The sequence below is a fragment of the Pseudomonas sp. 2024-210 genome (assembly GCF_045062345.1).
Taxonomy (GTDB): domain Bacteria; phylum Pseudomonadota; class Gammaproteobacteria; order Pseudomonadales; family Pseudomonadaceae; genus Aquipseudomonas.
In genome coordinates this window covers 171759-229429 of record NZ_JBJGEJ010000005.1, presented here as the reverse complement: position 1 = coordinate 229429, position 57671 = coordinate 171759, and the positions used below count along the sequence as shown (strand labels likewise).

The window sequence follows — 57671 nt, the reverse complement described above, 5'->3', positions numbered from 1 at the left end:
AAGAACATATTGAGGAAAAAGGTCTCAACGATGTCATCTCGATGATGCCCCAGTGCCATCTTGGTGGCACCAATCTCGTCAGCAAAGGTATACAGTGTGCCGCGACGCAGTCGTGAACACAGGGAGCAGGTGGTCTTGCCTTCCGGGATCAATTCCTTGACCACCGAATAGGTGTCTTTTTCAACGATGTGATAGGCCACACCCAACGCTTTCAGGTAGGCGGGCAATACGTCTTCTGGAAAGCCCGGCTGCTTTTGGTCCATGTTCACGGCGACAATCTCGAACGAAATCGGCGCAACCTTTTGCAGGTGCAACAACACGTCCAACAGCGTGTAACTGTCTTTGCCGCCCGACAGGCAGACCATCACCTTGTCACCGTCTTCGATCATGTTGAAGTCAGCCACCGCCTCACCAGTCAATCGACGCAGGCGTTTCTGGAGTTTGATTTGAGAGACCGAAAAACTGCCCATAGCGCTTCAATTCCGCGAGTTAAGACCAAAAGCCGGGGATTTTACCCAAAATTGTCCGTTGCACGAAGCCCCCCTCCTTAGCGCGAAAGAGGGCAACGCGATTAAGCCTGCAATTGACAGTACAAGATGCTCTTAAGCGTCAGCTTTTATTCAGCACCACCTTTCCTATACTGCGAACTAAGAACGCAAACCCACGGGTATACGCGTCCCACTGGGGGTGCGGCTTATGCAGGAGTGATCGTCATGCTTAATCATGTTGTGGGACTGTTTACCCACCCCGATCAGGAGTGGCGCCAAATACGCGGTGACGCGCAAGAAAGCATTGGCCACATGTACCTCACACACACCCTGATTCTGGCGGCCATCCCTGCGGTCTCTGCGTTTATTGGCACGACTCAGCTGGGTTGGGTCATCGCTAACAACGGACCGGTCATGCTCACGGTCGAGAGTGCACTGTGGATGACGCTGATGTCGTATCTGTCGATGCTCGCAGGTGTAGGAGTCATGGCCGCATTCATTCATTGGATGGCCCGCACCTATGACGCACTACCGAGCATGGCGCGCTGTGTGGCGTTCACGACGTACACCGCAACCCCATTATTTATAGGCGGGCTGGCTGCGCTCTACCCGCATTTATGGTTCGGCATGCTCGTGGGTATCGCTGCAATTTGCTACACGGTGTATTTGCTCTATATAGGCATGCCGACGTTTATGAACATTGACCCTGACGAAGGTTTTCTATTTTCAAGCTCAGTGTTGGCGGTGGGCCTGGTCGTGCTGGTATCGATGCTGGCTTTTACCGTCATCGTCTGGGGAATGGGGGTCGGGCCGGTGTACACCAACTGACCGCTGGGCACTTCACAGGTTCGGAAACCTTGCGGCTTGCGGCATAATCACCGCCTCTGGAGAACCGAACAGCATGCCCGAGTTGCTCAATACACGTGTCGAAGACTGTTTCAAACAGGCCGAAGTGTTTTTCAAACGGCCTTTCAAACGCCCGGTGGTCAGTTTCAAACTGCGCGGACAAAAAGCTGGCGTCGCCCATTTGCATGAAAACCTGCTGAGATTCAATCCGCAGCTGTACCGCGAAAATAGCGAAGATTTCCTCAAGCAAACGGTGGCCCATGAGGTCGCCCACTTGATCGCTCACCAACTATTTGGTGACCGCATCAGCGCCCACGGTGAGGAGTGGCAGTTGATCATGCGGGGGGTGTATGAGCTGCCGCCCAATCGTTGCCACACGTACGCCATCAAGCGGCGTACCGCCACGCGCTATATCTATCGATGCCCTTGCCCGGACAGCGACTTCGTGTTTTCTGCCCAGCGCCACGGCCTGGTCAAGCAAGGCCGTGGCTACCTGTGTCGTCGTTGTCGCAATACGCTGGTGTTCAGCGGCGAAACCCGGGTCGAATAAACAGCAAAAAAAACCCATCCGAAGATGGTTTTTTTTATAGGGCCAAACTTACTTCAGCGTCGACGGTGCCGGGCCTTCTGGCACACCCAAGTCGTCAGTCGGGCGCATATCAGTCAGCGGGCTACCGCCGCTGGCCAGCTCGACCTGCAGTTTGTCTTCGTCCAGCTCGTTCACCCACTTGGCAACCACCAGTGTCGCCACTGCGTTACCGATCAGGTTGGTCAGGGCACGCGCTTCGGACATAAAGCGGTCGATACCCAGAATCAGCGCCAAACCGGCAACCGGCAAGTGGCCGACCGCCGACAGGGTGGCTGCCAATACGATGAAGCCGCTACCGGTCACGCCAGCAGCCCCTTTGGACGACAGCAACAGCACCAGCAAGAGGGTGATCTGATGAGTAATGTCCATGTGCGTGTCAGTCGCCTGAGCGATGAACACAGCCGCCATGGTCAGGTAGATCGACGTACCGTCGAGGTTGAACGAGTAGCCGGTTGGAATCACCAGGCCAACTACCGACTTCTTCGCCCCCAGACGCTCCATCTTCACCAGCATGCGAGGCAATGCCGATTCCGACGAGGAGGTGCCCAGTACAATCAACAGCTCTTCACGGATATAACGAATCAGTTTGATCACGCTGAAACCGTGAGCGCGGGCAATACTGCCCAGAACCAGCAACACGAACAGCACACAGGTGATGTAGAAGCAGATCATCAACTGGCCCAACTGCACCAGCGAACCGACGCCGTAAGCACCAATGGTGAAAGCCATGGCACCCAAAGCACCGAGGGGCGCCAGCTTCATGATCATGTTGATGATGTTGAACATCACATGGGCAAAGCGATCAATAAAGTCCAGCACCGGCTTGCCGTAGGCACCCAGGCGATGCAGGGCAAAACCGAACATGACCGAGAACATCAGCACTTGCAGGATGTCACCGTTGGCAAAGGCGCCCACGATGGTCGACGGAATGACGTTGAGGATAAAGCCGACAATGCTTTGATCAGCACCGGCGGTGACGTAGCCAGCAATCTTGGTCGCGTCCAGCGTAGACACATCAATGTGCATGCCTGCGCCCGGTTGAACCACGTTTACGACTACCAGGCCGATCAGCAGTGCAATGGTCGATACCACTTCAAAGTAGAGCAAGGCATAACCGCCGGTCTTGCCGACCGATTTCATGCTTTGCATCCCAGCGATACCGCTCACCACCGTACAGAAAATGATTGGCGCGATGACCATCTTGATCAATTTGATGAAGCCATCACCCAGTGGTTTGAGTGCTACGCCGGTTTCCGGGTAGTAATGACCGAGCAAAATGCCGATAGCGATAGCTACGATCACTTGCACATACAGGGATTTGTACAGTGGCTGACGAGTCGTCATTGCAAAGTTCCTCAAGTGCATCACTCAATCATCATTCCATCTGAGACCGGTGACGCCTAAAGCGCGAACCCTCCTGCACTTGGAGGGATTTGTTGTGGCGAGCTGCTCTAACGGCAGACCTCTCAGGCTTACTGCAAGCGGCGGGCCAAGATGGGAAAAGGGCTGATTCTGTTAGCCCTTCTTGAAATACCCTACAAGACAGCAGGGCTGTAGCTGGCGGATTTCCGCCCTTTGTGAGGTTAAGAAGGCATGAGATGGCGGATTCCCGCCTTAGCGGAGTGTCATCGTCATCGCTGACGAGAGCAAAGGCTGCGACAGTGCGAGAGTGGCTGAAAAACTCTGAGTACCCGTTCAGGCTGATAGATCGAGGAGTGATTGATTGGCGAGCGCTGCGCACTCGATCGCAGCCTTCGTTCCTCGGCAGCGACTACGGGTGTCAGGTTTTAAGGGGGGAATCAGTTCGCAGCGGGGAAATGAATCCGAAACGCCGCCCCGCCCAGTGAGGAGTCATCCAGGGTCAGTTGTGCGTCGTAGCTTTCGATAATGTCTTTAACCACCGCCAGGCCAATCCCCTGCCCTGCGTGTTGGCGATCAAGACGTTCGCCACGCTGAAGAATTCGCGCTCGCTGATCCGGCGGTACGCCAGGGCCGTCGTCTTCAACGCAGATTTCAATGCCATGGGCATTTCGATGCAGGCTGATGCGCACCTGGCTAAGGCACAGACGGTAAGCGTTTTCCAGCAAGTTGCCCAACAGTTCCAGCAGAGCATTTTGCTCGATGGGCACGTGACTCATCTCCGGGATGTCGTAACTGACCTTGACTTGCTTGTCTCGGTACACCTTGTCCAGCGTATCGCACAGGCTTTTTACCACCGGCAGTAGCTCGACCTGATGGCGCACCAAACCGCTTTTACGCAAACTGGCCCGTTGCAGTTGGTAGCTTATTTGTTGGTTCATACGTTCAATCTGGGTTTGCAGCACCCACGCTTGTTCACGATCTCGCGGCCGCTGGGCCATGCTTTCGCTGACCCCTTGCAACACTGCCAACGGGGTTTTCAAGCTGTGGGCCAGATCATCCAGTGAGTCTCTGTACCTCGCGCGCTGTTCACGCTCGCTTTGCAGCAAACGGTTCAGGGAACCGGTCAATCTCAATAATTCGCGAGGATGCTGTTCACTGAGGCTTTCACGCTCACCGCTTTCTATCTGGTCCAGCTCCTGACTCAAGCGTCGCAAGGCACGTAACCCCCAGGTCAAACCAATCCACAAGAGCGCCAGCAAAACAAACAAAGCGGCCCCAAACCCCAAGTACAGGTTTTCACGCAGCCCGGCCAAGGTCATGTTGTATTCGCGCATCGGTTGCAACGCTACAAAGCTGAAGGCAGCGCTTTTGCCGCCCAGCAGCTTGACCTCCACGTCATAGACGAAAAATTCCTGACCGTTGTCTTCGCGGATGCTCGCAAACTCATTACCGCGCCCGTCGTAACGCGGTCTGTAATTAATGCTTTCTTCCTGAGTGGCTCTTGAGCGCCATACCAGGTGGCCTTCACGGTCATAGATGTAGCCGAGCAGGCGACTGTCCGGCAGGTTGAACTGCTCATCCGGTAGTAACGCCGGCATTTTCAAGGTGTTTTTTTCGACACGTGCCGCCGAGATCAGCGTGGTCACGTCCGATGCCAGTCGCTGTTCGATGGCATCTTTGAGTGCCAGGCTGAACGCCCCTTGCATGGCCGGTAACAAGGCCAACATAAACAACACCGCCAACAACGTAGCCGCCAGCATCAGTCGAATGCGAAGCGAACGAATCATCGGCAGCGCTCAGTGAACAAGTACCCCAACCCCCGCACGGTATCGATTGGCTTAAAGCCGTTTGCCCCCTCAAGCTTGCGTCGCAGGCGCCCGACCAGCACCTCGATCACATTCGGATCACGCTCCTCGTCATCCGGGTAAAGCTGTTCCATCAGTCGGTCCTTGGCCACCACCTGTTGGTGATGACGCATCAGGTATTCAAGGATTCTGTATTCATAGGCCGTCAGCGCCAACGGCTCTCCTTCAAGGACCGCTTGCTTGCGATTGATGTCCAGCACCAGCTCGCCCGCCACTATGGTCGATTGAGTAAAGCCGCTGGAGCGTCGTAACAAGGCATTAAGCCGTGCTTCGAGTTCTTCAAACTGAAACGGCTTGACCACGTAATCGTCAGCGCCAGCCGCCAGCCCCTCCACCTTGTCTTGCCAGTTGCCACGGGCCGTGAGAATCAGAATCGGAAACGTCTTGCCCCGGGCACGCAGTTGGCGAATCAAGTCAAGCCCGCCCATACCGGGCAAACCGAGGTCAATCATGGCCAAATCATGATTGAACTGCTCACTCTGGTACAACGCCTCCTCGGCATTGGCCACCGACTCCACGACATGACCTCGTTCGCTGAGTCGGGTTTGCAAGTGATGGCGCAACAACGCCTCGTCTTCAACCACCAGCAGTTTCATCACGCTCTCCCAAGCCAAATCCGAGTCCCTAAAGACCTCATCCCCCATTGCACAGGGCCACCATACGGGGTTGGCCCTGAACAGACTCTGAACATGCACCGCTCATCTTAGGCTACCCAGCCTGCTCAAGACCCGGCAAAATGCCCGCCATGAATCGACCCTTCGCCCTGCCCGCTTGTTGCACCCCATTGCGCACCGACTGGCCTTTGCCCCAAGCGCTGCCAGACAGCGTATGGGTAAGCACTGAGTTCAACCCGGCACAGCTCACTGACGATGACTTTGCACGCACAGCCGTTGCGATGCCCGCCAGTATTCAACGCTCGGTTGCCAAACGCCAAGCCGAATATCTGGCTGGACGCTTGTGCGCCCGCGAAGCGGTGTTGCAACTGGATGGCACCCTTGCAACACCGGGCATTGGCGAAGACCGTGCACCGCAGTGGCCAGCGCATATAGGCGGATCAATCACCCACAGCAATGGCCGTGCAGCCGCACTGGTTGCATTGAAAAGGCATTGGTCCAGTGTAGGCATTGATCTCGAAAACCTGCTCACAGATGAACGCGCCCGGCGCCTCGCCAAGGAGATTCTCACACCGGCTGAACTGCAGCGCATGGCATCCACACCCGCACACTGCGTGGCGCACCTCGTGACCCTGACCTTTTCGGTCAAAGAAAGCCTGTTTAAGGCCCTCTATCCGCTGGTGCAAAAACGCTTCTATTTTGAACACGCCGAAGTCCTGAGCTGGTCGCAGGAGGGTGCTGTACGCCTGCGCTTACTCACCGACCTGTCTGCCGAGTGGTATCACGGCCGCGAACTCGATGCACAGTGTGTTCTGTTTGAAGGGCAGTTGCTCAGTGTGGTGGCGATCAGGGCTGACACCGCCCCTGTCGCCTCCACACGTAAACCTAGGCTTTAGCCCAGATTTACAGAGGACTGATAGGCTTGCACAGTCAGCTCTTCAATCAACCGTTCAACTTTCTGATCGCGCTCATCGGTGAGGTGTTGCCCTCGCTCGCGTTCCACCTCTGGCGAAAGCCCTTCCTCTGCTGAGAGTTTCTGATAGTCACTCAAGAACTCGGCTTCGATGGGCTCGAAACGCTCGGCGTATTTGTTTTTTAGAAATTCACGCCAGAATTTCTCTTGCCTGATGGAGTACATAAATGCCGGAGAGCCGTCCATAGCCCGCACGTTGTCACGCGCTTCATGCACCTTCGGGATTAAATCAGCCACGATTAACTGGTAAATCATTTCGCGGGTTTGTGTGGGTAAGTCGAGCGATTCAACCAGTTCCACACGGAACAACAGTTGCACTTCCGCGACATCCCTCATGTGACCGGCTTTAATTTGCTCCTGCACTACAGCGTCAGCCATCTTGTCGACTTGCCTGAGCCTGAACAGCTGCTTGGCTAATTTGAACAATGGCATTTCAATCTGCCCATCTGCAGCAGACATTTCGGCCTGACGGATCAAAACCTGGATCTCCATATTCTCCAACATCATCATCGCGCCATCCCCGCAAGTGCGTTCATCGTAAAAAATCGACTTGAACAGCACATCCCGAAGTACGGTGTCGGCGAACATTTGATCGATTAATATCCACACCCGATTTATCAATAAATCCCATGCCCTGGGCGTGAATTTCGGTTTGTCCGCCACCATGAAACTCAACAAGTGGAAGAACTTCTCGGATTCATTGCCAAACCCTTCAAGCAGGGCCCATTTCTGCGCTTTTTCCTGTCGCTGGGCAGCGTTAAAGCTCGCCATTAGCCAAGGGAAGATATTTTTTGCATTACGCAGAATGTTCCTCAGGTCAATCGAATGAGCAACAGCCGGAATATAGCCAAAATTGATCCCGGTCTCGCCCCAGTAAGTAATGATCCTGTCGCGGCTTTCATCTGATAAAGCATTACCTGCCAGCCTGACAGCGCGATTAGCATTTGCAGGCATTTGCACATCAAATACCGCCAAAGGGACATTGGTAATTTGATTAAGCCGCAAATTCGCAAGTTCAAGGTGAGGCAACGTCCATAATCCGTCGGGAAAAACGCTCACTTCTGCACGCTCAAGGCTCAACTCCCGCAAAGCAGTCATTCGGCTGACGTCCAGCGGGGCACTTATTGAGTTGTTATCCAAGAAAAGCGCCTCTAGCTGAGGCCGATTAGTCAACTGCTCTGCCATTTCAGCCGTGAGAGAAATGTAGTTGTGTGAAAGTTCTATTGACCTCAAATCCGGCATATTCGAAATGGCATGCGGAAAACTGATTAGACGGTTGTTCGACATGCTGAGAGTGTGCAGTTGGGTGAAGCGACTCAAAAATTCGTTAGACCCTGAACGTAAATTCATGGAGTCCATTCGCAGCGCACGAATATGACTGAAATCACCCGTAATAGCGGGTAGATCACCCACATCAAAACCATGAAGATCGAGTACCGGCCCAATGACAGTGCCGTCAGGCGCTTGCAGATCGGGCGTTTCCCTGCGCCATGCGCGTATGATTCGCACAAGCACCTGACGCCTGTGGCCTGGGGCTACTATTCCAACATGACTGGTCCCAGTTGGGTATATCTCGACCTGAGCCCATGCATTCAATTGAGTTTGCAGGGTATTAAACTGAATCATATTCTGCGCCAATACACCGAGTTGGGACGCTTCGGTGCCACCTAGATCGTCCAGAAAACGCACAGCTCCTTCATAGTTCAAACCTGGATACAACGTGCGGACTTGACGCAACACTACGATGGAGTGGCTGGAGCCATCGAGGCTGACTGTGAGTGGATAGGCAATGAACGAGCTATCGACATTCATGGGCGGTATGCGTGGAGGAAGAGGCGGCTCCAGGCCCAGCAGTTTTTGAACTTTGACCCGATCTTTGTGAGCCTGCTCACTTATTTTCTCGCCCAGTGTCTGAACATCGCTGCTGTCTTTGACCCCAATAGCCCTATGCTCTTCAGGCTTGAGTAAATGCAAAATGGAAGACAATAAGTTGTTGTTGATGACAGACGTCTCGTTGATCGGTTGGCCAGTTCGGGAATACGCAAGATAACGCTCATCCCGTTTGACCAGTACGTGCGAATTGTCGAATTGCTCAGTGCCAATGCTGTCTATCAGCTCTCCACCGAGTTCGTTGCGACGCACTTCCAGTCGCAAGGACTGAGGCCAGCCCGGTAATGACTGCAACGTATGCAAGGTGATCTTTTCGCTGTCCGCAGAGACTGTTGCGTCCAAATACAAACCTTCAAAGGCTCGTGTTAGGCGCACTTCCCTGAGCGTCCAGGTGATCTGCTCAGCCAACCGAGGAGGAATCATGTTTTTATCGAGAAAATGGGTCCGTTCCGTGGCGCTCGTATGAATGAGCAGATTCTCGATGACGCTTTTCGGCAAGAGGGGGTAATGCTTTTGAACAAGCATCACATGAGGGTCAGCACTGTGCTCCTGGTTCTCGTAAATCGATTTGAAAAAATTGGCTTCGCGTTTAAGCGCATGCGTTGCAATCCCCTTGGCGAGGGCAAGCATGCGTGATTCGACCACCGGGTCGTATTCACCCAGCAATGTACGGGTTTCGGTCTCGTTCAGAGCCAACACAACCGTACGCAGCAGCCGACCTTTATCCATCTCACCCGCATTGACTTGAATACGTGTCAAGTTATCGCTCAGATCACTTCCATACTCTTTCAGGGTATTGCCTTGCGCGTCGACGATGCGCAGCACTTTGCTCTGTGGCCAACCGGGCAAGCTTTGAATCAGCAACAGTTGAAAGTCGGCTCGCGCACCGGTCAGGGTGTGGTGGGCTTGCATTTTATGGACGAATGCCTTGATGTTGTCCTCGATCCGGAAGCGCTTGAGCGTATCGATCAACAAAGGTGGCGGCTTAAGGTTATTGAGATGAACCTGAAGCAACACGCCCTCACTGGTATTGCTGACCGCCATGATTTGATCGCCCACTTCATCGCTAAAAGTGACGGGCTCGGCCCGTAAACGACGCAAGAGTTGATGCTTGGACCAGCGCTGCGGATTGTCGGTTTTCTGCCGCCATGCGCCATCGTAGTTGTGCTCCAGAACAGGCGTATTGACGCCCACTTTATCCGGGTGAACCATGCGCCACTGGAGGAGCGTGGTATCAAACTCCACCCGATACACCGCGCCATACAGAGACACATATTTTTTGCCCTGTATCTCGTAGAGCCCTAGCTCGCCCTGGGGCGGATCATTCGCCAAGGTGATCTTTTGTTCGTATTGAACGGTGGTCCTGTCCCAAAGGTTTACCTCGCCATTGGCCTCACGATTACTCAGCAGGGCATCAGCCAAGGTCTTGCGCAAGCCGGCAATGCTGGCACCGCCCTCCATGCCCAGTGCCAATCGCTCCTCATGATTGAGGTACTGACTGAGCGCAAGAAAAAAACTGTCCGGCGTCAACGTGAAGGTAGTACTTCTGCCAGTGAGCGAGCTGATTGCCTCATACGTCCCACTGCCGTGATGTTTAAGTAGAACGGCCCTTTCGTCTGGTCGGGAAACGACTTGCGCTGAACTGTCCGGATCAGTAATAAGCAGCCTGCGGTCAAGCTTGTCCTCTAAAACGCCCCGAGCGAATTCACGTACCCATCGATCACTGTCGAGGTTGAAAACCCGTCGGTGATAAATAGCGTCCAGCACTTGATCCACGCGTAGTTTGACTTTCAATCGGTTCGCCGCATGGGTAAACGGGAGCGGCTGGGAGTTTTGCTCCAGCGCCCGCGTCACGTCTCGTGCGTTAAACGGATGGGCAATCAGCAACTGCTCAAGGCACTCAATAGATAACGAGGCGTTGAGTTCGTGCAACTTGGCCAGCAACGGTGTCGTGGTGTCCGAGATCGGTGGGTAGAGCAGCGGTAAATATTTTTTGCCCGGACTTAAGCTGGCAGCAGGGTCGCTGCGTGTGTGGCCTTCAAGCCGCGTGAGGGCATCGAACAGCACGTGCTTCTCCTCCCTGGCCATGATGGCTATTTGTTCTCGCACCAGGGCAATTCTTCCTGCCTTGCTGATGTCGGGATTACTCTCAAGCCCCAGGGTTGCTGTTTGCGGAAGTTGATCAAGGATCAATGTGAACATCTGCTCTATTTGAGCGCTGCCTTGGGCAACAGCATCGCTCGCCACATACCCGCCATTGTCGAGACGCTTGAGCTGAACGCGATGAAGCGGGGTGCCCGGCCGATAATCCTTGCCATAGGTTTCGATTAATTGCCCATGATGATCTAACACATCCAGCACGGTGTCGGCGGGCCAGTTAGGCAGTTGGGTCAACACGGCAAAAACCGCACTGTCAGCGTTTACGGGCATTTCCCCGCGCAAGGGCAAATCACTGATGATTTGATCAATCAGCCTGTCTGCCAATAGCCGCCGTACGCCATCGGCTAATGGTCCCGGAACCGGATCGCCTTGCCAGACGCCTTGGAGTTGCTCTCGGGTGGCAGCCGTAATATCCAGAGTGCGCGCAAGGCCAGTCACCTCGGTGTCGTGTCGGGTGTCGATGGGTAACATGCGCTGCAACAGCTGCTGAGCGTCCAGTGCCTGTACATCGTCAAGCACCAGCCCCCATGCCTGGCGATCCGCCTCGAATTTCACTGCAGGCTTGAAGGCATGGGCATCTGCCGATCTCAAGATGTAATGCTTGGCGTGGGTGTCGTAAGTCACTTCAACTACTAAGCTCTGATCACCCTCCTGTACCTTGGCGAACAACTTTCCATTGATCTCATACAGGCCATCTGCGGTGGGCGTCAGGTGCTCGATAGCGCCCGCATCCAAGTGCGAATAGGGACCTAAATCGGGGCGCCATAAATCAACGGTTCCGTCTGGCAAGATGACTTTGCGTGGCCGACCCAGGGTCGTCCATAAGGATTGCATGCGCTGGCGGTGTAACCTGGAGGCAACACCGATCAGTCGGCCGCTGATGAGCAGATCGGCCGTATCGTTGAGGGCGCTGGCAAAGGTATTGGCTTCGCCTTTGAATGCCTCCCTCAAACCTTGCAAGAAACTGTAAGACAAAGAACCGAAAACTGCGCCCTGCATAAGCTTGTTAAGCCCCAGTACACCGCCGGGCACAGGTGTGGTCAGCAAACTCAGGACTTCTCCTGCGAGGTCGGCCAAGGCCTCCTTGAAAGCTTTCCAGTCTTGATCAGCTGTGCTGGTTGCCAACAGATTGAGATTGGCGCGATAACGTCGAAGCTGGCGATCAGCAATTGCTCGCGCGAGAGGCAGTGAAGGGCTTTCTTTTACTTCGACATGGACTTGCAAGCTATTTAGGTCGGGTTCGGGAAATACCCCCGCAAAACTGTCATACATAATACCGGCCAGCCACGACATTCCCTGAGGCCTGGGCTCATCACCCAGCAACTTGATAAAAGCGCTCAAGTCTTTTAACGCCAAATGCTTGAGAAGCCAGCCGAGCTGGTGAGTACCAGCGTCTCGCTTGACCTGCTCTTTAAAGTGATTGAACGCGCGCTCTACATCTTTATGCCATAAAAGCGCCCCACCCTTGCGCTGCGGGAAATAACTGAAAACACCCGTAACCTGTTCCACCTTGATGATGAACAGAGGTAGCGGCATTTCATTGGTTCCGACGAAGGCATATTCAGAGCCCAAACCGAACAGCAACCTGCCGTTATCACCCGTGGGCACGGGAGGACTGATAAACGGGTTTCTTTTAATCAGGCCAATTGAAACCGGCCATATGTGAGGAGCGATTTCCCCCTTCAACATGCGGAGCAATTGATCATGGCCTTCGCGAAGCACTTTTGAATCGAAGCTTTTTCGAAACGCTTCCAACAATTCGAATTCAAACGTTGCTTTAGCCGAGGCAATGACCCGTTTCGTCAATGAACCGTTAGCGCCTGCAGCCTCGTCCAGCAAGACTTTGAGCTTGGTGCCCAAGTCCATTTTGCGCACTATCGCTATAAAAGGACCTGCAGGGTGACCCTTTAAACGGCTGTTGTAATCGATATGGCTAGCTTGCTCATAGCTGAAGGGCTTGAGCAAAACTGAATCGGTGCGATAACTGAAATTCTCGCACGCGGTATCCCATAAACTCACAACACGTACGTGCTCTTTAAACTTGGCTTCATCCAGTGCACGGGTCGTGCGCGGAGGAACGAACGTGTATGTGCCTCCCTGCGCAGAGGGCTGCCCCTGAGTCATGCGCGTCATGACCTCAATAAAATCTTCTTCGACGATATTTTCACGATAACGCGTATAGATCCGCGCCTGATCAGGGTCGATATCCTGGCCTAGCAGAGTCTTCAGCTCACGTTTTAGCTCTGCAATGTGAGTGGTTTTAAACACATCCTTGATACGTTTGATCTCATCGTCGACCGCCTTGGTCGCCGCTTGAGAGTCACGATTAAGCTGGGGGTAGCGTCTTCTCTCTTCATCTGTCAGTACAGCGAAGTTTTCTTCGGTAATGGTAAGCAGGTGAGAAAGGGCTTCTTTTTCTGCCCACTGTGTACTGGACAGAAGCAACGGTGCGCGCAGGCGCACAGGGGGAATTGGGGACGTCATTTTCAGATCTCCTTGGGCAATTGACCCAAAGTAGCGATGACCCCTGCTCGCGATGGCGTAGATAAATAGTCACCCGAAAAAATAATCAAAGGTGCCCGCCTCCACCCTATTGCTGTCGTCATGTTAAGGTTTGCGCCCCTTGAAAGCGCGCTGCTCCCTATGCCACTCACGTCCCGAATATTGCGTTTGGCGCTGTATACCGTGTTGATTCTGATGGGCGCCATCGCCGCAGGCAGTTTGGCCATGCGCCAGGCAAAGCAGCACGCCCTGCAAGAAATCGCTCGACGTGGTCCGGAACAATTGAGTTTGTATGCAAACTCGTTGCACACCGTCATAGAGCGCTATCGCGCCCTGCCTGTCGTGCTGGCGCTTGACCCTGAGCTAATCTCGGCGCTGGCCCAGCCCGTCACGCCCAACGTTCAGGCACAGCTCAATCGCAAACTGGAACGTATAAACGGCGCTGCGCAGTCCTCAACGCTCGAGCTGCTGGACAGCACCGGCTTGGCCGTGGCGGCCAGTAACTGGAGAACCACACACAGCTATGTCGGTCACAACTACGCCTTCCGTCCGTACTTTAGCCAGACACGAAGCCAGGGCACCGGCAGCTTTTATGCAGTGGGCGTGACCAGTGGAATTCCTGGCTACTTTATGTCCAGCGCTATTTACGCTGCCGATGGCCAGTTTTTGGGAGCGATGGTCGTCAAGCTGGAGTTTCCCGAGCTGGAACGCGAGTGGAGCCTGGGTAAAGACACGCTGCTGGTCAGTGATAAACGCGGCGTTGTGTTTCTCGCCAATCAGCCCGGCTGGCGCTACGGCCATCTGCGTGAATTGAATGACCGTGATCTCAGCGAGATTGCCCTGACACGCCAATACGACAAACAGCCACTTAGGCGGATTACCGTCAACACCTTGCACAGTTTTGCCGATAACAGCTACTTGACACGAGTCGACAGCACCGAGGGCCCTGTTGACTATTTATGGGGCAGCCATGCGTTGAACCCCGAGGGCTGGACACTGCACTTGCTGCGGCGTCCGGCGATATTGGCCGAAGATACCCGCAATGCTGCTCTGGCTGCGGCGGGTCTGTGGTTGGCACTTGTATTTCTGGGGCTTTTCTTACTGCAACGGTGGCGACTGGCGCGCTTACGCCAGCGCAACCGTGAGGAGCTTGAGCAATTGGTTGAGGCCCGTACCCGCGATCTGCGTACTGCGCAAGATGGCCTTGTGCAATCTGCCAAACTCGCGGCATTAGGGCAAATGTCGGCGGCATTGGCCCATGAAATCAATCAACCGCTGACGGCTCAACGCATGCAATTGGCGACCCTGCGTCTGCTACTGGATCACGGCCGTATCGAAGAGGCCTACAAAGCGCTGATACCGCTGGAACAAATGCTAACCAGAATGGCCGCACTCACGGGTCATCTAAAAACTTACGCCCGGCAAAGCCCTAGTGGTTTGCGCGAAAGGTTGGATCTCGCGAGCGTTGTCGATCAAGCCTTGCACTTGCTGGCGCCTCGACTGAACGAGGAGTCCATCGACCTGAAAGTTGACCTGATACGCCCGGCGTGGGTACGCGGCGATGCGATCCGTCTGGAGCAAGTGCTCATCAACCTGCTGCGCAATGCACTGGACGCTCTGCACGACAAACCCTGCAAACAGTTGGCAGTGCGCATCAAGGCCGACCAACAACGGTGGTATTTGACCGTGAGTGACAGCGGTGGCGGGATTTGCGATGAGCATTTGAGTAAAATCTTCGATCCTTTTTTCACCACCAAACCTGTCGGCGAAGGATTGGGCTTGGGCTTGGCCGTCTCTTACGCCATTGTTCACGAAATCGGCGGTCGCCTGACCGCTTCTAATCATGCCGATGGCGCGCAGTTCACGCTGACGCTGCCTGTCGCACAGGAATCATGAAGCATGCTCAACTCGGTAATCGTGATTGATGATGAGGCCAGCATTCGCAGTGCCGTTGAGCAATGGCTAAGTCTGAGCGGCTTTGAGGTGCAATTGTTCAGCTGTGCCGAAGAATGCCTAAGCCTGTTGCCAGCGCACTTTGCCGGGGTGATTGTCAGTGATGTACGTATGCCGGGCATGGGCGGTTTAGCCCTGTTGACCCGCTTGCAGCAGGTTGACCCGGACCTGCCGGTCATTATGCTGACCGGGCACGGCGATGTGCCAATGGCCGTTGAAGCCATGCGCAACGGCGCTTATGACTTTCTCGAAAAACCCTTCAGCCCTGAGGCGTTGTTAAGCACCCTGCGACGCGCGCTGGAAAAGCGCCAACTGGTGTTGGAAAACCGCCGTTTGCACGAGCAGGCCGACCGGCGCGAACAGATAGAGGGGCGGTTGCTCGGCGTTTCGAGCAGCTTGCAGACCCTGCGCCGACAAATCACTGATTTGGCACCCTTGCCGGTAAACGTGCTGATACGCGGTGAAACCGGCAGTGGCAAAGAGTTGGTTGCCCGCTGCCTGCATGATTTTGGCCCGCGGGCCGACAAACACTTTGTGGCCCTGAACTGCGCAGCCATACCTGAGCACTTGTTTGAGGCCGAGCTGTTTGGTCATGAAAACGGTGCATTCACCGGCGCGCAGGGCAAGCGCATTGGCAAGCTGGAATACGCCGACGGCGGCACGTTATTTCTCGACGAAATTGAGAGCATGCCACTGGCGCAGCAAGCCAAACTGCTGAGGGTCTTGCAGGAACAAAAACTCGAAAGACTGGGTTCCAACCAGAGCATCCATGTCGACTTGCGGGTGATTGCAGCGACCAAGCCCGACCTTCTTGACGAGGCCCGCGCTGGGCGTTTTCGTGAAGATCTGGCGTATCGCCTGACGGTGGCCGAGTTGCGCTTGGCACCGCTACGTGAACGTCGCGAAGACATTCCCATGCTCTATGACGCTTTTTCACGCCATGCGTCGCAGCGCTTGGGACGCAGTGCAACGGCCTTGACCGGGGCGCAACTGTCGTACCTGCTGTGCCACAGCTGGCCGGGTAATGTGCGTGAACTGGCTAACGTCGCCGAACGTCACGTACTGGGTTTAGACACCCCTCAGTCCAAGGACATCGACGCGGACCAATCGCTGGTTGCGCAACAGGAAGCCTTTGAAGCGCAGTGTTTGCGGGCGGCGTTGACGCGGCACAAAGGCGATATCAAAGCGGTGCTACACGAGCTGCAACTGCCGCGCCGCACGCTGAATGAAAAAATGCAACGTCATGGGTTGGTGCGTGAGACGTTTTTGATGATCGAGTAATCCCTGCCACCCTCACCCTAGCCCTCTCCCAGAGGGAGAGGGGACTGACCGCGCGCGGGTTCAAGATGCCCGCCTACCTTCTAAGCCCTCTGAGAGGGACTGACCGCACGCGGCTTAGATAGCACCACCAATTAGCCCCCTCTCCCTCTGGGAGAGGGCTGGGGTGAGGGACTAGAGGGGCTTGAGATGATCGGCGGATTTCCGCTCATCACTTCATGAGAATCAGCGGATTTCCGCTCACTCCTTGCCATTCGCCCCAATAAACCGGGCCTTCTAGTCTTGGCACAACTCCTGCTATAGCCCCGCAAGCTCGCGTTTTGTCGCGCTATAACAAAACCAAGAAAAAAAGGATCCATTCAATGGACAATTCAAGCACCCTGCCTGCCGGGGCCGCGTCTGCGGCGCCAAAAGTCAAAACCACTTCCAGCCGCATCAAATCCATCTTCAGTGGTTCCGTCGGCAATATGGTCGAGTGGTACGACTGGTACGTTTACGCCGCTTTTTCGCTGTACTTCGCCAAGGCCTTTTTCCCCAAAGGCGACACCACCGCCCAATTGCTCAATACCGCGGCCATCTTTGCCGTGGGGTTTTTGATGCGCCCTATCGGCGGCTGGCTGATGGGCCTGTACGCAGACCGTAAAGGTCGCAAAGCGGCATTGATGGCTTCGGTTCTGCTGATGTGCTTCGGCTCGCTGCTGATTGCACTGTCTCCCGGATACGAAACCATCGGTGTCTGGGCGCCCGTCCTGCTGGTGTTTGCCCGTCTGCTGCAAGGTTTGTCCGTCGGTGGCGAATACGGCACCTCGGCCACTTACCTCAGTGAGATGGCCACCAAAGAACGTCGCGGCTTCTTCTCCAGTTTCCAGTACGTGACCCTCATCTCCGGTCAGCTCATCGCGCTGGGTGTGTTGATCGTGCTGCAACAAACCCTGACTGAAGAGCAGCTCTACAGCTGGGGCTGGCGTATTCCGTTTGTGATCGGCGCGCTGTGCGCTGTGGTCGCCTTGTACTTACGACGTGGCATGGAAGAGACCGAGTCGTTCAAAAAGGTCAAAACCAAACCTAAAGAAAGCGCCATGCGCACCCTGATGCGTCATCCAAAAGAATTGTTGACCGTCGTGGGCCTGACCATGGGCGGGACGTTGGCGTTCTATACCTACACCACGTACATGCAGAAATACCTGGTGAATACGGTAGGGATGAGTATTTCGGACTCCACAACCATTTCTGCCGCCACGCTGTTTCTGTTCATGTGCATTCAGCCGCTGGTGGGCGGGCTGTCAGACAAAATTGGGCGACGCCCGATTCTGATTGCCTTCGGAGTCTTGGGCACCCTATTCACGTATCCAATACTGACCACACTGCACACCATCACCACATGGTGGGGCGCGTTCTTCCTGATCATGGCGGCGCTGATCATTGTCAGCGGGTACACCTCAATCAACGCAGTGGTGAAAGCGGAACTGTTCCCTACCGAAATTCGTGCGTTGGGCGTGGGCCTGCCATATGCACTGACGGTGTCGATTTTTGGCGGTACGGCCGAATACATCGCCCTGTGGTTTAAAAGCTCGGGCATGGAAACCGGTTACTACTGGTATGTGACCGGTTGTATTGCCTGCTCCCTGATGGTCTACGTGACCATGAAAGACACACGCAAGCACTCGCGAATCGAAACAGACTAAGCATTTTACCTTTCAACGCTTCAGAAACCCGGCCCCGGCCGGGTTTTTTCTTTTGGCTCATGCCCAAAATTAATGGCCCGTTAATACAGTTAGCCCACTATCAATTTCAACCCACTCTCAGTTCACGACTGCCTTGAGTAGGTCCCGCGAAGGGATTATCAAGCATTCAGAACCCGTAAGAGGCTGGGCTAATAGATCTAATAACCAGATTATAAACTGCTACTTTTTGCGCTTTTTAATCAAATTATTCAGCGTAATCTTAAACCCATACCCAGGGCATACCGCCCTTATGAAACAAGGAGCCTGACCATGAAAACTCAATTAATCCTCGCCGCTGCCCTCTCGGTTCTGGCATTCAATACCTTTGCTGCGGATGGTTACGACCGTACCCATTCTTCGAGCTTTGCTGAAGATGGCTATAGCCGCACGGGATCTGCCGCTGTTGCAGCTGACGGTTATGACCGTACGCACAGTGCAACCTTTGCTGAAGATGGCTACGATCACACTCACTCAGCCACGTTTGCGGAAGATGGCTACGACAATACCCAAGGCGCTCGCTTCAGCTAACCCACTGAAGTTGTCTGTGTAGCCCGGCCCTGGCCGGGCTTAGTCGTTTTTGGGGTACCTGAAAGCGGGTCACTGATCGCGCAGTGAACGTAACCATGAATTGAGGAATACGGGGTGCTTGCTACCCTTCTCAGCCCGCGGCAGCGACTCCAGAGTCAAGACAGGCTTTGTCATTGCGCGAAATGCCCCGCACTATATGAGTCCTCTATTTCGGCGTTTGCGGATTCTGCCCATGTCTGACGATATCCATTTCTACGAACCTTCCCAGGGGCACGGCCTGCCCCATGATCCGTTCAATGCCATTGTCGGGCCGCGCCCTATTGGCTGGATTTCATCGCAGGACGCCGAAGGCCGACTGAACCTTGCGCCTTACAGCTTTTTTAATGCGTTCAACTACATCCCGCCGATCATCGGGTTTTGCAGTGTGGGCCGCAAAGACAGTCTCAATAACATTGAGCAAACCGGCGAGTTCGTCTGGAACCTGGCCACCCGCCCTCTGGCTGAGGCGATGAACCAAAGCTGCGCAATGGTCGCACCGGACGTCAATGAGTTCGAGCTGGCCGGGCTAACAACCGCCGCCTCACGTGTCGTGAGCGTGCCACGTGTCGCCGAGACACCGGTGTCGTTTGAATGCAAGGTCACACAGATCATTCAGTTGCAAAGGGCCGATAAGGCACTCGTACCCAGCTGGCTGATTCTGGGCGAGGTGGTGGCGGTGCATATCGCCAAACACCTGCTTAAAGACGGGATTTACGACACCGCGGCTGCCGAGCCTATTTTACGGGGCGGTGGCCCGGCGGATTATTTCCAGCTGGGCCCCGAGGCACTGTTTAAAATGCACCGCCCACGTTGACTACCAGACCAGCTCGGCGTCTTCAGTGACGCCTTGCAGGGCTTCAAGCTGTTGCGTTGCGGCGGCATCAGCCGCAGTGGCGGTTTTGAAGGTCTGGTCAGGCAAGATTTTATGAAAACGCGGCGCTCCGCCTTCGTACAGCGCTTTGACTGCAATGGCGGCGTGGTAAACACCGGGTTCAACTGGGACAACCGCCGCTACCGCTTCAAACTGTGCAAACTCTTTACGTGCCATGGTTAACCTTCCGGCCATTCAAAACCGGCATTCTACTCGCTTAACCCGCGTGTTTCTGCATGGGGACCGCAACCTCTTCGGTGAACGTCTGGAACTCCAGGCGCTCAATCATCTTCTCATTGAGCAGCACGCTGTAGACCTCCATCACCGAGGAGTTGAAGTAAGCCTGCATGGCGCATTCATCCCGCCAATACCCGGCAACCTGCCATAACAACGGGTCGCTGTCGCATTGTTGCAAGGCAAAGTGCAGGCAGCCCGGCGTCTTCAACGTGGGTTCTATCACGTGCGTGAGGCACGCCTGTACTTGAGCCGAGCACCCGGCGCGGGCATGCACCCGAGTGGTATGACTGACGCAATGGGACTGTGGCATGGTGGCCTCCACACAGAAAGTGACCGTGGCAAGGTTCAAAGCTTAAAGCTCAGCCCCCCGCGCCGTTAGTCGATTCCTGCCCAAGGCTTGCACAATTCTGCAAAAGCACGCTGAAGGTCATCGTCATTCCCCGCGTCTAAGGCAGCACTGCCTGACGCTATTTCGGGCAATACTCAGTGCTCACGGCAGGGCTATTGAAGGAATAACGACTGACACCGACAGGATCAGGCAAGACAACGGCAGAAATCGCCTACCCCTGCTCCTTGCACAAACTTAAGCTGTGTCTACCCGACGCTCTAAATGAGGAAGTTCTGCATGTCGTTACTGGAACGGCCGCACTCCGCGCTCGATCCTGCGCTTGAAAAACAGCGTGTGGAACTGGCCGACCTGATACACCGTCACACGGCGCAGGATGGTTCGTTTGCAACGGACGTCGACGCCTTATTTGTGTCGCGCTACAGCGCCGCCAGCGACTTCGCTCCCAGCTTGCCCAAGCCGGCGCTGTGCATCATGGCTCAAGGCCGTAAAGAGGTCAGATTGGCAGACGAGCACTTCGCCTATGACCCGCTTAATTACCTGGTGGTCTCGGTGTCGATGCCGATCAGCGGGCGCGTGTTGGAAGTGTCCCCTGAACGTCCCGTCCTGGCATTGCGGCTGGACATTGACCCACTGGAAATATCCACACTGATCAGTGATGCAGGCCCGATGGGTGTACCGTCCAAACCGGCCGGGCGTGGACTGTACGTCGAGCCTATCGACCAGCCGATGCTGGATGCCTTGTTGCGATTGACGCGCCTGCTCGATACGCCGAAAGACATCGCCATGTTGGCCCCCTTGATTCGCCGCGAGATTCTGTACCGGCTGTTACGCAGCCCGCAGGGCTATCGCCTGTACGAAATCGCCAGCGAAAACAGCCAGGCACACCGTGTCACTCGGGCTATTTCCTGGCTCAACGGCAACTTTGAACAACCCCTGCGCATCGACAATCTGGCCCGCGAAGCCAACCTGAGCGTGTCGACCCTGCACCACCGGTTCAAGTCAGTCACGGCGATGAGCCCGTTGCAGTATCAAAAGCAGCTGCGACTCAATGAAGCGAGGCGGCTGATGCTCAGTGAAGGGCTTGACGCTTCGGCCGCAGGCTATCGCGTGGGCTATGAGAGCCCCTCACAGTTCAGCCGCGAGTACAGCCGTCAGTTTGGCGCACCGCCTGTCCGGGATCTGGCGCGCCTGCGCATAAGTTCATAGCGCTTAGCGTTGCCAATGCTGTTCATCGATCTCGATAAGGGTCGGCCCGTCGTGGTCGACAGCACGGGCCAACGCCGTGCGTAGCTGCGCCGGCCCTTCAACCGACAACGCCGCACAACCGAGGGCTTTGGCCACGCCTATAAAGTCCGGGGTATAAATATCAACCCCCACCGGTTCAATGGCCCGGTTGAGCATGTACTTTTTAATCTCGCCGTAGCCCTGATTATTCCAAAGCAACACGATAATGGGTGTACGCGCCTCGACGGCGCTGGCCAGTTCGCTCAAGGTGAATTGCAGCCCCCCATCCCCGATCAAGCACAGCACCGCCCCCCCTGCATGCCCGTTAGCACGGCGCCCCAACCAGGCGCCCACCGCCGCGGGCAAGGCATAACCGAGCGTGCCGTAACCCGTTGATGAGTTGAACCAGCGCCGTGGTTGTTCAGGGTTAAAGGTCAGATTGCCGGTGTACACCGGTTGAGTGGAGTCGCCGACACACACGGCGTCCGGCAACACCTCGAAAACGGTCTGCAAAAAGAGGGTTTGCGCACGTGTTGGCGCATCCCAGGTGGTGGCCAATTCACTGCGCAAACGCTGGGCTCGCACCGCGCCCCAATCGGCATCCCGTGGTGACACGTGTCCAAGGTCAGCCAGCAAGGCTTGAGCTGCCAACTTGGCATCAGACACCAGCGCCAGTGTCGGCGGGTAGTTGCGTACGGTTTGATCCGGATCGATGTCGATGCGCAATAACGCGCCCGGAATCTCGAAGCCTCCAGCAAAGGTCACATCGTAATCGGTCTCGGCCAGCTCGGTACCAATCGCCAGCACCACGTCTGCTTCGGCTACAAGCGCCCGGGTTGCCTCCAAAGATTGGGTAGAGCCAATCAACAGAGGGTGACTGGAAGGCAACATACCCTTTGCGTTAATGGTCAAGGCTACCGGCGCCCCGAGTCGCTCGGCCAACCGCGTAAGCACCTCCGCGGCATCAATGGCGCCCCCGCCCGCCAGTATCAGCGGACGCCGGGCACCGGCCAGGCGCTGGCTCATCTGTGTGATGGCCACTGGCGCAGCGCCCGGACGAGCAATACTGACGGGATGACTGGCCAGTAATGCATCGGCATTTTCCACCAGTACATCCAATGGGATTTCAATGTGCACCGGGCGTGGCCGTCCCGCCTGAAAGAGTGCAAACGCTCGCGCCAGCACACTCGGCAGTTCTGCCGCAGACATAAGCGTATGGGAAAACGCGGCAACCCCCGCCATCATAGCGCTCTGATTTGGCAACTCATGCAGCTTGCCGCGCCCGCCGCCCAACTGACTGCGCGACTGCACACTGGAAATCACCAGCATCGGTATTGAGTCGCCGTAGGCTTGCCCCATGGCCGTGGTGATATTGGTCATACCCGGCCCAGTGATAATGAAACACACTCCCGGTTTGCCGCTGGTGCGCGCATAGCCATCAGCCATGAATCCGGCGCCTTGCTCGTGCCGGGGAGTCACGTGACGGATGCTTGAACCCGCCAGGCCGCGATACAACTCAACGGTATGCACACCCGGGATGCCAAATACCTGCTCAACCCCATATGCCTCAAGCAACTTGACCAATACTTCGCCGCACGTCGCCATGTGTCCTGCCTTTTGAATTTGCTTTTAAGCCTTATTGAAGCGAGCGCGTGTGGCGCGCACAACGCAAACCTGCTCATACTCGCCATGTCCTGGACTCATGGCTGCCGACCTATGAAACGATTACCGCCGCTCCCCGCGCTGCACACTTTTATAATCACAGCTCAATGCTGCAACTTCACCCGCGCCGGCGAGCAGCTGCATATCACTCAAGGTGCGGTAAGCCGGCAGATTGCCGGGCTGGAAGAGCATCTGGGCTTTCCTTTGTTTCATCGTCTGGCACGTGGCTTAAGCCTCACGGAGCAAGGTCAGGCGTTGTACCCACGTATTCAACAGGCATTCGATTTGATCGGCGAAGCCATAGAACAGACCGGAACACGCCGCACGCCACTGCAAATCAAGGCACCTACCTGCCTGTTGCGCTGGTTGCTACCCAAACTCAGGCAATGGCAAATGCTACACCCCGACGTGCCGGTGGAATTAACCAGCAGTGTTCAGCACGGGGTGGATTTTCGCCGTGAAACCTTCGATGCCGCCGTGATCTACAGCCCGGCACCCGGACCTAAACGCGAGGGCCAGCACCTGTTCGATGAGCAACTCACCCCGGTATGCGCACCGCACCTGTTACAAGGCAGCAGTGCGATAAATACACTGACCGACCTTGAATACCACACCCTGTTGCACCCCAGCCGCGATCAACGGGACTGGAACCACTGGCTCAACGCCGTGGGTGGCGACCCGTCTTTGATCCGCCATAGCCAGTACTTTGACACCTTGGACCTGGCCATGACCGTGGCGGCACAAGGTAATGGTGTGGCGATCGGGGACTGGTCATTGATCAGCGACGACCTACAGGCTGGCAATCTGGCGATGCCGTTCGATTTTAAAGTCGCAACTGGCGCGGGTTATTACCTGGTGTGCCCGCCCCGGCGCGAACCTTCAGCGCCGTTACGGGCATTAATGGAGTGGCTGGTGATTCAGGCTCACTCAACGGCGGACACCATTCGTTAAGGGGTAAGCGGGCTCACCACTCCACTTCGCCTTTGGCGACTTTGGCACTGAGCTCCAGCGAAGACACTTCGCCCAGATTCGGATAACGCTTTTTCATGGCAGCAATCAGTTCGGCTGAATTCCTGGCTTTGGGCGTCTCTTCATCAAACGCCTTGATGTAGTCGCGCGTAAAGTGAACAGAACTCAATGATCGGTCGTTTTCCCCCAAGTAATGGCCGGGTACGACAATGTCGGGTTGTAAACTTTCGATACGCTTAAGGGTAGCCAGCCACTGCCTGTGTGACTGTGGCGTTTGGGTATCGGCCATCCAGACATGCAGGTTGTCTGCCACCACTACGCCACCCACGACCGCCTTGAGCGAAGGGATCCACACATAGCTGCGCTGTGGTTGCCTGCCTGAAAGTCCCATGACGTCCAGTTCATGGCCTTCAAGATTCAAGGTGTTGCCCTTCATCACGTCGGGCACGATTATTTGGCTCGGCACATCCGCCCCCATTTGAGGCCCCCAAAAAGCCAGTTTGGCGTCTTTGGTTTCGTTGATATGCGCTACGGTGGGCCCCGAGGCAACCACCTTGGCATCAGGAAAGGCTTGGGTCAGGGTTTCAAGGCCGAAATAGTAATCCGGGTCGCCGTGGCTGATGTAGATCGTCGTCAGGTTTTTACCGCTGTTGCGAATCTTGTCGACCACCTGCCGAGCCTGAGTTTTGGCAAATTGAGCATCAATCAGAATGGCCTCTTTATCGCCGCTGACCAGTACCGATGACACCGCAAAAGCAGCCGAACCTCCGGGATTGTAAACCTCCAGGGTCAACGGCGCCGGGGCTGAAACAGCCTGTGCCATGACGCTCAGCAAGGCAATACCAAGCAGAAACCGGCGCAAAATTCGCACTATCGACATGAATCATTCCTTCGCGAATAGAGGTAAGGATGGGCCAAGCTTAGTAACAGTCTGGCCTTTCGTCTGCGAGTTCATTCAAGGACACGTCTGTAGTCCGTTTGAAGGATGAACCTACGCATGACCACTCGTACAACTGACATGGCAGTAACCAGGGTCTGAGCTAGCCTCAAAGGTGTGAAGTCTAGGTCTGACTCCGACTGAAGCAGGAGAGATAACGCCATGACCACTAAAACAAGAACCAGATGCATGACTCTGTTTATCGTTTTTGCTGCCGCAGCTCTGTTTGCCAGCGCGTGCTATCGCGCCGAACAAACACGTCAAGCAGCCGGATTTACCGTCAGTTGCAATGGCGGGCACTGTAACTCAATGTTCAGCACGTTGAGGTAATACCCGCAGACCGGACTGATCATCTCAGTCTGGTCTGTTTGTGTTAATCCCGAACGACAGAACCTCAAGGGCTTTTGCACATATGTCTATCCAGTAGACTGATCACATTTGCGCCTTTGGGATTCCACGTGACCAGCCTTCATCAGCCCGCCCCTCCAAAACCCGCTATTCGCAGCATTCTGGTTGCCCTGATGCTGGCGATTTTTCTGGGTGCACTCGACCAGACCATCGTAGCCGTTTCGATACCCGCCATTTCCTCTCAATTCAAAGACGTTAGCCAGTTGGCGTGGGTCATTTCTGGCTACATGGTGGCAATGACCGTGGCCGTGCCGATTTACGGCAAGCTGGGGGATTTATACGGGCGCAGGCGCTTGATGCTGTTTGGCATGAGCGTGTTTACGCTTGCCTCGCTGTTTTGCGGGCTTGCGCAAAATATGGAACAACTGGTGCTGGCGCGGATCATTCAGGGCATTGGCGCTGGCGGAATGATTTCTGTCAGTCAGGCGATCATCGGCGACATCGTGCCGCCCCGTGAGCGCGGTCGCTACCAAGGCTATTTCAGCAGCATGTACGCTGTGGCAAGCGTGGCTGGGCCCGTACTGGGCGGCTACATGACTGAGTTCTTATCCTGGCGCTGGGTATTTTTAATCAACCTGCCTCTGGGCCTGGCGGCGTTGTGGATTTCCCATCGCACGCTCATCGGGCTACCCGTCCCACAACGCAAACCGATCATTGATTATGCAGGCACGGTCTTGATGATTGTCGGCCTGACGTCATTGCTGCTGGGCATCACCTTTATCGGCCAAGGCTACAGCTGGCATGGCGATCAGGTCATGAGCCTGCTGGTGGGCGCCGTGATTGCTCTGGCACTCTTTGTGTGGCACGAGCGTCGTTCAATCGAACCCTTGCTGCCCATGCACTTGTTTGCCAATCGCAATGCGGTGTTGTGCTGGTGTACGGTGTTCTTCACCAGCTTTCAGGCCATTTCGCTGATTGTGCTGATGCCACTGCGGTATCAGAGCATCACGGGGGCGGGGGCGGACAGTGCGGCATTACACCTCCTGCCCTTGGCAATGGGCTTACCGATGGGGGCTTACTTTGCCGGGCGCATGACATCGGTGACCGGGCGCTATAAACCGATGATTCTGATGGGTGCAGCGTTGATGCCCTTTGCCATTTTGGGCATGGCTTTTAGCCCACCGAGTGCCGAGGTGTTGAGCGGCGTATTCATGTTGTTGAGTGGAGTGGCTGCGGGCATGCAATTTCCGACGTCACTGGTGGGCGCGCAGAACTCGGTGCAACAGCATGATATTGGTGTGGCCACCAGCACGACGAACCTGTTTCGCTCATTGGGTGGCGCGATGGGTGTGGCGTTGATGTCGGCCTTGTTGCTGGCGCTGCTGCATGACTCATTGCTGGCCCCAGTGGCGGGCCAGCCAGTGCTGGGTGAAGGCAGTTCAGGCAATGTGCTGCTGGACGGCTTGAACGCCGTGCAAGGGCCAGCGCTGGATGACCTGCGTTTGGAGCTGTTGCAGACATTCCGCCATTTGTTGACTGTCAGCGCGGTGGTTTCGCTGTTGGGGCTGAGTGCGGCGATTGCCATGCCCAATCAAGTGCTTCGCGGGCGGGGTGACAAGGTCAAAAGCCCCTCACCCTAACCCTCTCCCGGAGGGCTTTGGGGAGCGTGCCTGCTCGCGATTGGAGCGCTGCTGGGCTGGGTACCTATCCGTTGCTGCGGTAACGGCTACTTAAGGTTGCGCCCTTACGGCGCGTCCCTTTTAGAAGGACCCAAAAGGAACCAAAAGAAACCAAAAGGTCCCTGCCCCTCCACTCGGTGCCTCGCTGTGGCTCGGCATGCCCGCAGGCAGGCATTGCTCCATGGGCCCGCCGCGATCTTATGAACTTTAAAAGATCGCCACCTACGGCAAACCCACGCAGCAGCAAAAGCAGATAGGCGCAACACCACAAATCAGCACCCTCTCCCTCTGGGAGAGGGTTGGGGTGAGGGCCGGCCACACCACCGACATTAAGGCTTGGCACTGATCTGCTTTTGCAGGTTTTGAATCTGACTTTGCAAGGTGTTGATGTTGCGCGTCACTTGAGCGCGGAACACGTCAAATTCAGCAGCATTGGCACCTTTGGCAGGGACCGGTCGGTTTTCCAGTTCGCTTTTAAGCACCAGCAAATCCTGCTCCAGACGCTCAATCGCAGCGCTCGGATTACCTTGCTTCTTCAAGGTCGAGACATCCACTGCCTGCTGCTCAAGGCTGCCTTTGAGGGCTGAAACCTCGGCCGTCAGACCTTTTATCTGCGTATCAAATTTGGTTTGAGCTTCTTGTTCAGCCGTCACCTGCGCCAGCAGCGCTGTATTGATTTTTTCAAACCGGGCGTCCAGCTCGCCTTTCTGGCCTTCAATAGCACCCTGTTGGCGTTGGCTCTGTTCAAGCAATTGCTCTTCAAGTTGTTTGATCTGAAGTTTCAAGGCTTCATTGCCCGTGTTAAGGCTCGACTCGCTGGCCACTACCTTGCCGGAGATAGCCTGCAATCGCCCTGCGGCTTCTTCACTGATGCGCGCAAAGCTTTCTTGCGTCGCCACGAGTTGTTGCTCCATCAATGAAATCTGCTGAAAGCTCCACCACGCCAACCCCGCAATAGCCAACAGCAGCGCGCCGATAAACGCCCACAAAGGCCCTGTGTTCGGAGCTTTCACCTTAATCACAGGGGCAGTACGCGAGTACACCGTAGTGCGTTCACGGGCGTCGGCAGATTGCACCCCATCATCCTCTTCAATGACATGCAAGGTCGGAACAGAGTCAAAATCATCGCGAGCATCGTTACGCATGAAAAAACCTTATATAAATCCTGGAGGTGAGTATTAACGATACGGCGATTGCTGGGCTTTCCACCAACCGCAAAATTCGTCCAGCGCCGCCCACAAGGTGACTTTAGGGTCGTAGTCGAGATAGTGCCGGGCACGACTGATGTCGAGGGTGAAGTCCTTGTTCATGATCTGTGCCCCCAAACGTGACTGCGAAGGCTCTGGCTGGCCCGGCCACAGCTTGCACGCCAGTTCGCTCAACGCCCCCATACTGTAAGCGAGGCCATAGCTACGGTAACGTGTCACCTGCGCAATATTCATCTGACGCATCACGTAGTTGATCACATCCCACAGCGGAACCGGTGCTCCATTACTGATGTTGTAGGCTTTGCCCAATGCCGAACCGCTCGCCAGCAGGCTGCTCAGTAGCGCTTCACTGAGGTTTTGCACACTGGTGAAATCCACCTTGTTCAAGCCGTTGCCGACGATAGCCAAACGACCTTTGCGCTGCATCTTCAATAAGCGCGGAAAAACACTCATATCCCCCGCGCCGGTTACACAGTGCGGGCGCAAGGCAATCACTTCGAGTCCAAACTCCTGGGCGCCAAACACCTTTTGCTCGGCCAGGTTTTTGGTCGCCGCATAAGGATGCCGAAATCGTCTGGGCACCTGCTCTTCTGTCAAACCGGTATGAGGGCGCCCGTCGAAGTAAAGTGCGGCCGTCGAGAGATGCACCAACCGCCGAACGCGCTGTTTCAAACAGGCTTCGACCACGTTTTCGGTGACCAGTACATTGTCGCGCTGGAAGTCCTGATAACGCCCCCAGGCACCCCGATGGCCCGCACAATGCACCACAGCATCGATATCGACGCACAAGTCGCGCACCAACAGACCATCGGTCAAATCACCCGGGATAAATTCAGCACCACGACGTACCAGGTGCTCAACACCCTCGGCCCGTCGCCCGCTGACCCGCACGTCAAAGCCCTGCTCCAAGGCAAAGCGCGCAAAGCGTCCGCCAATAAAGCCGCTCGCGCCGGTGACCAGAATCTTCATCAATCACTCCAATGCTCTAATTCTTGTTGCTTGCTGTTTAAACGCTACTTGTCACAACAAAGGCACTAACCAACGCTGCGCCGAACGCGATAAATGTTCGGTCAGTTGGCCCAGCAAGTGTCCACCATTACGCCAATGATGCCAGTACAGTGGCACGTCGATGGGTTTATCTGGCAACAACTCGCCTAACACGCCATTTGCCAGTTGCTCACGCACCTGCAGTTCCGGAACAAGCCCCCACCCCAGACCGGCTTCGATCAGGCGGATAAAACCTTCGGAAGACGGGCACAGATGATGCTCGAAGCTGCCATCGACACCCAAGGCGGCCAGATAGCGGTGTTGCAGAAAATCATCCGGGCCAAACACGAGGGCCGGGGTTCTAGGGAGTAAATCGGCGCGAACACCGTCAGGAAAATGCCGTTCAACAAACGCAGGACTGGCAAGCGCCCGATAACGCATTGCCCCCAGCAAAACACTGCGCGCACCCGCCACCGGGCGTTCGCTGGCACACAAGCACGCGGCGACTTCCCCTGCCCGCATGCGTTTTAGCCCCACCGTCTGATCCTCTACCACCAAGTCCAAAAGCAGGTGCTGGTCGGCACAAAAATCACTGACCGCCGTCGCCCACCAAGTGGCCAGGCTGTCCGCATTCAAGGCAATGCGCAGGCGTTCGGGCAATCCCTCCTCGTCCAGCGCCGGTACGGCACTTTGTAAATCGCGCTCAAGCAAGCGCACTTGCTGGACATGGTTTAGCAAACGTCGACCTATTTCAGTCGGACTCGGCGGCGTTGCGCGAATCAGCACCGGTTGGCCAATACGCGCCTCGAGCAATTTAATGCGCTGGGAAACAGCCGATTGCGACAGACCCAGTATTTGCGCCGCCCGTTCAAACCCAGCTTGTTCTACCACTGCGGCGAGCGCAGAAAGCAATTTATAGTCGAACATCAGTTTTCCTAATGAGCAATCAGGAGTATTGGTTTTTCTTATACAGCCAAAAATATGACAATAGCCAGCAGCAACCCCCTTCCCGCCTGCAGTACGACGAGTAAACCTTATGTGGCAAAGCTATCTTAATGGCCTGTTGGTCGCGTTCGGTCTGATCATGGCTATCGGCACCCAGAATGCTTTCGTACTGGCGCAAAGTTTGCGTCGGGAGCATCACCTGCCGGTGGCAGCATTTTGCGTGGTGTGCGATGCATTGCTAGTCGCCGCTGGTGTATTTGGCCTGGCCACAGTATTGGCGCAAAATCCGCTGCTGCTCAGTGCCGCACGTTGGGGCGGAGCCGTATTTTTGTTGTGGTACGGCACGCAGGCACTGCGTCGAGCATTTTCCAGCTCGAGCCTTGAGCAGACGGCCGGGCAGACGGCGCGTTCACTCAAAGCCGTCATGCTCAGTGCGCTAGCGGTGACGTTGCTCAACCCGCATGTCTATCTCGATACCGTGTTGCTGATAGGGTCCCTTGGGGCGCAACAAAGTGTTCCCGGCGCTTATGTGGTGGGTGCAGCCAGTGCGTCATTGTTATGGTTTTTTACGCTAGCAATTGGAGCCGCATGGTTGGCGCCCTGGCTGGCAAGACCCTCTACATGGCGGATTCTGGATCTGCTCGTTGCGGTAATGATGTATGCCGTGGCGATACAGTTGATTCTGGCAGGATGAGAGTTTGTAAGCTTCAAGCTTCAAGCTTCAAGACCAAACCTAGCTTGTTGTCGCTTGTAGCTTGTAGCTTGCCGCTTATGGCGCTTACCACTTACCGCTCGATTTTTTATCAACCCAGCTGAAACGTCTATTCCACACAGTTGTCGCGTGGTTATGCCGCGACCCCGGTGCTATGATCTTCGCCTGCGCCGCAAAGAGTAAAAACTCCACGGCGCGTGTTTGGCCGCCCGTGATCGGCCTTGCGCTCATCGCAACTGACCTGATTAGGAGAATCATCATGGCTTTCGAATTGCCGCCGCTGCCGTACGCACACGATGCCTTGCAGCCGCACATCTCCAAAGAAACCCTGGAGTTTCACCACGACAAGCACCACAACACCTACGTCGTGAACCTGAACAACCTGGTGCCAGGCACCGAGTTTGAAGGCAAAACCCTGGAAGAGATCGTTAAAACCTCTTCAGGTGGCATTTTCAACAACGCCGCTCAGGTCTGGAACCACACCTTTTACTGGAACTGCATGACGCCAAACGGCGGCGGCGAACCTACCGGCGCACTGGCTGATGCCATCAACGCTGCTTTCGGTTCCTTCGACAAGTTCAAGGAAGAGTTCAGCAAAACTTCCATCGGCACGTTCGGCTCTGGCTGGGGCTGGCTGGTCAAGAAAGCTGACGGCTCCCTGGCTCTGGCAAGCACCATTGGCGCGGGTAACCCGCTGACCAGCGGCGACACCCCGCTGCTGACTTGCGACGTTTGGGAACACGCCTACTACATCGACTACCGCAACGTACGTCCTAAATATGTAGAAGCGTTCTGGAACCTCGTTAACTGGAAGTTCGTAGCTGAGCAGTTCGAAGGCAAAACCTTCACCGCTTAAGCCTGATACCCAGTAAAAAAACCCGGCTTGCCGGGTTTTTTTTTGCCTGATAAAAACGCCCCACCCACTCATGCTCAGTTAACAATAAACGTGCACACTCGTGTTTGTGACTATCGTGAGATAGCTTCATCTAAAACCCGCATCAATGCCCCTTTACACAGGGCCACAGCAATGACGGCAAGAAACAAGGAATTGCGCTTTGAGGCTGGAATTCAAGAACAGCTTGTCACTTAAGTTACTCCGGGCTGTGCTGCTTTCAGCATTGGCTGTAGGGAGCGTAATCAGTTGCGCGCAAATTGTGATCAATATCTACGAAACGCGACGAACCCTGGAGCACGATGCTCAGCGTTTTCTGGTCATGTTCCGCGACCCATCGACTCAAGCGCTCTTTAGTCTTGATCGCGATATGGCGATGCAAGTCATCAGCGGTTTGTTCCAGGATGACGCTGTAAGCCAAGCCTCGATTGGCAACCCCAATACCGGGCTTCTTGCGCAAAAGTCCCGCCCCCTGAAGGACACACCCTACCGTTGGCTCACCGATTACATCTTGGGTAAGGAACGCACGCTCACCATCCCGTTGAAAAGTAACTCGCAGTACAACGAATATTACGGTGACCTGAGCATCTCCCTCGATACCGCGATGTACGGCGAAGCGTTTCTGGCCAATGCCGAGGTGGTTTTTATCTCCGGTATTTTAAGGGCTCTGCTGATAGGGCTGGTGTTGTATCTGGTGTACCACTGGCTATTGACCCGACCACTCTCGAAAATAATCCGGCACCTGACACGTGTTAACCCTGATCACCCGAGTGAGCACGTCATGCCGCTTATCAAGGGCCATCAGCACAATGAGCTAGGGGTATGGGTCAATACGATTAATCAGTTATTAGCGTCCATCGAACGCAATACGCATCTACGTCGAAAAGCTGAAAGCTCGCTGCTACGCATGACACAGCATGACTTTCTGACCGGTCTGCCGAACCGCCAGCAACTGCAAACCGTATTGAGCAAAACACTGGCCGAAGCGGGACGTTCCCAACGCCGAGTAGCCGTGCTGTGTGTCGGCATGGACGATTTCAAAGATATAAACGAGCAATTTGGATATCAGACGGGCGATCAGTTGTTGCAGGTCATAACCGACCGATTGCAGGCCCACAATCAAACCGTCGGGGCACTGGCGCGTTTGGGCGGGGATCAGTTCGCGTTAATACAGCCACACATTGAACAGCCCTACGAATCCGCTGAATTAGCCCAAAGCATTCTGGATACATTCCTCACCCCATTCAACTTGGGTCAACACTCCATTCGCTTGCGGGCCACCATCGGTATTACGCTGTTTCCAGAAGACAGTGACTCAGCTGAACAATTGCTGCAAAAAGCCGAACAAACCATGACGCTGGCGAAAACCCGTTCACGAGCCCGTTATCAGTTTTATATTGCCAGCGTGGATCGCCAAATGCGCCGTCTGCGTGAACTTGAACAAGACCTGCAAGACGCCCTGCCCAATAAGCAGCTCTATCTTGTTTATCAGCCGCAAATTCGTTACAGCGACCACCGTATCGTGGGCGTCGAAGCGCTGTTACGCTGGAAGCACCCCAAGCACGGCATGATCGCACCTGACATCTTCATTCCGCTGGCCGAAAAAAACGCCAGCATTGTGGCCATCGGTGAGTGGGTACTGGATCAAGCCTGTCGCCAACTGCGGGGATGGCATGATCTGGGCTTCAATGAACTGCGCATGGCGGTGAATCTGTCGACGGTGCAGTTGCACCATGCCGAGTTGCCGCAGATGGTCGATAGCCTGTTACAGAGCCACCGTCTGGCACCGCGCAGTCTAGAGCTGGAAGTGACTGAAACCAGCCTGATGGAAGACATCAACACCGCCCGTCAACACTTGCTCAGCCTGCGTCGCTCCGGGGCCCTGATCGCCATTGATGATTTTGGGACGGGTTACTCATCATTGAGTTACCTCAAGAGCCTGCCGCTGGACAAAATCAAGATCGACAAGAGTTTTGTTCAAGACCTGATAACAGACGACGACGATGCCACCATTGTGCGGGCCATTATTCAACTGGGTAAAAGCTTGGGCATGCAGGTCATTGCCGAAGGCGTCGAAACTATTGAACAAGAAACCTATGTCATCAAGGAAGGCTGTCATGAAGGTCAGGGCTATTTGTATAGCAAACCCCTGTCTGCGCGGGCCTTGCGCGCTTACCTGATCCAGGAAGAGCGTGGGCACACGCGCATTCTGTAAATCCATATTTCAGGATTTGGACGTCAAATAGACAGCGAGTGTGTAAATAAGAAAGATTTCCAACACTAACCCTTTACACAAAATGCAAATCTTTCGCATCATGTCGCAGTTTTGCGTGCAGCCGCACGCTTGTCCCACCTCTCGAAGCAGGATTTTCGCCATGATTCGTATGCCCCTGGCCACCGCCAGTCTGCTGGCCATTGCTATCACACTCGCCGGTTGTGGCGACAAGGACAAGGAAAAAATAGCTGCGGCCCCAACGCCAGCGGCAACGACCAACGTTGCAACACCGGCCACTGACATCACTGCAGCCAAGGTTGATGAAGCAGCGGCCAAAGCCGTTGTCGCGCACTACGCTGACATGGTTCACGCCGTGTACAGCGACGCAGAATCCACCGCGAAAAACCTGCAAACCGCTATCGACGCGTTCCTTGCCAAGCCCAACGATGAAACCCTGAAAGCCGCGCGCGAGGCGTGGGTTCAAGCCCGTGTGCCTTACCTGCAAAGCGAAGTGTTCCGCTTCGGCAACACCATCATTGATGACTGGGAAGGCCAAGTGAACGCCTGGCCGCTGGACGAAGGACTGATCGACTACGTTGACGCCTCCTACGCTGGCGCACTGGGCAATCCGGGGGCCAATGCAAACATCATCGCCAACACCGAGATTCAGGTTGGCGAAGACAAAGTTGACGTGACTGAAATCACACCCGAAACCCTGGCCAGCCTGAACGAACTGGGCGGATCCGAAGCCAACGTTGCGACTGGCTACCACGCCATCGAATTCCTGTTGTGGGGCCAAGACCTCAACGGCACCGGCCCGGGTGCAGGCAACCGTCCTGCCTCCGACTACCTTGAAGGCGAAGGCGCTACCGGCGGGCACAATGATCGCCGTCGTGCTTATCTGAAAGCCGTAACCCAACTGCTGGTGAACGACCTGAACGAAATGGTCGGTAACTGGGCGCCGAATGTGGCCGACAACTACCGCGCCACCCTCGAAGCCGATACACCGCAAAACGGCCTGCGCAAAATACTGTTTGGCATGGGCAGCCTGTCGTTGGGCGAACTGGCTGGCGAGCGCATGAAAGTGTCGCTGGAAGCCAATTCCCCGGAAGACGAACAAGACTGCTTTAGCGACAACACTCACAACTCGCACTTCTACGACGCCAAAGGTATTCGTAACGTGTACCTGGGCGAGTACGTCCGCGCTGACGGCACCAAAATGACCGGCCCTAGCCTGTCTTCCTTGGTGGTAGTCGTTGATCCTGCAGCAGACGCCACGTTGAAATCCGATCTGGCTGACACCGAAGCCAAGATTCAGGTCATGGTTGACCACGCCAACAAGGGTGAGCACTACGACCAGTTGATCGCAGCGGGCAACGAAGCCGGCAACCAAGTCGTTCGTAACGCCATTGCAGCACTGGTCAAACAGACCGGCGCTATCGAGCAAGCTGCTGGCAAACTCGGTATCAGCGACCTGAACCCGGATAACGCCGATCACGATTTTTGATCACGAAAGTGAAAGCACACACGCGATTTAAGGGGTAAAAGCCCTCAGTAAATCCATTGGGATGGGCGTGTAGTCACAACAATAAAACCGATGCCCGTACAGGCATCGGTTTTTTTTGTTTACCAGGCCCGGTATGTGCAAATCATGCGCTAATGGCTTTTAAATACGGCCGGGGGATGCAGACAATCAAAATTATAAGGATCCATCTCACACTTATAAGCAAGCTCAGTGCCGGATTCTTTTTGAGGAAAGTACCCCTTGGGAAATAGCCGTGCATCCGCACAGCCAGAAAGTAACATCACTGCAATCAATACAGATAATCCTTTCATGGGCTCTTCTACTTATCCATTTTTTAACGAGCATAACGAATGGGTAAAAGCGCTGAATATCATTTGTATCCGATTGTTTTGTAGGAAGTACGACTTGTATTACTTAGCTTGTAAGATCTGGTTGATTGATTTTTCCCCCGCGACCCGCTGGTCATCATCATGATGAATGACCCTTCGAGCAGGTTGTACAGCCACACGTCAAACCAAACGCTAATCCCTCTTATTTCAATTCACCTTCCCTGATAAACTTTGCGCCCTCGATTTTGCTCGCTGATCTGGACGCTTGATGCCCTCGCTGCCTCTTCGCCTGTCTCTGCTGTTATTGGCCCTGGGCCTTGGCGGCTGTGATAATGCCCCGCGCTTCACCAAACCCGAGCCCGGCGAAGCCCGCTCAGGCGGTGCAACGACTGTGCGCAAAAGCGATAAAAATGCGTTTTCCATGCCCTCCGCAAACCTATCGCCTACTCGGCGTCTGGATTTCAGCGTCGGCAACAGTTTTTTTCGCAGCCCTTGGGTGATTGCACCGTCCACCACCACCGCACGTGATGGTTTGGGCCCGCTGTTCAATACCAATGCCTGCCAAAATTGTCATATCAAGGATGGTCGCGGTCACCCGCCACTGCCTGACGCCAAAAACGCTGTGTCCATGCTGGTGCGCCTGTCGATACCTAACGATCCGGCTTACGCCTCACTGATCGAGAAGGCCGGGATCGTTCCGGAACCTGTCTACGGTGGCCAGTTGCAGGATATGGCCGTGCCGGGCGTAGCACCCGAGGGCAAGGTGAGGGTCGAATACACGCCAGTGCCGGTACGTTTCAAAGACGGCACCGAGGTGCAGCTGCGCAAACCACAGTTGCAAATCACCCAGTTGGGTTATGGCCCGATGCACCCTGACACGCGTTTCTCAGCTCGTATTGCTCCACCGATGATTGGCCTGGGCTTGCTGGAAACCATTCCTAACGCCGCGATTCTGGCCAATGCTGACCAGCAGAAAAACAACCGCGACGGTATTGCCGGCCGCCCCAACTGGGTGTGGGACGACGCACAGCAAAAGACTGTTTTAGGTCGTTTTGGCTGGAAAGCCGGGCAACCCACGCTCAATCAACAAAATGTTCACGCCTTTTCTGGTGATATGGGGCTAACCACCCACTTAAGACCCTTTGATGACTGCACCCCGGCACAGACTGACTGCCTTTCAGCACCTAACGGCAATGGTCCGCAGGGCGAGCCGGAAGTGAGCGAGAATATTTTGCGTCTTGTAGAGTTCTACACCCGCAACCTCGCGGTGCCCGCACGACGGGACGTCGGATCGCCTCAGGTGCTGGCCGGTAAAAATCTGTTTTATCAGGCCGGCTGCGCCTCATGCCATACACCGACATTCACCACATCGCCCAATGCCGCTGAACCCGAGTTGGCCAATCAGGTCATTCACCCGTACAGCGATTTGCTGTTGCACGACATGGGCCCCGGCCTTGCCGATGACCGCACCGAGTTCGCCGCTTCGGGCAGCGACTGGCGAACCCCGCCGCTGTGGGGGATCGGTTTGACCCAAACCGTCAGTGGCCACACTCAGTTTTTGCATGATGGCCGTGCACGTAACCTGCTCGAAGCCGTCCTGTGGCACGGTGGAGAAGCCGAGCCGGCCAAGCAGCACGTATTGCAATTTAATGCCGAGCAGCGCACTGCGTTGCTGGCGTTCCTGAACTCTCTTTAAACGCTTTACACGATCGGGGACCCCGACATGTTTCGACCCAAGCTGTTGTTCACCAGCCTTGCCGCTATCGCTTTGGCGGCCTGCTCGCCACAAGACCCGCAAGCCGTCACTTCGGCCGCTATCGCCAAGCAGGTGATTCTGCCTACGTACAGCCGATGGGTTGAAGCTGACCGCCAACTGGCCATCAGCGCGCTGGCGTATTGCGAGGGTAAAGAAACCCTGGAGACCGCGCGTGCAGACTTCCAGCACGCACAAAAAGCCTGGGCCGAGCTGCAACCTTTGCTGATAGGCCCATTGGCCGAAGGCAATCGCTCATGGCAAGTACAGTTCTGGCCGGATAAAAAGAATTTGGTCGGCCGTCAGGTTGAGCAACTGGTTATTGCCCAGCCGCAAATCGATGCTGACACACTGGCCAAGTCCAGCGTTGTGGTACAAGGCCTGTCGGCTTACGAATACATCCTGTTCGACAGCAATATCGACCTGGCTGACCCGGCACAAAAAGCCCGCTACTGCCCGCTATTGACCGCTATTGGCGAGCGTCAGAAGCAACTGGCCGAAGAGATTTTGGCCAGCTGGAACAGCACAGATGGCATGCTGGCGCAAATGACCAAGTTCCCGAACCAGCGTTATGCGGACTCTCACGAAGCCATCGCTGACCTGTTGCGCGCCCAAGTGACCGCGCTCGACACCTTGAAAAAGAAACTCGGCACGCCAATGGGCCGACAGAGCAAGGGCATTGCTCAACCGTTGCAGGCAGAAGCATGGCGCAGCCAGTCCTCCCTGCAGAGCCTGGTCGCCAGCCTCTCAGCCGCGCAGACCGTATGGGTCGGCGTGGACAACAAGGGCTTGCGTGGTTTATTACCCTCAGATCAAAAGCCGTTGGCCGACAAGATCGACGCTGCCTATGCTGCGTCGCTCAAACTGTTCAACGACAATCAGCGTTCGTTGAGCGAGCTGCTGGCCGATGAAACTGGCCGTGCGCAATTGAACGCCATTTACGACAGCCTGAACGTCGTCCACCGCCTGCATGAAGGCGAACTGGCCAAAGCGCTGGGCATACAGCTGGGCTTTAACGCCAACGACGGCGATTGATGAAGAGGGTTCGATGATGCGCAGGCAAGCACTCAAGCTCGGCGATCTACTGCTAAGCGCAGTCACCCTGGGTGGCTGGTCGCTGTTTCGGCAAAAAGGCCAAGGCCCGCTATTGCTCAGTGCCCGTGACGATGTAGACGGCAATCACTTTGCCGTCGGCTATCGTCTGGATGGCACCCGAGTCTTCAGCACTCAGGTCGGCCAGCGTTGCCATGACATCATCAACCACCCTACCTTGCCTATCGCCTTGTTTGTGGCCCGGCGCCCTGGCACCGAAAGCTACCTGATCAGCCTGACAGACGGGCAACTGTTGCAAACACTGACCTCCCTGCCCAATCGTCATTTTTACGGTCACGCGGTGATCCACAAAGATGGCGAGTGGTTGTACGCCACGGAAAACGACACCACGGATCCGGGTCGAGGTTTGCTCGGGGTTTATCGCTTTGAAGGCGAACGCCTGGTCCACAGCGGCGAAATTCCGACTCACGGCGTTGGCCCGCATCAAGTGTCGTGGATGCCCGACGGTGAAACACTGGTGGTCGCCAACGGCGGCATTCGCACTGAGGCCGAAAGTCGCGTCGAGATGAATCTGAATGCGATGGAGCCCAGCCTGGTGCTGATGCAACGCGATGGCACCCTGCTGAGCAAAGAAACGCTGAGTCAACAAATGAACAGTGTGCGTCATTTGGGCATCGCCAATGACGGCACCATCGTGGCGTGTCAGCAATTTATGGGGGACGCTCAGACGTTATCGGAATTATTGGCGATTAAACGGCCAGGCAAGGCGTTTGAACCGTTTCCAGTGGCGCAAGAGCAACTCCGGGCGATGGGTCACTACACGGCCAGTGTGGCGGTGCACAGTGACTTACGACTCGTCGCATTGACGGCGCCGCGCGGTAATCGCTTTTTTGTCTGGGACCTGGACAACGGCGATTTACGCCTCGATGCCCCTTTACCCGACTGTGCGGGTGTAGCCTCGGTAAAAGATGGTTTTGTCGTCACATCCGGCCAAGGACGTTGCCGTTTCTATGATTGCCGCCAAAGCAAGCTGACCGCCAAGCCGTTGGACTTGCCTTCTGGGTTGTGGGACAACCACTTGCATGTAATGTGAAACGTGATTGTGGTTGCTGGCGATGCTAAAAGCATATTCGCCAGCAACGATCACGCTGTGGCTAACCCTGCCCTTTTAAGCCTTGGGCCATTCCAAACATAAACAACAGCAGGTCATGATCCGGCTGTGCCGCTTCGACGGTTTTAATGACGCGCGGCAATGGGCAATTAGCACTATTAGGCCCGCTAATCACCTGCATCACCGGCTGCTCCCATGCGGCCAGAGCCGCAGAGGCAACAGCAAGAGCCACCAGCAAAAACAAACCTCGTGCTATTTCTCTCTTCATCACCGTAAACCTTTGATGGCGCTACCAAACACCTTTTCATAAAAGTAGTTCAGTTTTTTCCATTCATCGGCATTCCACGACGAATGGCGCCGTAGCTGTTTAAGATCGTGCAGGGCTGCCTTATGCGCGGTCAGTCGCTGACGGCATTTTTCAAGGTCGAGCAGGGCCACATCAACAACTGCGCTCTCCCCCGTGCCCGTGACGCGAACAAAGATGTGTTTGGCATATAAACAGCTGTGTTGCCAGCGTCCCAAATGCATGCGTGCCAGATTGTGGGCAATGCATTCAAGAACTCGGTCATGGACGGCTTCGCCATGACGCTCACGCTCACCCGCCGCGTACCAGTTATCGACTTCGACAAAACCTTCCAGCGCAGCGGTCACTAACAGGGCACGCCACTGCTTGTCTGCACCTTGTCGGGCTCCGCAGTAGACCAATTCAGGAACACCCACGGACAATTGTGTCAGCGCCTGCAACGCATCCCGCTCACGCAAGACCGTCGGACGTCCCAGCGGATAGCGCCAACTGCGGTAGGTATGCCCGACCTGACGTTTGACATACAGCAACCGACCACTTTCTTCATGAATTCGCTGAACGCCGCTCTCGCCGCCGCGACGCTGGTTCGGCTCCTCGACCCACTCGCCCTGCTGCTGCCAATAAAATTCAAAGCGATCTTCGGTCGCAGCGTCGGATGGCGGTACTGAATCAGCGCTCATTGTTTACCTCTTGCGTAATACGTAAACCCGCGCGAACCGGCGATGACGTTTTAGACCATAGTGATGTTTAGCCAAGTCTTCGTTCGCGTATTACGGGTCGTACTTTCAGAAAATTTAAGTTTGATGGGTGAGTTCACAATGACTCTCCTGAAGCGTGTAGCCAACACTTTAATCAGGAGAACGTGCGTAAGAGGTCATCACAAAGTGAAAATTATGTGCCTTTGCCTAGCAAACCTTGCAGGGTTTTACAGAGCCTAAATACTGGCTATGGGCCAGCCAGCTGACCCTAGCATTCGTCCTCAGGGTTTAATTCAATATGGAAACGGCAACCATTAGGCTCCATGGTCGTCAGTGTCACATGCCACCCTTGGCTGTCACAGATTCGTTGCACCAGCGAGAGTCCCAGGCCCAATCCTTCCCCCCGTTTTTCACTGCCTCGTACAAAGGGCTGAAACATGGCTTGGCGTTTCTCTTCAGGTATCCCCACACCACTGTCTTCCACCACGAAGCCGGTAGGCTCCAGGCTTAAGCGGATAAAACCGGTGTCGGTGTAATGCAGGGCATTGCGCAGCAGATTGCCCATCACCGCATGCAAGAAAGTGGCGTTATAGCGTGTGTCCAATGGGTTTCCCGGGTCATAAATCAGCTCGAGGCCTTTGGCCTCGATGGGGCCACGCCACAAACTGATCAACCCTTCGGCCACGGTGGTAAGCGTCACCGTAGGCGACATGTTCGAGTCTTCGTGTTGCGCGCGCGCCAACATCAGGAAGGTTTGAACCAGTTCGCGCATTTCTTCACAGGCACGTGATATTCGCTCGACCTGAGCGCGGCTGCGCTGATCCAGTGACGGATTTTCAAGTAATAGTTCACAAGAGCTGGCCAATACCATCAAAGGCGTTCGCAGTTCGTGACTGACATCGCTGGTAAAAAGCCGCTCACGCGTGAGGGTGTCACGCAAGCGGCCCAACGTGGCATCGAAGGCAACCGCCAGTTCACCCACTTCATCGGCCGCGTAGTCTGGGGCCAAAGGAGGGGCCAGTCCGAGCAACTGATCGCGGTGACGCACCTGCCGCGCCAACCGCACCACGGGTGCCATCACCCGGCGCGCCAGTACCCAACCGAGGAAGACCGCCAGCGCCAACGCCAGCACGAAGCCGACCACCACCACGGCAAACAGTACACGTTCACGTTCTTCAAAATCACTTTGATCTTGCAGCAACACGTAGCGGCGCCCATCGACGACTTCAACCATCGCGTGATACGAGAGCTGATCACGAAAGACCTCGTGAAACCCCGGTTCGAGATGCCGCAGGTCTTTGGGCAAGGCAAAATCACCCCGCCCGCCGCTGTAATAAAACAGCTGATCAGGTTCAGGACGATGGTTCCAGTCCGCGACGTTATCCATCAGCAGCAAACGCTGAAGGTCACCGCCCAAACCAGCCGAAATGAGTTTTTCTTCGACCAGGTGAACCGTGGCAACGATGCCCATCGCGAACGTACCCGCCACCAAAGCGCTCATCAGCGCAAAGGCGATAATGATCCGCTGAGCAAGGCTTTGCTTAAACTCCATCACGGCTCTCGGCGAGGCGGTAACCCACACCATGAACAGTTTGCAACAAGGGCTTGTCGAACGGTTTGTCGATTACTTGGCGCAACTGGTGAACATGACTGCGCAAGCTGTCGCTGTCCGGGCAATCATCACCCCACAAGGCTTCTTCAAGTACCTCGCGGCGTAACACGTGGGGGCTTTTCTGCATCAGGACGGCAAGCAGTTTAAGCCCGACGGGGTTGAGTTTGAGCAGACGCCCTTCGCGGGTGACTTCAAGGGTGTCGAGGTCGTATTTCAAATCAGCCACTTGCAACTCCCGTCGGCCACCGCCTTGGGCACGACGCAATACCGCTTCAATTCGCGCGGCCAGTTCTGACAGCGCGAAAGGTTTGAGCAGGTAGTCGTCCGCTCCGGACTTGAAGCCCTGCAAACGGTCATCCAGTTGATCGCGAGCAGTCAGCATGATCACAGGAGTGTCGCGCCGCGCATCTTCGCGCAGGCGTTTACACAGTGTATAACCGTCAATACCGGGCAACATGATGTCGAGCACGATCAGGTCATAATGCTCGGTTGCGGCCAGATGCAGGCCTGACAAACCGTCCTGCGCGCAGTCCACGGTATAACCTTTAAGCCCCAAGTAATCAGCCAGATTGGCGAGGATATCGCGGTTGTCTTCAACCAATAGAATTCGCATGGGCACTTCTCCGTACGCAGTTACCGCCATGTTGGCTCGCGCAGCTTAAGTCCTGTCACGGCACAGAGCCAGCGCTCTGGGGCATTTATGCGGTTTAGTTATCGACCGGGCGCCTATGACATTATTTTTACCAACGGTTCACAAACCCCCTACAGTAGAGCCCGCACACTTGCGCACCCCAAGGTTTAAGGAAAAACATTCATGCGTCTGCTGGACTCCGCGCCTATGCGCTATTTGCTGTTATTGACGGGCTGCTGGCTTGCGACCTTTTTAATCACCCGAGGGGTGTTGCTGGCCACTCACCTTGGCGAGGCCGGCAATCACTGGCTGCCTGTATTTGGCATTGGCTTGCTCTACGACCTCGGTTTTCTGGCCTATGCCGCCGTACCACTGGGACTGTATCTACTGCTGTGCCCGCCTGGGCTGTGGCGTCGCGGGGGTCATCAGTGGTTCTTGCAAGGCCTGCTAACTGTCAGTTTGTTTGCCATGCTGTTCACGGCCGTGGCGGAATGGCTGTTCTGGGATGAGTTCGGCGTGCGCTTCAACTTTATCGCCGTGGACTATTTGGTTTACTCCGATGAAGTGCTGAATAACGTCATGGAGTCTTACCCGATTGGCATGTTGCTAAGCGCCATTGGCGTCGTAGCCATTCTTCTAAGCGTCGCGTTGCGCAAACCCTTCAACGCTGCGATCAATGCACCACTACCGACCGTTCGCGCACGTGCCGCCACCTTTGCCGGCTTGTTGCTGGTGGCCGGGCTGAGCCTGCAACTGCTCGATCAGGATGCGCCGCGCGGTCAGGGCGGCAACGCTTATCAGCATGAACTGGCCAGCAACGGCCCGTACCAGTTCTTCGCAGCCTTCCGTAACAACGAACTCGACTATCAGCAGTTCTACACCAGCCTGCCCACGGCTGTGGTAGCCAAGCAGTTGCGCAGCGAGCTGGCTGAACCCAACGCGACGTTTGTCGGCCAGGATGCGCTGGATATTCGCCGCACTATCGATAACCCCGGCGTTGTGCGCCATCCCAACATCGTGCTGGTTACCATTGAAAGCCTGAGTGCGAAATATTTGGGCAGCAATGGCGATGATCGCAACCTGACCCCCCACCTCGATCAGTTGCGTAAAGAGAGCCTGTATTTCAATAACTTCTATGCCACTGGCACCCGTACGGATCGCGGGCTGGAAGCGATTACCTTGGCCATTCCACCCACGCCGGGGCGATCCATCGTCAAGCGCATCGGTCGTGAAAGTGGCTTTGCCAGCCTTGGGCAACAATTGAACGCGGTCGGGTATGACAGCGTATTTGTGTACGGGGGTCGTGGTTACTTCGACAACATGAACGCGTTCTTTAGTGGAAATGGCTATCGCGTCGTCGACCAAAGCAGCGTGAATGAAGCCGACATTCACTTCAAAAACGCGTGGGGCATGGCAGACGAAGACCTTTACCGTGAAACCCTGAAACTGGCCGATGCCGATTACACGCAACAACAGCCGTTTTTGCTGCAATTGATGACCACATCTAACCATCGTCCTTATACCTATCCAGAAGGCCGAATCGACATCAAATCGGGTCATGGTCGCGATGGGGCGGTGAAATACACCGACTATGCCATCGGCCAATTCCTCGAAAATGCACGGAAAAAACCGTGGTTTGACAACACGATCTTTATCTTCGTAGCTGATCACACGGCGGGCAGTGCGGGCAAAGAAGACTTACCGATCAGTAACTACCAAATCCCGTTGTTTATTTATGCGCCAAAACTGATTGAAGCACGCGAGAACGCGCAACTGGCCAGCCAGATCGACCTGGCTCCCACCCTGCTGGGCTTGTTGAACATGGATTACCAGTCGACGTTCTTTGGTCGCAACGTGTTGCAGGACAACCCGCTGGCCCCGCGAGTGGTGGTGGGCAACTATCAGCACCTTGGACTATTCGATGGCAAAGACTTGGCGATATTGAGCCCGCGTCAGGGGCTACGTCGTCACGATCAAGCGCTGACAGCCAGTGTTGAATCGCGCGTACCGGCTACCGATCCGCTGGTAGAGCGGGCGATTACCTACTACCAAGCCGCGAGCTATGGTTATAAACAGCAACTGTTGAGCTGGAAGCCGGAGCAAAAGTTACCGGTGCAGGTTACAGAGCGCTGATTGATCCGCAACCCTCACCCCAACCCTCTCCCAAAGGGAGAGGGAGCTGATTTGCGGTGGAACACAGGTTTGAGCCACCCAGATCAGTTCCCTCTCTCTCCAAAGGGAGAGGGAGCTGATTTGCAGTGGGACACGGGGTTGAGCATCACCCAGATCAGTTCCCTCTCTCTCCAAAGGGAGAATGAGCTGATTTGCGGTGGAACCCAGGTTTGAGTATCACCCAGATCAGTCCCCTCTCCCTCTGGGAGAGGGCTAGGGTGAGGGGCTTTTAACCATGCATAACCCACAAAAAAGCCCCGCCTGATTACTCAGGCGGGGCTTTTGCGTATCGGGGTAAAGCTGGCTTACATCATGCCGCCCATACCACCCATACCGCCCATGTCTGGCATACCGCCGCCAGCTGGTTTGTCTTCCTGGATCTCAGCGATCATCGCCTCAGTGGTGATCATCAGGCTGGCAATCGACGAAGCCGCTTGCAGAGCCGAACGAGTCACTTTAGCCGGGTCAAGAATACCCATTTCAATCATGTCGCCGTATTCGCCAGTGGCTGCGTTGTAACCGTAGTTACCCGAACCCTGCTTCACTTTGTCGACAACTACGCTTGGCTCGTCACCGGAGTTGGCAACGATCTGGCGCAGAGGTGCTTCAACAGCACGACGCAGCAGAGCAATACCTACGTTCTGATCAGCGTTGTCGCCTTTCAGTTCGGAGATGGCTTGCAGAGCGCGAACCAGTGCCACGCCACCGCCAGGTACCACGCCTTCTTCAACGGCTGCACGGGTAGCGTGCAGGGCGTCTTCAACGCGGGCTTTCTTCTCTTTCATTTCTACTTCAGAACCAGCGCCAACCTTGATCACTGCAACGCCGCCGGACAGTTTGGCCAGACGCTCTTGCAGTTTTTCACGGTCGTAGTCAGAAGTGGTATCAGCCACTTGAGCACGGATCTGAGTAACGCGAGCCTGGATGTCAGCCTCAACGCCAGCACCATCAATGATGGTGGTGTTTTCTTTGGTCACAGTAACGCGTTTGGCATTACCCAGGTGTTCCAGGGTAGCGCTTTCCAGGCTCAGACCGATCTCTTCCGAGATAACAGTACCGCCTGTCAGAACAGCGATGTCCTGCAGCATTGCTTTGCGACGATCACCAAAGCCAGGTGCTTTTACAGCAACTACTTTAACGATACCGCGCATGTTGTTCACAACCAGCGTTGCCAAGGCTTCGCCTTCAACATCTTCGCTGACGATCAACAGTGGACGGCCAGCTTTGGCAACAGCTTCCAGTACTGGCAGCAGCTCACGGATGTTCGAGATTTTCTTGTCAACCAGCAGGATCAGCGGGCCATCAAGCTCGGCTGTCATGGTGTCTGGCTTGTTGACGAAGTACGGGGACAGGTAACCACGGTCAAACTGCATGCCTTCAACAACAGACAGTTCGTTTTCCAGGCCCGAGCCTTCTTCAACAGTGATCACGCCTTCTTTGCCGACTTTTTCCATAGCTTCGGCAATGATGTCGCCGATGGAGCTGTCGGAGTTGGCAGAGATGGTGCCTACCTGAGCGATTGCCTTGCTGTCAGCGCATGGCTTGGCCAGTTGACGCAGTTCTTTGACAATAGCGATGGTCGCTTTGTCGATACCGCGCTTCAGGTCCATCGGGTTCATGCCGGCAGCGACGGCTTTCAGGCCTTCGTTGACGATCGATTGAGCCAGAACAGTCGCAGTAGTAGTACCGTCACCTGCGTCATCGTTGGCACGGGAGGCAACGTCTTTAACCAGCTGCGCGCCCATGTTTTCGAAGCGATCTTTCAGCTCGATTTCTTTGGCTACAGAAACGCCGTCCTTGGTGATGGTCGGAGCGCCGAAGCTTTTCTCGATGATCACGTTACGGCCTTTAGGGCCCAGGGTCGCTTTTACTGCGTCAGCCAGGACGTTTACACCGGCCAACATTTTTTTACGGGCGGAGTCGCCGAATTTAACTTCTTTAGCAGCCATGTTCGTTCTTCCTTAAATACTTTGTAGTAACGGGAAAAGGAGCGGGAAATCAGCCTTCAATTACAGCGAGAATCTCGTTCTCAGCCATAACCAACAGGTCTTCGCCGTCGACTTTCACAGTGTTGCTGCCGGAGTAAGGGCCGAACACAACCTTGTCACCCACTTTAACGGCCAGTGCACGCACTTCACCGTTATCCAGAACGCGACCCGAACCAACGGCGATCACTTCACCGCTGTTAGCTTTTTCTGCAGCAGAACCCGGCAGAACGATACCGCCAGCGGTTTTCTTTTCTTCTTCGCTGCGACGGATTACGACGCGGTCATGCAGAGGACGAAGCTTCATTGTCGATCTCTCCTAATTGAGGTGTTCATCGGCCGGTGTCAATACCGGCTGGGTTTACAAGTCCGGAAATGCCGGGTGCCGTTCGCTTATAGAGAATCGCTGTTAGCAGCGAAACCTTGCGTTGTCCGTTACATAAGGGCGTATCAACTGATTACAAGAGCGCGCACGCTAATTTTTTTTAAAATCCAGCGCCCGCTCAAAGCAAACACGGCACCTGGGGTGCCGTGTTGTAAATGCCGAAATGTTACTTGTCGCGATGTTCGAATTCGCCTTCGATCACGTTGGGCTCACGGCCCAGCGGCTTGTGTGTGCCCGGTCGAACGACTGGGTCGAACTCATCGGCAAAGGCGCGCTGACGAAGCGCCTGCTCTTCGGCGCGCTTACGCAAGCGGTACACCAGAAAACGACGCACCGGCGGGAACAGCAACAGCAGACCTGCCACATCACTGATAAACCCTGGCAATACCAACAAACCGCCACCCAAAGCGAGCATCAGGCCTTCAAGCATTTGCTGGGCTGGCAGCTCGCCGCGATTCAAGCTTTCTCGGGCCTTCAGTGCAGTCGCCAAACCGGCAACGCGAACAACCAAAACACCCAGCATGGAGCCAGCAATGATCAGCAACAACGCAGGGAAGAACCCGATAGCGGTGCTGACCTTGAAAAATACGTACAGCTCTAGCACGGGAAACAGCAGAAAGAGCAATAGAAAAGCGCGCATCAAATGATTCCTCTCCGGAAGAATATCTTCCAACCCATCATAGATGACGGCGCGCCTCTATGAATTCAAGGCTAGACCGTCTGTTTTTTTGGCCACTCAGTGGCGCGAGCCAATAGAACCAAGGCTTCACGCACCTGTGTCGAGGTGTTGCAAGGCTCTGGAAAGCCCAACCAGTACAACGCGTCACCTATACGCAAATGCACACCTTCACTGTCGATGCCGACCATTTGAGGGGGCGCCGTTTTCGGTAATCCGGCCAGTTCAATATAGTGCTCAATGGCATTGGCATGGTCACTGTTCATATGCTCGACCATGCGCACTTCTGCCTGCCCGGCAAATGGATTGAGCAGCGTGATGTTATCCAGCCAGTGGATGGCACCAAATCCACCGATATAACGATGACGAACCGGGTTGAGCACCCAAAAATCGAAATTGTGCGCCGTGTCATAGCTACGCGCTTCAGGGAAGTAACGGTAGTAACGTTCAGCGCCAGCCTCAATAGCTAGAGGGTCGGTCAGCTGTTCAGCCTCGGCAAGGTAAGTCAATCGACCTACAGCCTGTACGTCTTCAGCTCCGCGCTCTCCCACCATTAGCGAACACTTTGGGTCTTTGCGCAAATTGTGGGTGTGCTGAGCAATACGGCTGATCAAAATCAGCGGTCGTCCTTGATCATCCAGGCAATAAGGCACAACGGACCCAAATGGAAAACCCGGCATGGCTTTGGAGAGCGTGGACAAGGCTCCACGGTATTCCTTGAGCAGTAATTCTCGGGCATGCTTGGCAGCTTCAACGCTCAACTTATGACTCCTTATAAAATCCGTCTAAAACGGACGAGTTCAGGGCTAGCCGTCAACCCGCACTCAGGGCTATGTCTGATAGGCGAATCGCGCATGCGGCGCAGATCGATAGCCTATAAGGTCTCACTTCTGAATGGCTGCTGAGGGTTCCCATGCAATTAAACGATAAAGTAATCATTATCACTGGCGGCTGCCAAGGGCTAGGTCGTGCCATGGCCGAATATCTGGCGGCCAAAGGCGCAAAACTGGCCTTGATTGACCTCAACCCAGAAAAGCTCGAATTGGCTGTTGCGGCTTGCCAGGCACAGGGTGTAGAGGCGCGAGCTTACCTGTGTAACGTCGCGGACGAAGAGCAGGTGACGCAGACCATAAAACAAGTGGCAGAAGATTTCGGCGCGATCCATGGCCTGATCAACAATGCTGGCATCTTGCGTGATGGCCTGCTGCTCAAGGTCAAGGATGGCGTGATGACCAAGATGAGTCTGGCCCAATGGCAGGCAGTCATCGACGTCAACCTGACAGGCGTGTTTCTGTGCACTCGCGAGGTGGCCGCAAAAATGGTCGAGCTGAACAATCAGGGCGCAATTATCAATATTTCGTCGATCTCGCGCGCCGGTAATGTCGGTCAGACCAACTACTCTGCCGCCAAGGCGGGTGTGGCCGCAGCAACCGTGACCTGGGCCAAAGAGCTGTCGCGCTACGGAATTCGTGTCGCCGGGATAGCACCCGGATTCATTGAGACTGAAATGACGTTGGGCATGAAGCCCGAAGCGCTGGAAAAGATGACGGCTGGCATCCCGCTCAAGCGCATGGGCAAGGTCGAGGAAATTGCCCACTCAGCGGCCTATATCTTCGAAAACGACTATTACAGCGGGCGTATTCTTGAACTTGATGGCGGGCTGCGGATTTAATCCCGGCCTCTGCCCCTCAGCCTTGCTCACACAACGCTGAGGGGTAACACCCTCACCACATCACGCCAAACCCTGCGGTATAACGGGTTTTATTGAGCGCGTTATCCGAACCACTGCCACTGCCGATCAGTTCTTTTTCAGCCTTGAGATTCAACGAAGCCCACTCGGTGACTTTGTAGCGCAAGCCAATCTCTGCATCCAGGCTGTAATCCGACGCCCCTTCAAGCGGCTTGCCCAATTCACCATTGGTAAAGAGCGAAACTGTTTTACCCATCAGATAACGGTTGTAGTCCCATTTCATGGCTATGGAATAGAAGTTATCTTTCTTGCCGTCGGAATATTCATAATCGGTGCGATTAAGCAGCGAGCCAAGCGAGAACGCACCTAATTCATCATCCCAGAATTGGTAGCCCGGGCCAGTACCCACCGTGCGTTGACGGGCAATGTCTTCAACCTTGTCCCGTGTATAGCCAAGCCGACCCTGCCAATACCACTGATCATCAATAAAGTAATCCAAGGCGTATTCGGCGCTCCAGTTATCCGTGGTCACCACATCATTCTGGAACTCCCGGTTGTACTCACCCTCGGCGTGGTGACGCCAGGCGCCATGCCGGGCCGTCGTTTTGAAGTCGATATCGTAATCATCTGTGTCTTTATCGGCGCGTTTGTAGTCCAGCGCGACATCCACATTACCTTTCCAGACCAAATCTTCGATCACCGGCTTGGGCTTGATGATCTGCTCAATACTGGCGAGATCAACCGTTTTAGGCGCTTCGCCGTTGACCAGGGTGACCTTGCCATCTTCGGCGGCTTTGAGCGACTTGGCCTTTTCGCCCGTGTAAGCATCTTGTTTGACCAACAACTCCTGGTCGCTTTCCAGCGTCTTGACTTGCTTCCAGTCAATCGGGATGGCACCCGCATAGTCGGTTTGAACCAACAACTTGCCGCCATCAAACACTTTGATTTTACCGGTAAGACGGTCCCCATTTTTCAACCAGACGGTATCGGCGAGTAAAGGCGTGGACACATTCAAGACAGCAAGGCATAACAGGGTTCTGGACAACATAAGCAGATGCGAGACTCAGGTGTGCGAAGGAATGTCGGCATTATCCGGATAGACGTGCCTCAGGCAAATAAAGACTGACTGATTCTCTTGTAGTTCATTTCTTGGTCCAATTGACAAGAACGTATTCGCCTCCCACCAACGTCATGAAACATGAAGAATTTGCCGTGAGCACAGCCCTCGACTTACCACAAAGCCCGGCTGATATTCGCCGCACAGCCTTGTACACGACCCTGATGCAAGTGCCCGAAGGCTATGTGGTGACGTATGGTCAACTCGCCGAGCTGGCTGGCTTGGGCCGTGCTGCGCGCTGTGTTGGACGCACACTCAGCCAGCTGCCGGAAGGGTCACGCCTGCCCTGGCATCGAGTCGTTGCCGCCGGAGGCCGTATCAGCTTGCCAGCAGGCAGCCCTTCCGGCGATGAACAGCGTGCGCGATTGCGCAGTGAAGGGGTGAGCCTTTCAAACAGTCGTGTGGATTTACGTCGTCATGGCTGGCGCCCGATAGAGCACTGCGGTTAGAGTGCGCCCTTTGTTTCCGTAATCAGAGGCAGACTCGAGTCCATGCCCCGTAAAACCTGGCGCGAAGCGCTAGCTGCCTATTCCAGCCCCTCGACCCTTGTGCTGTTGCTGCTCGGTTTTGCCGCCGGCTTACCGTACATGCTGGTGTTTTCAACTCTCTCCGTATGGTTGCGTGAAGCCGGTGTGGCCCGCGAAACCATCGGCTATGCGAGCCTGATCGGTCTGGCCTACGCCTTTAAATGGGTGTGGTCGCCGCTGCTCGACCAATGGCGCTTACCCCTGCTGGGCAAACTCGGTCGACGCCGATCCTGGCTGGTACTCGCCCAAACGCTTGTGATCCTCGGACTCATCGGCATGGGCTTTTGCGACCCGCAAAAGCACTTGTCATGGCTTATAGCCATTGCCGTCGTGGTGTCGTTTGCCTCTGCAACTCAAGACATTGCCGTAGACGCCTATCGACTGGAAATTGCCGACGACAACCGTCAGGCCGCCCTTGCTGCCAGTTACATGTCTGGCTATCGCGTTGCCGCCTTGCTGGCCACTGCCGGCGCATTGTTCTTTGCCGAAGGCTTCGGGTCTACGGGCTTTAACTACAAGCACTCAGCATGGACCGGCACCTATGTGCTGTTCGGTTTGTTGATGGTTCCGGCGTTGTTGACCACCTTCTTCATGCGCGAACCGCCAGTGCCACTGCGCACTCAACTGTCTGCGGGGCGCTACAGTTTTGCCCACCAACTGGCATCGGTGTTCGTATTGATCGTACTGCTGGTGTCCGTGCCGGCCATGTTCACCCAGTTGTACAACACCGACTTCGCCAGCGTGCTTTTCGAGGGTGTAAGCCCGGTGAACCTGGTCCTCGAGGACCGAGCTTTTCTGAGGGCCATCCTCTACACACTGCTCACCGTTCTATGCCTGTCATCAATGGGGCGACGAGGTCTGGCCCCTGTTCTGACACCGGTTAACGACTTCATCTTGCGTTACCGCTGGCAAGCCCTGCTGCTGCTCGGCCTGATCGCCACTTACCGCATGTCTGATACGGTCATGGGCGTAATGGCCAACGTGTTTTACATCGACCAAGGCTTCACCAAGGATCAGATTGCCGGGGTCAGCAAGATTTTCGGCCTGATCATGACGCTTGTTGGGGCCGGCATGGGCGGGCTGCTCATCGTTCGCTTCGGTATCTTGCCGATTCTGTTGATCGGCGGCGCAGCCTCAGCGGGTACCAACCTGCTATTTATGCTGCTGGCTGACATGGGCCCTAATCTGCAAATGCTGATTGTCACCATTTCACTCGATAACTTCAGCTCGGGCCTCGCGACATCTGCCTTTGTGGCCTACCTGTCCAGCCTGACCAACCTGAAGTTTTCGGCGACCCAATACGCACTGCTCAGTTCTATCATGCTGCTGTTGCCGCGCCTGATGGGTGGCTATTCAGGGGTTCTGGTGGAGAAATTCGGTTACCACAACTTTTTCATCATCACTGCTGTCATGGGCGTGCCGACCTTGCTACTGATCAGCCTGCACTGGTTTCAGGAAAGCCGCCGGGCGCGCTTGAACCCGCCTGTCAATCTCGAAAAAACCCCGTAAAAATCGGGGAGAGCCTCTCTCCCCGCCCCGCCCTGTACGCAGACACCTCTCGCCCGTACAATGCCCAGCTATTTCCAGTCATCAGCAACGGCACCGGCTAACCATGCGCACCAGTCAATATTTGCTCGCCACACAGAAAGAAACGCCTTCCGACGCGGTCGTTATCAGCCATCAGCTGATGCTGCGCGCCGGCATGATTCGTAAACTTGCTTCCGGCCTGTACACCTGGCTGCCCATGGGCTTACGCATCATGCGTAAAGTCGAAGCCATTGTTCGCGAAGAAATGAACGCTGCTGGCGCTCTGGAAGTGCTGATGCCGAGCATTCAACCGGCTGAATTGTGGCAAGAGTCGGGCCGCTGGGAAGAGTACGGCCCCGAGCTGTTGCGCCTCAAGGATCGCCACGGTCGTGAGTTCTGCGTTGGGCCGACCCACGAAGAAGTGATCACCGACCTGTGCCGCAACGAGTTGAACAGCTATAAACAGCTGCCTATCAACCTGTACCAGATCCAGACCAAGTTCCGTGATGAGATTCGCCCTCGCTTTGGTTTGATGCGCGGTCGCGAATTCATCATGAAAGATGCCTATTCGTTTCATACCGACGAGGCTTCGCTGCAAATCACTTATGACCGCATGCACCAGGCTTACTGCAATATATTCTCCCGCCTGGGCCTTAACTTCCGCCCAGTAGAGGCCGACAACGGCTCCATCGGCGGCGCTGGCTCCCATGAGTTCCATGTATTGGCCGAGTCTGGCGAAGACGATATTGCTTTCAGCAATGCTTCGGATTACGCCGCCAACATCGAAAAAGCCGAAGCGGTGCCACGCGAAACTTCACGCCCTGCGGCGACTGAAGAGCTGCGCCTGGTCGACACGCCCGATGCCAAAACCATCGTGCAATTGGTAGAAGGCTATAACCTGCCAATCGAAAAAACGGTCAAGACCCTGATCGTTCACGCAGCCGAAGAAGGCAAGTTGATCGCACTGGTGATCCGTGGCGATCACGAGCTCAACGAAATCAAGGCCGGCAACCATCCTTTGGTGGCAAGCCCGCTAACCATGGCTTCGGATGCAGAACTGCGCGATGCAATCGGCGCCAGCGCGGGTTCTTTGGGCCCACTGAACCTGCCGTTGCCGTGCATTATTGACCGTTCTGTCGAGCTGATGAGCGACTTTGGCGTGGGCGCCAACATTGATGACAAACATTACTTTGGCGTGAACTGGGAACGCGACCTACCTGTTCCGACTGTTGCCGACTTGCGTAACGTGGTGGCTGGCGACCCAAGCCCTGACGGTAAAGGCACGCTGGAAATCAAGCGCGGCATTGAAGTCGGTCACATCTTCCAGCTGGGCACCAAATACAGCGAAGCCATGAAGTGCCAGGTACTGGGCGAAAACGGCAAGCCAGTCACATTGGCAATGGGCTGCTATGGCATTGGCGTATCCCGCGTGGTCGCTGCTGCCATCGAGCAGAACAACGACGAGCGCGGCATTATCTGGAGCGACGCCCTGGCTCCGTTCCAAGTGGCACTGGTGCCACTGCGTTACGAAACCGAAGCCGTTCGCGAAGCCACTGACGCCCTGTATGCCCAACTGACGGCTGCCGGTTTTGAAGTGCTGCTGGATGACCGCGACAAGAAAACAAGCCCAGGCATCAAGTTCGCCGACATGGAGTTGATCGGTATCCCGCACCGGATCGTCGTCAGCGACCGTGGCTTGGCCGAAGGCAATCTGGAATACAAGAGCCGCACCGAAGCAGAGCCGCAAGCACTGCCCGTTGCTGAGGTGTTGGCCTTCCTTCAGGCGCGTATCCGTCGCTGAATCCAGATAGAGACACCATGTTCAATCGACACACCTTGACCCTCGGGGGCGCCGCCATGTGCGGCGCCCTGCTGCTGAGCGGCTGCGCCAACCACATGTCGCAACGCAGCGAGCACGAGGAGCGCATTGAGCGCAAACTGCTCGCCCACAACTTGCAGATCGATGTCGGCTCGCCATCAGTGCTGGAGCTGCCGCAACGCCGTGTGCGCATCAATGAGCAAAAGACCTTTGAGGTCACTGAGTTCGATGTCACGCGGCATTACGACAGGTACACGCCCTATCAACCCTGGCGCGAGGTCTATGAGATTCCGCTGGGTGCAGTAGCGATCGTCGCCGGCGTGGGCGCCAATGTGCTTAACGTCTTTATGTTTGGGCAATTACCGGACAGCGTGACAAAAGACTGGATCAGCTATGGTTTTGCCGGCATTAACCCGGCCATGAACGTACAGTCCCATGGCCGCGCCGAACAAAATCTGGCGGGAATTGACGATATTCAACGCGACAAACGCCTCGAAAACTCAAGCTTGCCTTGGGCTGAACGGCCGGTCATGGTCAAGGCTGGCTCGCAAAGCCACGAAATGACGACGGACCGTAACGGCGTCCTGCGCCTCAACTTGTTGGACAGCCCTTTTGCCGAGCAGGATTTGAACCGCATCAGCACCCTGACGATTGCGGTTGAGGATGCACAGGACGAAACTCACTCTGACTCCACACTGTCGATCAGTCACACGTTGCGTACAAAACTGCTCGAAGCGCACAACCTGATCTACGACGACCTTGAGGGTGACGACGTCAACCAATGGGTTCACCGGGTCAAGCGCCTCTCAGAATTGGGGCTGGAAGAAGAAGCCAGCGAACTGGAGCAAAGTCTGATTGAACTCACTCGCAACGACCCGGAGTTACAACGTGAGTTCTTGCAGGCTCTGACCCAGAAAGCCGGTCGATTGGTGGCAGACCCCGGCGTCAGCTAACGCCCGAACAGCTCCAACTGTTCATGACCACCGCTCAAATCATGCAACCGCACGCCAAGCCCCAACAATCGGACGGGCTTGGCGCCTCGGGCAAACGCCTGACTTAACAACCCCTCGTAACTCTCAAGGTCGCGACCGGCACCCGACTGCTCAAGCGTGGTCTGAGTAAAATCGTGGAACTTCACTTTGACGAACGGCTTTCCGGGGCGGTAACCGCTGCCGATGCGCTCAATCCTTCGATTCAGGGTTTCAAGCAACTCCGGTACTTTTTTAAGGCACGTCGCCAGATCGGGCAAATCCGTGTCGTAGGTGTTCTCCACACTTACGGATTGCCTGCGGCTATCACTTTGCACCTGACGCTCATCAATCCCCCGCGCCAGCCCCCACAAACGCTCCCCGAAACTGCCAAATTCCCGCACCAGCGCCAATTTGTTCCAATCACGAAGATCCAGACAGGTTTCAATCCCCAAGCGCGCCAGCTTGTCAGCAGTGACCTTGCCTACGCCGTGCAGCTTGTTAACCGCCAACGCCGACACGAAGTCTTCCACCTGATCCGGGGTGATAACGAACAAGCCGTTGGGTTTTTTCCAGTCGCTGGCAATCTTGGCGAGGAATTTGTTCGGCGCGACCCCTGCAGATACAGTGATATGGAGCTGGTTGGAGACCCGACGCCGAATGTCTTGAGCGATTCGCGTCGCACTGCCAGCAAAGTGCGAGCTATCTGACACATCAAGATAAGCCTCATCCAGCGACAGCGGCTCAATCAGCTCGGTGTAATCACGCAAAATACCATGAATTTCTTTGGAGGCTTCTTTATAAGCCTCCATTCGACCGCTCACGATCACCAGGTCTGGGCATAGCTTAAGCGCATGGCGGGACGCCATGGCCGAGCGGACACCGTAAGCCCGCGCTTCATAGTTGCAAGTTGAGATCACACCGCGCCGATCAGCCGAGCCACCCACCGCCATTGGCTTGTTCGCCAGGCTCGGGTCATCACGCATCTCAATTGCGGCATAGAAACAGTCACAGTCAACGTGGATGATTTTGCGCTGCGTCATGTAGGGCGGTGTTCTTAAAAGGAAAGGCAATGCAGATCGCCAGTATGTCACCGGCAACTGTATATAGCACCAGTAGTCTTATTTCTGGCCGACGAGCGTAGGAAATTTACCCGGTTTATTTGATTTTTTAATCGAATAAAACTGATCGATAGAGCCAAACCCTATACAGGGCAAGGGCTGTAGCCATTCTAATAACTGAAAAACACCCTAACTGATTGAAGCAGAACGCTATTTTCTAAATTAACGATTGACAGCACCGCGTATCGCTGTAGAATCCACCCCACAGACGCGGGATGGAGCAGTCTGGTAGCTCGTCGGGCTCATAACCCGAAGGTCGTCGGTTCAAATCCGGCTCCCGCAACCAAACATCAAAAAAGGCTACTCGAAAGAGTGGCCTTTTTTGTGCGCGTTTGTTTTTACCTTTTTATGCCATCGCCGACCTTGAGTAGCTGATGAGGCACTAAGGCATCAGCGGCGTAGCTATCGAAAGCCCTGCCCGTGCATGACCTCACAAGCATCGCTTTGACCGGATCAACGATTGCTTACCACCACCCCCTATTTGCACCTTATTTAACCGTTTTGTGGATTAAAGGTTGACTCCCCTGCTCATCACTGTAAAGTGCGCCCCACAGACGCGGGATGGAGCAGTCTGGTAGCTCGTCGGGCTCATAACCCGAAGGTCGTCGGTTCAAATCCGGCT

At 55.3% G+C, this 57671-nt stretch carries 46 protein-coding genes and 2 tRNA genes (2 of these 48 cut by a window edge); 26 read left to right on the top strand and 22 right to left on the bottom strand.

Going from position 1 to position 57671, the window contains the following annotated elements:
* Window positions 1-470, bottom strand: partial view of a tRNA 2-thiocytidine(32) synthetase TtcA gene (ttcA, locus tag ACI7MX_RS09970; RefSeq protein WP_314489933.1) — the 5' portion only. Its footprint begins 358 nt before the window's first position; the window shows 470 of its 828 coding nt (coding positions 1-470); the start codon lies at window positions 468-470; its stop codon lies beyond the left edge, outside the window.
* A gap of 243 nt (window positions 471-713) precedes the next feature.
* On the opposite strand from ttcA, the gene ACI7MX_RS09965 reads away from it, so the two are divergent.
* Together ACI7MX_RS09965 and ACI7MX_RS09960 are read left to right on the top strand one after the other, a co-directional pair.
* Window positions 714-1316: a Yip1 family protein gene (locus ACI7MX_RS09965; RefSeq protein ID WP_314489932.1), complete on the top strand. Its 603-nt coding sequence runs from the start codon at window positions 714-716 to the stop codon at window positions 1314-1316.
* A gap of 73 nt (window positions 1317-1389) precedes the next feature.
* Window positions 1390-1884: a SprT family zinc-dependent metalloprotease gene (locus ACI7MX_RS09960; RefSeq protein WP_314489930.1), complete on the top strand. Its 495-nt coding sequence runs from the start codon at window positions 1390-1392 to the stop codon at window positions 1882-1884.
* Window positions 1885-1932: 48 nt separating this feature from the next.
* Here the strand turns inward: ACI7MX_RS09960 and ACI7MX_RS09955 are convergent, their stop codons facing one another.
* From ACI7MX_RS09955 to ACI7MX_RS09945, 3 genes are all read right to left on the bottom strand, one after another.
* Window positions 1933-3267 carry a dicarboxylate/amino acid:cation symporter gene (locus ACI7MX_RS09955; RefSeq protein WP_314489928.1) on the bottom strand — a complete coding sequence of 445 codons (1335 nt, stop codon included), beginning with the start codon at window positions 3265-3267 and terminating at the stop codon, window positions 1933-1935.
* Between the two features lie 455 nt (window positions 3268-3722).
* Window positions 3723-5072, bottom strand: coding sequence for an ATP-binding protein (locus tag ACI7MX_RS09950; protein WP_314489926.1), 1350 nt, complete (start codon window positions 5070-5072; stop codon window positions 3723-3725).
* The gene (locus tag ACI7MX_RS09945; RefSeq protein ID WP_122784656.1) at window positions 5069-5746 is read right to left on the bottom strand and encodes a response regulator; all 678 of its coding nucleotides are present in this window, start codon (window positions 5744-5746) and stop codon (window positions 5069-5071) included. Before ACI7MX_RS09945 ends, ACI7MX_RS09950 begins: the two co-directional genes overlap by 4 nt.
* A gap of 149 nt (window positions 5747-5895) precedes the next feature.
* Here ACI7MX_RS09945 and ACI7MX_RS09940 point away from each other — a divergent pair, with 149 nt between their 5' ends.
* Window positions 5896-6660, top strand: a complete 765-nt coding sequence (locus tag ACI7MX_RS09940; protein ID WP_314489925.1) for a 4'-phosphopantetheinyl transferase superfamily protein — start codon at window positions 5896-5898, stop codon at window positions 6658-6660.
* On the opposite strand, the gene ACI7MX_RS09935 is transcribed toward ACI7MX_RS09940, so the two are convergent.
* A complete protein-coding gene (locus ACI7MX_RS09935; RefSeq protein WP_405587136.1) occupies window positions 6657-13271 on the bottom strand; it encodes an NEL-type E3 ubiquitin ligase domain-containing protein in 6615 nt (2204 codons plus the stop codon). The two genes, ACI7MX_RS09940 and ACI7MX_RS09935, sit on opposite strands and share 4 nt — an antisense overlap.
* Window positions 13272-13430: 159 nt before the next feature.
* Here ACI7MX_RS09935 and ACI7MX_RS09930 point away from each other — a divergent pair, with 159 nt between their 5' ends.
* The 5 genes from ACI7MX_RS09930 to ACI7MX_RS09910 all read left to right on the top strand — a co-directional run bounded on the left by ACI7MX_RS09930 (window position 13431) and on the right by ACI7MX_RS09910 (window position 19625).
* Complete coding sequence (locus tag ACI7MX_RS09930; RefSeq protein ID WP_314489920.1) at window positions 13431-15185, top strand: ATP-binding protein; 1755 nt, start codon at window positions 13431-13433, stop codon at window positions 15183-15185.
* Window positions 15186-15188: 3 nt separating this feature from the next.
* A complete protein-coding gene (locus ACI7MX_RS09925; protein WP_314489918.1) occupies window positions 15189-16523 on the top strand; it encodes a sigma-54 dependent transcriptional regulator in 1335 nt (444 codons plus the stop codon).
* A 359-nt stretch (window positions 16524-16882) separates the two neighbouring features.
* Window positions 16883-18205: an MFS transporter gene (locus ACI7MX_RS09920; RefSeq protein ID WP_405587140.1), complete on the top strand. Its 1323-nt coding sequence runs from the start codon at window positions 16883-16885 to the stop codon at window positions 18203-18205.
* 309 nt (window positions 18206-18514) lie between these two features.
* Window positions 18515-18772, top strand: coding sequence for a hypothetical protein (locus tag ACI7MX_RS09915; RefSeq protein WP_314489914.1), 258 nt, complete (start codon window positions 18515-18517; stop codon window positions 18770-18772).
* Window positions 18773-19004: 232 nt separating this feature from the next.
* Window positions 19005-19625 (top strand): flavin reductase family protein, encoded by a 621-nt coding sequence (locus ACI7MX_RS09910; protein WP_314489912.1) that lies wholly within the window; start codon window positions 19005-19007, stop codon window positions 19623-19625.
* On the opposite strand, the gene ACI7MX_RS09905 is transcribed toward ACI7MX_RS09910, so the two are convergent.
* Both ACI7MX_RS09905 and ACI7MX_RS09900 read right to left on the bottom strand, forming a co-directional pair.
* Window positions 19626-19859 (bottom strand): hypothetical protein, encoded by a 234-nt coding sequence (locus tag ACI7MX_RS09905; RefSeq protein WP_314489910.1) that lies wholly within the window; start codon window positions 19857-19859, stop codon window positions 19626-19628.
* 40 nt (window positions 19860-19899) lie between these two features.
* A complete protein-coding gene (locus ACI7MX_RS09900; protein WP_405587144.1) occupies window positions 19900-20229 on the bottom strand; it encodes a putative quinol monooxygenase in 330 nt (109 codons plus the stop codon).
* A 315-nt stretch (window positions 20230-20544) separates the two neighbouring features.
* On the opposite strand from ACI7MX_RS09900, the gene ACI7MX_RS09895 reads away from it, so the two are divergent.
* The gene (locus ACI7MX_RS09895; RefSeq protein ID WP_314489906.1) at window positions 20545-21474 is read left to right on the top strand and encodes an AraC family transcriptional regulator; all 930 of its coding nucleotides are present in this window, start codon (window positions 20545-20547) and stop codon (window positions 21472-21474) included.
* 3 nt (window positions 21475-21477) lie between these two features.
* Here the strand turns inward: ACI7MX_RS09895 and ACI7MX_RS09890 are convergent, their stop codons facing one another.
* Window positions 21478-23097 (bottom strand): 5-guanidino-2-oxopentanoate decarboxylase, encoded by a 1620-nt coding sequence (locus ACI7MX_RS09890; RefSeq protein WP_405587147.1) that lies wholly within the window; start codon window positions 23095-23097, stop codon window positions 21478-21480.
* Between the two features lie 111 nt (window positions 23098-23208).
* Between ACI7MX_RS09890 and ACI7MX_RS09885 the strand changes: the two genes are divergently transcribed.
* Window positions 23209-24105 carry a LysR substrate-binding domain-containing protein gene (locus ACI7MX_RS09885; protein ID WP_405587150.1) on the top strand — a complete coding sequence of 299 codons (897 nt, stop codon included), beginning with the start codon at window positions 23209-23211 and terminating at the stop codon, window positions 24103-24105.
* Between the two features lie 13 nt (window positions 24106-24118).
* Here ACI7MX_RS09885 and ACI7MX_RS09880 read toward each other — a convergent pair whose 3' ends face one another.
* The gene (locus ACI7MX_RS09880; RefSeq protein ID WP_405587153.1) at window positions 24119-25003 is read right to left on the bottom strand and encodes an MBL fold metallo-hydrolase; all 885 of its coding nucleotides are present in this window, start codon (window positions 25001-25003) and stop codon (window positions 24119-24121) included.
* Between the two features lie 515 nt (window positions 25004-25518).
* On the opposite strand from ACI7MX_RS09880, the gene ACI7MX_RS09875 reads away from it, so the two are divergent.
* Window positions 25519-27048: an MDR family MFS transporter gene (locus ACI7MX_RS09875; RefSeq protein ID WP_405587156.1), complete on the top strand. Its 1530-nt coding sequence runs from the start codon at window positions 25519-25521 to the stop codon at window positions 27046-27048.
* Window positions 27049-27416: 368 nt separating this feature from the next.
* On the opposite strand, the gene ACI7MX_RS09870 is transcribed toward ACI7MX_RS09875, so the two are convergent.
* The 3 genes from ACI7MX_RS09870 to ACI7MX_RS09860 are packed head-to-tail and all read right to left on the bottom strand — an operon-like array spanning window position 27417 to window position 30209.
* Window positions 27417-28232: an ATPase gene (locus ACI7MX_RS09870; RefSeq protein WP_405587159.1), complete on the bottom strand. Its 816-nt coding sequence runs from the start codon at window positions 28230-28232 to the stop codon at window positions 27417-27419.
* A 33-nt stretch (window positions 28233-28265) separates the two neighbouring features.
* Window positions 28266-29264 carry an NAD(P)-dependent oxidoreductase gene (locus tag ACI7MX_RS09865; RefSeq protein ID WP_314489896.1) on the bottom strand — a complete coding sequence of 333 codons (999 nt, stop codon included), beginning with the start codon at window positions 29262-29264 and terminating at the stop codon, window positions 28266-28268.
* 51 nt (window positions 29265-29315) lie between these two features.
* Window positions 29316-30209, bottom strand: coding sequence for a LysR family transcriptional regulator ArgP (locus tag ACI7MX_RS09860; protein WP_314489894.1), 894 nt, complete (start codon window positions 30207-30209; stop codon window positions 29316-29318).
* A 109-nt stretch (window positions 30210-30318) separates the two neighbouring features.
* On the opposite strand from ACI7MX_RS09860, the gene ACI7MX_RS09855 reads away from it, so the two are divergent.
* The 7 genes from ACI7MX_RS09855 to ACI7MX_RS09825 all read left to right on the top strand — a co-directional run bounded on the left by ACI7MX_RS09855 (window position 30319) and on the right by ACI7MX_RS09825 (window position 39799).
* Complete coding sequence (locus ACI7MX_RS09855) at window positions 30319-30921, top strand: LysE/ArgO family amino acid transporter (RefSeq protein WP_405587163.1); 603 nt, start codon at window positions 30319-30321, stop codon at window positions 30919-30921.
* A 277-nt stretch (window positions 30922-31198) separates the two neighbouring features.
* Window positions 31199-31795 (top strand): superoxide dismutase, encoded by a 597-nt coding sequence (locus ACI7MX_RS09850; RefSeq protein WP_153381551.1) that lies wholly within the window; start codon window positions 31199-31201, stop codon window positions 31793-31795.
* Between the two features lie 199 nt (window positions 31796-31994).
* Window positions 31995-34046: an EAL domain-containing protein gene (locus ACI7MX_RS09845; protein WP_314489888.1), complete on the top strand. Its 2052-nt coding sequence runs from the start codon at window positions 31995-31997 to the stop codon at window positions 34044-34046.
* Between the two features lie 160 nt (window positions 34047-34206).
* The gene (locus ACI7MX_RS09840) at window positions 34207-35553 is read left to right on the top strand and encodes an imelysin family protein (protein ID WP_405587168.1); all 1347 of its coding nucleotides are present in this window, start codon (window positions 34207-34209) and stop codon (window positions 35551-35553) included.
* 615 nt (window positions 35554-36168) lie between these two features.
* Entirely contained in the window at window positions 36169-37596 is a 1428-nt protein-coding gene (locus tag ACI7MX_RS09835) for a di-heme oxidoredictase family protein (RefSeq protein ID WP_405587171.1), read from the top strand.
* A gap of 27 nt (window positions 37597-37623) precedes the next feature.
* Entirely contained in the window at window positions 37624-38688 is a 1065-nt protein-coding gene (locus ACI7MX_RS09830) for an imelysin family protein (protein WP_405587174.1), read from the top strand.
* Window positions 38689-38701: 13 nt separating this feature from the next.
* Entirely contained in the window at window positions 38702-39799 is a 1098-nt protein-coding gene (locus tag ACI7MX_RS09825) for a DUF1513 domain-containing protein (protein ID WP_314489880.1), read from the top strand.
* 61 nt (window positions 39800-39860) lie between these two features.
* Here the strand turns inward: ACI7MX_RS09825 and ACI7MX_RS09820 are convergent, their stop codons facing one another.
* From ACI7MX_RS09820 to colR, 4 genes are all read right to left on the bottom strand, one after another.
* The gene (locus ACI7MX_RS09820; protein WP_405587177.1) at window positions 39861-40085 is read right to left on the bottom strand and encodes a hypothetical protein; all 225 of its coding nucleotides are present in this window, start codon (window positions 40083-40085) and stop codon (window positions 39861-39863) included.
* Window positions 40085-40801 carry a lipopolysaccharide kinase InaA family protein gene (locus tag ACI7MX_RS09815; protein WP_314489875.1) on the bottom strand — a complete coding sequence of 239 codons (717 nt, stop codon included), beginning with the start codon at window positions 40799-40801 and terminating at the stop codon, window positions 40085-40087. The genes ACI7MX_RS09820 and ACI7MX_RS09815 overlap by 1 nt, the downstream gene beginning before the upstream one ends.
* A gap of 286 nt (window positions 40802-41087) precedes the next feature.
* On the bottom strand, window positions 41088-42371 hold the full coding sequence (locus ACI7MX_RS09810) for a sensor histidine kinase (protein WP_405587180.1): 1284 nt from the start codon (window positions 42369-42371) through the stop codon (window positions 41088-41090).
* Window positions 42361-43044, bottom strand: coding sequence for a two-component system response regulator ColR (colR, locus tag ACI7MX_RS09805; RefSeq protein ID WP_314489871.1), 684 nt, complete (start codon window positions 43042-43044; stop codon window positions 42361-42363). The genes ACI7MX_RS09810 and colR overlap by 11 nt, the downstream gene beginning before the upstream one ends.
* Window positions 43045-43245: 201 nt before the next feature.
* Between colR and ACI7MX_RS09800 the strand changes: the two genes are divergently transcribed.
* Window positions 43246-45195 carry an LTA synthase family protein gene (locus tag ACI7MX_RS09800; protein ID WP_405587183.1) on the top strand — a complete coding sequence of 650 codons (1950 nt, stop codon included), beginning with the start codon at window positions 43246-43248 and terminating at the stop codon, window positions 45193-45195.
* Window positions 45196-45539: 344 nt separating this feature from the next.
* Here the strand turns inward: ACI7MX_RS09800 and groL are convergent, their stop codons facing one another.
* The 4 genes from groL to ACI7MX_RS09780 form a co-directional block, all read right to left on the bottom strand.
* A complete protein-coding gene (gene groL, locus ACI7MX_RS09795; RefSeq protein WP_122784684.1) occupies window positions 45540-47183 on the bottom strand; it encodes a chaperonin GroEL in 1644 nt (547 codons plus the stop codon).
* A gap of 49 nt (window positions 47184-47232) precedes the next feature.
* A complete protein-coding gene (locus ACI7MX_RS09790; protein ID WP_122784685.1) occupies window positions 47233-47526 on the bottom strand; it encodes a co-chaperone GroES in 294 nt (97 codons plus the stop codon).
* A 244-nt stretch (window positions 47527-47770) separates the two neighbouring features.
* Window positions 47771-48244, bottom strand: a complete 474-nt coding sequence (locus ACI7MX_RS09785; protein WP_153381573.1) for an FxsA family protein — start codon at window positions 48242-48244, stop codon at window positions 47771-47773.
* A gap of 71 nt (window positions 48245-48315) precedes the next feature.
* Window positions 48316-49041: a HugZ family protein gene (locus ACI7MX_RS09780; RefSeq protein WP_405587188.1), complete on the bottom strand. Its 726-nt coding sequence runs from the start codon at window positions 49039-49041 to the stop codon at window positions 48316-48318.
* A gap of 152 nt (window positions 49042-49193) precedes the next feature.
* On the opposite strand from ACI7MX_RS09780, the gene ACI7MX_RS09775 reads away from it, so the two are divergent.
* The gene (locus tag ACI7MX_RS09775) at window positions 49194-49952 is read left to right on the top strand and encodes an SDR family oxidoreductase (RefSeq protein WP_314489861.1); all 759 of its coding nucleotides are present in this window, start codon (window positions 49194-49196) and stop codon (window positions 49950-49952) included.
* Window positions 49953-50004: 52 nt separating this feature from the next.
* Here ACI7MX_RS09775 and ACI7MX_RS09770 read toward each other — a convergent pair whose 3' ends face one another.
* Entirely contained in the window at window positions 50005-51018 is a 1014-nt protein-coding gene (locus ACI7MX_RS09770; protein ID WP_405587191.1) for a DUF481 domain-containing protein, read from the bottom strand.
* A gap of 164 nt (window positions 51019-51182) precedes the next feature.
* Here ACI7MX_RS09770 and ACI7MX_RS09765 point away from each other — a divergent pair, with 164 nt between their 5' ends.
* From ACI7MX_RS09765 to ACI7MX_RS09750, 4 genes are all read left to right on the top strand, one after another.
* Complete coding sequence (locus tag ACI7MX_RS09765; protein WP_405596012.1) at window positions 51183-51536, top strand: MGMT family protein; 354 nt, start codon at window positions 51183-51185, stop codon at window positions 51534-51536.
* A gap of 42 nt (window positions 51537-51578) precedes the next feature.
* Window positions 51579-53123 carry an AmpG family muropeptide MFS transporter gene (locus ACI7MX_RS09760; protein ID WP_314489854.1) on the top strand — a complete coding sequence of 515 codons (1545 nt, stop codon included), beginning with the start codon at window positions 51579-51581 and terminating at the stop codon, window positions 53121-53123.
* A 103-nt stretch (window positions 53124-53226) separates the two neighbouring features.
* Window positions 53227-54942 (top strand): proline--tRNA ligase, encoded by a 1716-nt coding sequence (locus ACI7MX_RS09755; RefSeq protein ID WP_405587198.1) that lies wholly within the window; start codon window positions 53227-53229, stop codon window positions 54940-54942.
* Between the two features lie 17 nt (window positions 54943-54959).
* Complete coding sequence (locus tag ACI7MX_RS09750) at window positions 54960-55913, top strand: hypothetical protein (RefSeq protein ID WP_405587201.1); 954 nt, start codon at window positions 54960-54962, stop codon at window positions 55911-55913.
* Here ACI7MX_RS09750 and dinB read toward each other — a convergent pair.
* A complete protein-coding gene (dinB, locus tag ACI7MX_RS09745) occupies window positions 55910-56971 on the bottom strand; it encodes a DNA polymerase IV (RefSeq protein WP_314489848.1) in 1062 nt (353 codons plus the stop codon). The two genes, ACI7MX_RS09750 and dinB, sit on opposite strands and share 4 nt — an antisense overlap.
* Window positions 56972-57258: 287 nt before the next feature.
* Here dinB and ACI7MX_RS09740 point away from each other — a divergent pair.
* Window positions 57259-57335, top strand: a tRNA-Met gene (locus tag ACI7MX_RS09740).
* Window positions 57336-57604: 269 nt separating this feature from the next.
* A tRNA-Met gene (locus ACI7MX_RS09735) sits at window positions 57605-57671 on the top strand; it runs 10 nt beyond the window's last position.

Coding starts and splice junctions, on each gene's coding strand:
- ACI7MX_RS09965 (WP_314489932.1), top strand. CDS start 714: ATGCTTAATCATGTTGTGGGACTGTTTACCCACCCCGATCAGGAGTGG.
- ACI7MX_RS09960 (WP_314489930.1), top strand. CDS start 1,390: ATGCCCGAGTTGCTCAATACACGTGTCGAAGACTGTTTCAAACAGGCC.
- ACI7MX_RS09955 (WP_314489928.1), bottom strand. CDS start 3,267: ATGACGACTCGTCAGCCACTGTACAAATCCCTGTATGTGCAAGTGATC.
- ACI7MX_RS09950 (WP_314489926.1), bottom strand. CDS start 5,072: ATGATTCGTTCGCTTCGCATTCGACTGATGCTGGCGGCTACGTTGTTG.
- ACI7MX_RS09945 (WP_122784656.1), bottom strand. CDS start 5,746: ATGAAACTGCTGGTGGTTGAAGACGAGGCGTTGTTGCGCCATCACTTG.
- ACI7MX_RS09940 (WP_314489925.1), top strand. CDS start 5,896: ATGAATCGACCCTTCGCCCTGCCCGCTTGTTGCACCCCATTGCGCACC.
- ACI7MX_RS09935 (WP_405587136.1), bottom strand. CDS start 13,271: ATGACGTCCCCAATTCCCCCTGTGCGCCTGCGCGCACCGTTGCTTCTG.
- ACI7MX_RS09930 (WP_314489920.1), top strand. CDS start 13,431: ATGCCACTCACGTCCCGAATATTGCGTTTGGCGCTGTATACCGTGTTG.
- ACI7MX_RS09925 (WP_314489918.1), top strand. CDS start 15,189: ATGCTCAACTCGGTAATCGTGATTGATGATGAGGCCAGCATTCGCAGT.
- ACI7MX_RS09920 (WP_405587140.1), top strand. CDS start 16,883: ATGGACAATTCAAGCACCCTGCCTGCCGGGGCCGCGTCTGCGGCGCCA.
- ACI7MX_RS09915 (WP_314489914.1), top strand. CDS start 18,515: ATGAAAACTCAATTAATCCTCGCCGCTGCCCTCTCGGTTCTGGCATTC.
- ACI7MX_RS09910 (WP_314489912.1), top strand. CDS start 19,005: ATGTCTGACGATATCCATTTCTACGAACCTTCCCAGGGGCACGGCCTG.
- ACI7MX_RS09905 (WP_314489910.1), bottom strand. CDS start 19,859: ATGGCACGTAAAGAGTTTGCACAGTTTGAAGCGGTAGCGGCGGTTGTC.
- ACI7MX_RS09900 (WP_405587144.1), bottom strand. CDS start 20,229: ATGCCACAGTCCCATTGCGTCAGTCATACCACTCGGGTGCATGCCCGC.
- ACI7MX_RS09895 (WP_314489906.1), top strand. CDS start 20,545: ATGTCGTTACTGGAACGGCCGCACTCCGCGCTCGATCCTGCGCTTGAA.
- ACI7MX_RS09890 (WP_405587147.1), bottom strand. CDS start 23,097: ATGGCGACGTGCGGCGAAGTATTGGTCAAGTTGCTTGAGGCATATGGG.
- ACI7MX_RS09885 (WP_405587150.1), top strand. CDS start 23,209: ATGAAACGATTACCGCCGCTCCCCGCGCTGCACACTTTTATAATCACA.
- ACI7MX_RS09880 (WP_405587153.1), bottom strand. CDS start 25,003: ATGTCGATAGTGCGAATTTTGCGCCGGTTTCTGCTTGGTATTGCCTTG.
- ACI7MX_RS09870 (WP_405587159.1), bottom strand. CDS start 28,232: ATGCGTAACGATGCTCGCGATGATTTTGACTCTGTTCCGACCTTGCAT.
- ACI7MX_RS09865 (WP_314489896.1), bottom strand. CDS start 29,264: ATGAAGATTCTGGTCACCGGCGCGAGCGGCTTTATTGGCGGACGCTTT.
- ACI7MX_RS09860 (WP_314489894.1), bottom strand. CDS start 30,209: ATGTTCGACTATAAATTGCTTTCTGCGCTCGCCGCAGTGGTAGAACAA.
- ACI7MX_RS09855 (WP_405587163.1), top strand. CDS start 30,319: ATGTGGCAAAGCTATCTTAATGGCCTGTTGGTCGCGTTCGGTCTGATC.
- ACI7MX_RS09850 (WP_153381551.1), top strand. CDS start 31,199: ATGGCTTTCGAATTGCCGCCGCTGCCGTACGCACACGATGCCTTGCAG.
- ACI7MX_RS09840 (WP_405587168.1), top strand. CDS start 34,207: ATGATTCGTATGCCCCTGGCCACCGCCAGTCTGCTGGCCATTGCTATC.
- ACI7MX_RS09835 (WP_405587171.1), top strand. CDS start 36,169: ATGCCCTCGCTGCCTCTTCGCCTGTCTCTGCTGTTATTGGCCCTGGGC.
- ACI7MX_RS09830 (WP_405587174.1), top strand. CDS start 37,624: ATGTTTCGACCCAAGCTGTTGTTCACCAGCCTTGCCGCTATCGCTTTG.
- ACI7MX_RS09825 (WP_314489880.1), top strand. CDS start 38,702: ATGATGCGCAGGCAAGCACTCAAGCTCGGCGATCTACTGCTAAGCGCA.
- ACI7MX_RS09820 (WP_405587177.1), bottom strand. CDS start 40,085: ATGAAGAGAGAAATAGCACGAGGTTTGTTTTTGCTGGTGGCTCTTGCT.
- ACI7MX_RS09815 (WP_314489875.1), bottom strand. CDS start 40,801: ATGAGCGCTGATTCAGTACCGCCATCCGACGCTGCGACCGAAGATCGC.
- ACI7MX_RS09810 (WP_405587180.1), bottom strand. CDS start 42,371: ATGGAGTTTAAGCAAAGCCTTGCTCAGCGGATCATTATCGCCTTTGCG.
- colR (WP_314489871.1), bottom strand. CDS start 43,044: ATGCGAATTCTATTGGTTGAAGACAACCGCGATATCCTCGCCAATCTG.
- ACI7MX_RS09800 (WP_405587183.1), top strand. CDS start 43,246: ATGCGTCTGCTGGACTCCGCGCCTATGCGCTATTTGCTGTTATTGACG.
- groL (WP_122784684.1), bottom strand. CDS start 47,183: ATGGCTGCTAAAGAAGTTAAATTCGGCGACTCCGCCCGTAAAAAAATG.
- ACI7MX_RS09790 (WP_122784685.1), bottom strand. CDS start 47,526: ATGAAGCTTCGTCCTCTGCATGACCGCGTCGTAATCCGTCGCAGCGAA.
- ACI7MX_RS09785 (WP_153381573.1), bottom strand. CDS start 48,244: ATGCGCGCTTTTCTATTGCTCTTTCTGCTGTTTCCCGTGCTAGAGCTG.
- ACI7MX_RS09775 (WP_314489861.1), top strand. CDS start 49,194: ATGCAATTAAACGATAAAGTAATCATTATCACTGGCGGCTGCCAAGGG.
- ACI7MX_RS09770 (WP_405587191.1), bottom strand. CDS start 51,018: ATGTTGTCCAGAACCCTGTTATGCCTTGCTGTCTTGAATGTGTCCACG.
- ACI7MX_RS09760 (WP_314489854.1), top strand. CDS start 51,579: ATGCCCCGTAAAACCTGGCGCGAAGCGCTAGCTGCCTATTCCAGCCCC.
- ACI7MX_RS09755 (WP_405587198.1), top strand. CDS start 53,227: ATGCGCACCAGTCAATATTTGCTCGCCACACAGAAAGAAACGCCTTCC.
- ACI7MX_RS09750 (WP_405587201.1), top strand. CDS start 54,960: ATGTTCAATCGACACACCTTGACCCTCGGGGGCGCCGCCATGTGCGGC.
- dinB (WP_314489848.1), bottom strand. CDS start 56,971: ATGACGCAGCGCAAAATCATCCACGTTGACTGTGACTGTTTCTATGCC.